General features: G+C 57.1%; 54 protein-coding genes and 1 pseudogene (1 of these 55 only partly in view). 14 read left to right on the top strand and 41 right to left on the bottom strand.

The annotated features are described in order from the left end of the window. Positions 1-671: the 5' portion of a TSUP family transporter gene (locus tag D6851_RS14650; protein WP_120325652.1), read on the bottom strand. 88 nt of this gene lie to the left of the window's left edge; 671 of the gene's 759 nt are visible here — the first part of the coding sequence; the start codon lies at positions 669-671; the stop codon falls past the left edge of the window. A 54-nt stretch (positions 672-725) separates the two neighbouring features. Between D6851_RS14650 and tgt the strand changes: the two genes are divergently transcribed. Beyond that, positions 726-1,850: a tRNA guanosine(34) transglycosylase Tgt gene (tgt, locus tag D6851_RS14645; protein ID WP_120325651.1), complete on the top strand. Its 1,125-nt coding sequence runs from the start codon at positions 726-728 to the stop codon at positions 1,848-1,850. A gap of 5 nt (positions 1,851-1,855) precedes the next feature. Here the strand turns inward: tgt and D6851_RS14640 are convergent, their stop codons facing one another. From D6851_RS14640 to D6851_RS14595, 10 genes are all read right to left on the bottom strand, one after another. Then, a complete protein-coding gene (locus D6851_RS14640) occupies positions 1,856-2,038 on the bottom strand; it encodes a hypothetical protein (protein WP_120325650.1) in 183 nt (60 codons plus the stop codon). A gap of 120 nt (positions 2,039-2,158) precedes the next feature. Beyond that, entirely contained in the window at positions 2,159-2,773 is a 615-nt protein-coding gene (gene rpsD / locus D6851_RS14635) for a 30S ribosomal protein S4 (protein WP_120325649.1), read from the bottom strand. Between the two features lie 208 nt (positions 2,774-2,981). Then, the gene (locus D6851_RS14630; protein WP_120325648.1) at positions 2,982-3,725 is read right to left on the bottom strand and encodes an RNA methyltransferase; all 744 of its coding nucleotides are present in this window, start codon (positions 3,723-3,725) and stop codon (positions 2,982-2,984) included. Further along, positions 3,718-4,179 carry a transcriptional regulator NrdR gene (gene nrdR, locus D6851_RS14625; protein ID WP_120325647.1) on the bottom strand — a complete coding sequence of 154 codons (462 nt, stop codon included), beginning with the start codon at positions 4,177-4,179 and terminating at the stop codon, positions 3,718-3,720. Before nrdR ends, D6851_RS14630 begins: the two co-directional genes overlap by 8 nt. Positions 4,180-4,181: 2 nt before the next feature. Further along, the gene (gene glyA, locus D6851_RS14620) at positions 4,182-5,459 is read right to left on the bottom strand and encodes a serine hydroxymethyltransferase (protein WP_238474129.1); all 1,278 of its coding nucleotides are present in this window, start codon (positions 5,457-5,459) and stop codon (positions 4,182-4,184) included. Between the two features lie 56 nt (positions 5,460-5,515). Next, positions 5,516-5,965, bottom strand: coding sequence for a ribose 5-phosphate isomerase B (gene rpiB, locus D6851_RS14615; RefSeq protein WP_120325645.1), 450 nt, complete (start codon positions 5,963-5,965; stop codon positions 5,516-5,518). Positions 5,966-6,230: 265 nt separating this feature from the next. After that, the gene (locus tag D6851_RS14610; RefSeq protein WP_120325644.1) at positions 6,231-6,806 is read right to left on the bottom strand and encodes a DUF2059 domain-containing protein; all 576 of its coding nucleotides are present in this window, start codon (positions 6,804-6,806) and stop codon (positions 6,231-6,233) included. An 11-nt stretch (positions 6,807-6,817) separates the two neighbouring features. Then, entirely contained in the window at positions 6,818-8,833 is a 2,016-nt protein-coding gene (gene rpoD / locus D6851_RS14605; protein WP_120325643.1) for an RNA polymerase sigma factor RpoD, read from the bottom strand. Between the two features lie 10 nt (positions 8,834-8,843). Continuing rightward, on the bottom strand, positions 8,844-10,751 hold the full coding sequence (gene dnaG, locus D6851_RS14600; RefSeq protein WP_120325642.1) for a DNA primase: 1,908 nt from the start codon (positions 10,749-10,751) through the stop codon (positions 8,844-8,846). A gap of 10 nt (positions 10,752-10,761) precedes the next feature. Then, the gene (locus tag D6851_RS14595) at positions 10,762-11,214 is read right to left on the bottom strand and encodes a GatB/YqeY domain-containing protein (RefSeq protein ID WP_120325641.1); all 453 of its coding nucleotides are present in this window, start codon (positions 11,212-11,214) and stop codon (positions 10,762-10,764) included. Positions 11,215-11,375: 161 nt separating this feature from the next. On the opposite strand from D6851_RS14595, the gene carA reads away from it, so the two are divergent. The 3 genes from carA to greA all read left to right on the top strand — a co-directional run bounded on the left by carA (position 11,376) and on the right by greA (position 16,432). Continuing rightward, positions 11,376-12,539, top strand: a complete 1,164-nt coding sequence (gene carA / locus D6851_RS14590; protein ID WP_120325640.1) for a glutamine-hydrolyzing carbamoyl-phosphate synthase small subunit — start codon at positions 11,376-11,378, stop codon at positions 12,537-12,539. Continuing rightward, a complete protein-coding gene (gene carB, locus D6851_RS14585) occupies positions 12,540-15,863 on the top strand; it encodes a carbamoyl-phosphate synthase large subunit (protein ID WP_120325639.1) in 3,324 nt (1,107 codons plus the stop codon). It begins immediately after the preceding gene. Positions 15,864-15,964: 101 nt separating this feature from the next. Then, entirely contained in the window at positions 15,965-16,432 is a 468-nt protein-coding gene (greA, locus tag D6851_RS14580) for a transcription elongation factor GreA (RefSeq protein WP_120325638.1), read from the top strand. On the opposite strand, the gene D6851_RS17815 is transcribed toward greA, so the two are convergent. The 6 genes from D6851_RS17815 to D6851_RS14545 all read right to left on the bottom strand — a co-directional run bounded on the left by D6851_RS17815 (position 16,425) and on the right by D6851_RS14545 (position 19,232). Further along, the gene (locus tag D6851_RS17815) at positions 16,425-16,643 is read right to left on the bottom strand and encodes a GNAT family N-acetyltransferase (RefSeq protein ID WP_120325637.1); all 219 of its coding nucleotides are present in this window, start codon (positions 16,641-16,643) and stop codon (positions 16,425-16,427) included. The genes greA and D6851_RS17815 overlap by 8 nt on opposite strands. A gap of 280 nt (positions 16,644-16,923) precedes the next feature. After that, positions 16,924-17,151 carry a DUF4170 domain-containing protein gene (locus D6851_RS14565; RefSeq protein WP_120325635.1) on the bottom strand — a complete coding sequence of 76 codons (228 nt, stop codon included), beginning with the start codon at positions 17,149-17,151 and terminating at the stop codon, positions 16,924-16,926. 112 nt (positions 17,152-17,263) lie between these two features. Continuing rightward, a complete protein-coding gene (locus tag D6851_RS14560) occupies positions 17,264-17,749 on the bottom strand; it encodes a hypothetical protein (RefSeq protein ID WP_120325634.1) in 486 nt (161 codons plus the stop codon). Between the two features lie 53 nt (positions 17,750-17,802). Further along, positions 17,803-18,225: a hypothetical protein gene (locus D6851_RS14555; RefSeq protein WP_120325633.1), complete on the bottom strand. Its 423-nt coding sequence runs from the start codon at positions 18,223-18,225 to the stop codon at positions 17,803-17,805. Next, positions 18,222-18,716 carry a phage holin family protein gene (locus D6851_RS14550; protein ID WP_120325632.1) on the bottom strand — a complete coding sequence of 165 codons (495 nt, stop codon included), beginning with the start codon at positions 18,714-18,716 and terminating at the stop codon, positions 18,222-18,224. Before D6851_RS14550 ends, D6851_RS14555 begins: the two co-directional genes overlap by 4 nt. A 6-nt stretch (positions 18,717-18,722) precedes the next feature. After that, the gene (locus D6851_RS14545; RefSeq protein WP_183030117.1) at positions 18,723-19,232 is read right to left on the bottom strand and encodes a hypothetical protein; all 510 of its coding nucleotides are present in this window, start codon (positions 19,230-19,232) and stop codon (positions 18,723-18,725) included. Between the two features lie 154 nt (positions 19,233-19,386). Here D6851_RS14545 and eno point away from each other — a divergent pair, with 154 nt between their 5' ends. Continuing rightward, on the top strand, positions 19,387-20,673 hold the full coding sequence (eno, locus tag D6851_RS14540) for a phosphopyruvate hydratase (protein WP_120325631.1): 1,287 nt from the start codon (positions 19,387-19,389) through the stop codon (positions 20,671-20,673). Positions 20,674-20,710: 37 nt separating this feature from the next. Here the strand turns inward: eno and D6851_RS14535 are convergent, their stop codons facing one another. From D6851_RS14535 to ribH, 3 genes are read right to left on the bottom strand one after another with little or no spacing between them, the layout of a single operon-like run. Continuing rightward, entirely contained in the window at positions 20,711-21,019 is a 309-nt protein-coding gene (locus D6851_RS14535; RefSeq protein WP_120325630.1) for a hypothetical protein, read from the bottom strand. A 6-nt stretch (positions 21,020-21,025) separates the two neighbouring features. Then, the gene (locus tag D6851_RS14530) at positions 21,026-21,913 is read right to left on the bottom strand and encodes an aldo/keto reductase (RefSeq protein WP_274379062.1); all 888 of its coding nucleotides are present in this window, start codon (positions 21,911-21,913) and stop codon (positions 21,026-21,028) included. Positions 21,914-21,948: 35 nt separating this feature from the next. Beyond that, positions 21,949-22,368 carry a 6,7-dimethyl-8-ribityllumazine synthase gene (gene ribH, locus D6851_RS14525; protein WP_120325686.1) on the bottom strand — a complete coding sequence of 140 codons (420 nt, stop codon included), beginning with the start codon at positions 22,366-22,368 and terminating at the stop codon, positions 21,949-21,951. Between the two features lie 189 nt (positions 22,369-22,557). Between ribH and D6851_RS14520 the strand changes: the two genes are divergently transcribed. Then, positions 22,558-23,067, top strand: coding sequence for a flavin reductase family protein (locus D6851_RS14520; protein ID WP_120325628.1), 510 nt, complete (start codon positions 22,558-22,560; stop codon positions 23,065-23,067). A gap of 90 nt (positions 23,068-23,157) precedes the next feature. Here D6851_RS14520 and D6851_RS14515 read toward each other — a convergent pair whose 3' ends face one another. After that, positions 23,158-23,886, bottom strand: a complete 729-nt coding sequence (locus D6851_RS14515) for an SDR family oxidoreductase (RefSeq protein WP_120325627.1) — start codon at positions 23,884-23,886, stop codon at positions 23,158-23,160. Between the two features lie 246 nt (positions 23,887-24,132). On the opposite strand from D6851_RS14515, the gene D6851_RS14510 reads away from it, so the two are divergent. Further along, positions 24,133-25,320 (top strand): MFS transporter, encoded by a 1,188-nt coding sequence (locus tag D6851_RS14510; protein WP_120325626.1) that lies wholly within the window; start codon positions 24,133-24,135, stop codon positions 25,318-25,320. A gap of 108 nt (positions 25,321-25,428) precedes the next feature. Here the strand turns inward: D6851_RS14510 and D6851_RS14505 are convergent, their stop codons facing one another. Further along, positions 25,429-26,247 carry a ferredoxin--NADP reductase gene (locus D6851_RS14505; protein ID WP_238474125.1) on the bottom strand — a complete coding sequence of 273 codons (819 nt, stop codon included), beginning with the start codon at positions 26,245-26,247 and terminating at the stop codon, positions 25,429-25,431. A gap of 571 nt (positions 26,248-26,818) precedes the next feature. Here D6851_RS14505 and D6851_RS14495 point away from each other — a divergent pair. Further along, positions 26,819-27,169, top strand: coding sequence for a c-type cytochrome (locus tag D6851_RS14495; protein ID WP_183030116.1), 351 nt, complete (start codon positions 26,819-26,821; stop codon positions 27,167-27,169). A 56-nt stretch (positions 27,170-27,225) separates the two neighbouring features. Here D6851_RS14495 and D6851_RS14490 read toward each other — a convergent pair whose 3' ends face one another. From D6851_RS14490 to D6851_RS14445, 10 genes are all read right to left on the bottom strand, one after another. Then, positions 27,226-28,158 carry a VOC family protein gene (locus tag D6851_RS14490; RefSeq protein WP_120325623.1) on the bottom strand — a complete coding sequence of 311 codons (933 nt, stop codon included), beginning with the start codon at positions 28,156-28,158 and terminating at the stop codon, positions 27,226-27,228. 41 nt (positions 28,159-28,199) lie between these two features. Then, a complete protein-coding gene (locus tag D6851_RS14485; RefSeq protein WP_120325622.1) occupies positions 28,200-30,140 on the bottom strand; it encodes an outer membrane protein assembly factor BamB family protein in 1,941 nt (646 codons plus the stop codon). 85 nt (positions 30,141-30,225) lie between these two features. Continuing rightward, positions 30,226-31,065, bottom strand: coding sequence for an HAD-IIA family hydrolase (locus D6851_RS14480; RefSeq protein WP_120325621.1), 840 nt, complete (start codon positions 31,063-31,065; stop codon positions 30,226-30,228). A 2-nt stretch (positions 31,066-31,067) separates the two neighbouring features. Beyond that, entirely contained in the window at positions 31,068-32,543 is a 1,476-nt protein-coding gene (locus D6851_RS14475) for a biotin carboxyl carrier protein (RefSeq protein ID WP_120325620.1), read from the bottom strand. Next, a complete protein-coding gene (locus D6851_RS14470) occupies positions 32,543-33,901 on the bottom strand; it encodes an acetyl-CoA carboxylase biotin carboxylase subunit (RefSeq protein ID WP_120325619.1) in 1,359 nt (452 codons plus the stop codon). Before D6851_RS14470 ends, D6851_RS14475 begins: the two co-directional genes overlap by 1 nt. Before the next feature lies 1 nt (position 33,902). Beyond that, positions 33,903-34,367 carry an acetyl-CoA carboxylase biotin carboxyl carrier protein gene (locus D6851_RS14465; protein WP_120325618.1) on the bottom strand — a complete coding sequence of 155 codons (465 nt, stop codon included), beginning with the start codon at positions 34,365-34,367 and terminating at the stop codon, positions 33,903-33,905. Beyond that, positions 34,364-35,416: a PEP/pyruvate-binding domain-containing protein gene (locus D6851_RS14460; protein WP_238474124.1), complete on the bottom strand. Its 1,053-nt coding sequence runs from the start codon at positions 35,414-35,416 to the stop codon at positions 34,364-34,366. Before D6851_RS14460 ends, D6851_RS14465 begins: the two co-directional genes overlap by 4 nt. Beyond that, the gene (locus tag D6851_RS14455; protein ID WP_120325683.1) at positions 35,409-37,247 is read right to left on the bottom strand and encodes a PEP-utilizing enzyme; all 1,839 of its coding nucleotides are present in this window, start codon (positions 37,245-37,247) and stop codon (positions 35,409-35,411) included. Before D6851_RS14455 ends, D6851_RS14460 begins: the two co-directional genes overlap by 8 nt. Positions 37,248-37,429: 182 nt before the next feature. Continuing rightward, complete coding sequence (locus D6851_RS14450) at positions 37,430-38,386, bottom strand: helix-turn-helix domain-containing protein (RefSeq protein WP_120325617.1); 957 nt, start codon at positions 38,384-38,386, stop codon at positions 37,430-37,432. 114 nt (positions 38,387-38,500) lie between these two features. Continuing rightward, positions 38,501-39,889: an L-serine ammonia-lyase gene (locus D6851_RS14445; RefSeq protein WP_120325616.1), complete on the bottom strand. Its 1,389-nt coding sequence runs from the start codon at positions 39,887-39,889 to the stop codon at positions 38,501-38,503. Between the two features lie 279 nt (positions 39,890-40,168). Between D6851_RS14445 and D6851_RS14440 the strand changes: the two genes are divergently transcribed. The 6 genes from D6851_RS14440 (at position 40,169) to D6851_RS14415 (ending at position 48,666) form a co-directional block, all read left to right on the top strand. Then, on the top strand, positions 40,169-42,091 hold the full coding sequence (locus D6851_RS14440; protein ID WP_120325615.1) for a M61 family metallopeptidase: 1,923 nt from the start codon (positions 40,169-40,171) through the stop codon (positions 42,089-42,091). Between the two features lie 186 nt (positions 42,092-42,277). Then, positions 42,278-43,282: an HlyD family secretion protein gene (locus D6851_RS14435; RefSeq protein WP_120325614.1), complete on the top strand. Its 1,005-nt coding sequence runs from the start codon at positions 42,278-42,280 to the stop codon at positions 43,280-43,282. A gap of 1 nt (position 43,283) precedes the next feature. After that, on the top strand, positions 43,284-45,005 hold the full coding sequence (locus D6851_RS14430) for an ATP-binding cassette domain-containing protein (RefSeq protein WP_238474123.1): 1,722 nt from the start codon (positions 43,284-43,286) through the stop codon (positions 45,003-45,005). Then, complete coding sequence (locus D6851_RS14425; RefSeq protein WP_120325612.1) at positions 45,002-46,135, top strand: ABC transporter permease; 1,134 nt, start codon at positions 45,002-45,004, stop codon at positions 46,133-46,135. The genes D6851_RS14430 and D6851_RS14425 overlap by 4 nt, the downstream gene beginning before the upstream one ends. Then, a complete protein-coding gene (locus D6851_RS14420) occupies positions 46,132-47,241 on the top strand; it encodes an ABC transporter permease (RefSeq protein ID WP_120325611.1) in 1,110 nt (369 codons plus the stop codon). Before D6851_RS14425 ends, D6851_RS14420 begins: the two co-directional genes overlap by 4 nt. A gap of 3 nt (positions 47,242-47,244) precedes the next feature. Further along, positions 47,245-48,666 carry an efflux transporter outer membrane subunit gene (locus D6851_RS14415; RefSeq protein WP_120325610.1) on the top strand — a complete coding sequence of 474 codons (1,422 nt, stop codon included), beginning with the start codon at positions 47,245-47,247 and terminating at the stop codon, positions 48,664-48,666. On the opposite strand, the gene D6851_RS14410 is transcribed toward D6851_RS14415, so the two are convergent. The 9 genes and pseudogenes from D6851_RS14410 to D6851_RS14370 form a co-directional block, all read right to left on the bottom strand. Next, a complete protein-coding gene (locus tag D6851_RS14410; protein ID WP_120325609.1) occupies positions 48,657-50,114 on the bottom strand; it encodes an efflux transporter outer membrane subunit in 1,458 nt (485 codons plus the stop codon). The genes D6851_RS14415 and D6851_RS14410 overlap by 10 nt on opposite strands. After that, positions 50,111-51,013: an efflux RND transporter periplasmic adaptor subunit gene (locus tag D6851_RS14405; protein ID WP_183030115.1), complete on the bottom strand. Its 903-nt coding sequence runs from the start codon at positions 51,011-51,013 to the stop codon at positions 50,111-50,113. Before D6851_RS14405 ends, D6851_RS14410 begins: the two co-directional genes overlap by 4 nt. A gap of 3 nt (positions 51,014-51,016) precedes the next feature. Beyond that, positions 51,017-51,226 (bottom strand): DUF1656 domain-containing protein, encoded by a 210-nt coding sequence (locus D6851_RS14400; RefSeq protein WP_120325608.1) that lies wholly within the window; start codon positions 51,224-51,226, stop codon positions 51,017-51,019. Beyond that, entirely contained in the window at positions 51,223-53,199 is a 1,977-nt protein-coding gene (locus tag D6851_RS14395) for an FUSC family protein (protein ID WP_120325607.1), read from the bottom strand. Before D6851_RS14395 ends, D6851_RS14400 begins: the two co-directional genes overlap by 4 nt. Beyond that, positions 53,199-53,669, bottom strand: coding sequence for a MarR family winged helix-turn-helix transcriptional regulator (locus D6851_RS14390; protein WP_210210371.1), 471 nt, complete (start codon positions 53,667-53,669; stop codon positions 53,199-53,201). The genes D6851_RS14395 and D6851_RS14390 overlap by 1 nt, the downstream gene beginning before the upstream one ends. Positions 53,670-53,860: 191 nt before the next feature. Further along, positions 53,861-54,796: an SDR family NAD(P)-dependent oxidoreductase gene (locus D6851_RS14385; RefSeq protein WP_120325606.1), complete on the bottom strand. Its 936-nt coding sequence runs from the start codon at positions 54,794-54,796 to the stop codon at positions 53,861-53,863. A gap of 61 nt (positions 54,797-54,857) precedes the next feature. Further along, complete coding sequence (locus D6851_RS14380; protein WP_120325605.1) at positions 54,858-55,610, bottom strand: glutathione S-transferase family protein; 753 nt, start codon at positions 55,608-55,610, stop codon at positions 54,858-54,860. Between the two features lie 222 nt (positions 55,611-55,832). Further along, a complete protein-coding gene (locus D6851_RS14375) occupies positions 55,833-57,032 on the bottom strand; it encodes a TonB-dependent receptor domain-containing protein (protein ID WP_274379061.1) in 1,200 nt (399 codons plus the stop codon). 28 nt (positions 57,033-57,060) lie between these two features. Next, positions 57,061-57,168 (bottom strand): annotated as a pseudogene (locus D6851_RS14370) (IS5 family transposase); the annotation flags it as partial.

The following is a 57,168-nucleotide window of genomic DNA, read 5'->3' as shown; positions in this document are numbered from 1 at the left end:
CGCATGGCTGAATGCGAACCGATAAAGCTGCCGGTTGCGGCAGCCAGTCCCATACAGATGCCGAGTGCCCAATACGTTTTGCCGGATAGCCCCCATATGATGAGCGTGGCGATATTGCTGGTAAAGTTGAGCATTTTGGATAGCCCGGTGGCATGTGTCAGTCCCAGTCCGCGCAGGCCAACAGCACTTGCAATGAAAAAAGAGCCCGCTCCGGGGCCGAAAAAACCATCGTAGAATGCGATTCCCCCAGCCGGCCCTGCATAGGCTTTGGCAGAAATGCGTGGTTTTCCGTGATTGTCATCCATCCGTGGTGAAAAGATGACGTAAGCGGCTACTCCGAGCAGCAGGATCGGAATGATGAGTTGCAGGGCAGACGTGTCGATCTGACTTACCACCAGTACGCCTGCCGAGGCTCCGATAAAGACCATAATCGCGGAGGGCAGGTAGGTTCGCCAATCGACCATTCCGGCTTTGAGAAAAGTACGACAGGCCATCCCTGTGGCAAAAGTGGATTGCAGCTTGTTTGTTGCGAGCGCATTTTGAGGGGGAATTCCGGCTGCAAGAAGGGTAGGCATTACAATGAGTCCACCACCGCCAGCCACGGCGTCGACAAAGCCTGTAAAAACCGCAAGGCAGGTCAGGGCCGCAAAAAGCCAGGGTTCTATCTCCATTGGGAATTTCCTCCGATTGCGCGACGGGCAAGATCGGCCTATGCGCGCGGCCTGATGACACGCTTCTCTTTTGCCATTCACGCGCGTTCGGGCAAGGCCCGGACTGGTACAATCTCCATGAAACGGGGAGAAATCCGTACACCGGCTTTTATGCCGGTAGGGACGGCCGCCACTGTGAAGGCCATGAAACCGGAAAGCGTCCGGGCGACGGGTGCCGATATTATTCTCGGCAACACGTATCACCTTATGCTGCGACCGGGGGCTGAAAGGATTGCGCGCCTGGGCGGGTTACACAAGTTTATGAACTGGAAGCGCCCGATTCTGACCGATAGCGGCGGTTATCAGGTGATGAGTCTGTCCGATTTGCGCAAACTGACTGAGAAGGGCGTTGAGTTTCGTAGCCATCTCGATGGTTCGAAGCATATGCTCACACCTGAGCGCTCGATGGAAATTCAGCGCTTACTGGATTCCGATATCGTCATGGCTTTCGATGAATGCCCGCGCGCCGATCAGCCGCGTGATGTGATCGAGACCTCGATGGAAATGTCGATGCGCTGGGCGAGACGCAGTCGCGACGGTTTCGATTCGGGGGGAGAACATGCGTCTCGTTCGGCTTTGTTCGGTATCCAGCAGGGCGCATTGGATGAAGAGTTGCGCAAACGTAGTGCCGATGCGCTGATCGATATTGGTTTTGACGGATATGCGATTGGCGGCCTTGCTGTAGGGGAAGGGCAGGAGGCCATGTTTGCTACGCTCGATTTTGCCCCGGGACAGCTTCCCGATGACCGGCCTCGTTATCTGATGGGAGTGGGTAAGCCGGATGATCTGGTTGGTGCTGTGGAACGCGGTGTCGATATGTTCGATTGCGTGCTGCCCAGTCGTTCAGGGCGTAACGGGCAGGCTTTTACCTGGAATGGCCCTCTTAATATGCGTAATGCGCGTTTTGGAGAAGATAGCGGCCCCATCGATGAACGATGCGCGTGCCCGACTTGTGGCACTTACAGCCGTGCCTATCTTCACCACCTTATCAAATCAGGTGAAATTCTTGGTGCGATGCTGATGACGGAACACAATATCAGCTTTTATCAGCAGTTGATGCAAGCAATGCGTCAGGCCATTGCGGAAAACCGCTTTGCCCGGTTCGCAGCGGATTTCCGTCACGATTATTGTCGCAAATAGGTGCGTTATCCGGCGATAAATGTTTCGCCGGAAGATGTTTCCAGTTTTGTGCCCGGATAGGCAACAAAACGACCGCTCCTGCTGTCGAGAAAACCGGCCCCGATCGTATGTGCAAAACGCTGGGCGAGTTCGAGGTCGGCATACCATTTGCCGATGCGATTTGGGGTCACGAAACGAAACTTTGTCATGGCATGGGCTCAATGCCCGCCAATTGTTACAGTTCCTTGATTTATCCCAAAAATCCGACGAGTCGCATAAAAAAAGGCGACCTCGAAAGACCGCCCTCTTTTGCCTGTTTTTGTAACCGATCAGCGCGAATAGAATTCGACGACCAGATTCGGTTCCATTGTTACCGGATAGGGAACTTCGTCCAGTGTCGGAACACGAGTGAAGCTTACCTTGTCGGTACCGTCCGCAGCGACATAATCGGGGATTTCACGCTCGGGCAGGCTTTGTGCTTCGATGACCAGAGCCATTTCTTTGGCTTTGTCTCCAAGGCTGATAACATCACCGACATTGATACGGCGCGATGCGATGTTGCATTTCACACCGTTCACGCGAATATGGCCGTGGCTCACGATCTGACGCGCGGCGAAGATGGTCGGTGCAAATTTTGCACGGTAAACGAGCATATCGAGACGGCGTTCGAGCAAACCGATCAGGTTCTGGCCCGTATCGCCTTTCATCTTGGCGGCTTCACCATAAGTACGACGGAACTGCTTTTCGGTAACATCGCCGTAATAGCCCTTGAGCTTTTGCTTGGCGCGCAGCTGAAGGCCGTAATCGCTCATCTTGCCTTTACGACGCTGACCATGCTGGCCAGGACCGTAGGAGCGGCGGTTAATCGGGCTATTCGGGCGACCCCAGATGTTTTCGCCCATGCGACGGTCAAGTTTATACTTGGCGCTTTTGCGCTTCGACATAAGTCATACTCCAATTTGCTGTCACCGCCCCTCTGGCGGTGCTTCAACCCGGCAGTGCACCGACAAACCGATAGTTTGCCGCGGCCACCGCTTCACCGGGATGCGGGGCCAATCGAACGATCATCATGCTGTTATGGCGTGAGTTACGTCCATATGGCGTGAGTTACGTCCAAGTGAAGGCGCGCGGTTAGCAGGTTTGACGTGAAGGTCAACCCTCTGTTCTGTCCCGTGATGGGCGGGATAGCGAAGACAGGATGCCGCGCAGCGTCCGGACCTCGAGATGGTTCCAGCCCGGCCGTGTCAAAATACCGCGTAGCGTGCGTTTTGTGGCATCGGTCCGCGTTTCGGGAAAGAAATAGCCTTTAGATTCGAGCAGCCGTTCAAAATGGCGGATAAGTCCGTCCAGGTCCTCTTGCGGAGCTGGCGGCAGAACGTCTTCCTGGGTCGGTTGCACCAGATGTTGATGTCGGGACCATTCATAGGCGCACAGGATCACGGCCTGAGCGAGGTTAAGAGAAGAAAACTCCGGATTGATCGGCACGGTCAGAATTTTGCGGGCAAGGGCCACGTCATCGGTTTCCAGACCAGAGCGTTCGGGGCCGAACAGAATGGCGCTGCGTCCCTGCTGGCTCACGATCTCCTGAGAGGCCTGAGCTGGCGTCACGACAGGTTTGGTTACGCCGCGCTTGCGGACCGTTGTAGCGTAAACATGCGCACAGTCTGCGACCGCTTCGGCTGTTGTTTCGAAAATCTGTGCATTTTCGAGTACAATGTCTGCACCCGATGCTGCCGGTCCGGCAGACGGGTTAGGCCATCCGTCACGCGGCACTACCAAGCGCATTTCCGCAAGCCCGAAATTGAGCATGGCGCGAGCTGCCTTGCCGATATTCTCACCAAGTTGAGGCCGAACCAGCACAAAGACAGGAATATGATCTTTAGGCAGCTCAATCATGGGCCACATCGCGCACAGTACTGGCAAATTCTTCAAAATCGCGGGCTTCACTGAAGTCACGATAGACACTGGCAAAGCGAATATAGGCGACGCTGTCGAGCAGACGCAAACCTTCCATCACCATTTCTCCGATCTTGCCGGAAGGAATTTCGCTGTCGCCCAGAGTTTCGATTTGACGCTGGATACCGGAGATAAGCTGGTCGAGCTGTTCTTGCGGCACATCGCGTTTGCGGCAGGCGAGGGAAACCGATTGTTCCAGCTTTGCTCGCAGAAAGCTCTCACGCCTGCCATCATTCTTTACAACGACCACTTCGCGCAATTGCACGCGTTCAAAGGTGGTGAAGCGCGCGCCGCAGCCGGAACATTGCCGGCGGCGGCGGATTGCACAATTGTCTTCGGTCGGTCGTGAGTCCTTTACCTGACTGTCATCATGCGCACAAAAGGGGCAGCGCATGCTTAACGACCCGGATAGACCGGAAAAGCCTCACACAATTCGGTGACGCGGCGGCGGACGCTCTCTTCGATCTGTCCGTCGCCTTCATCGCCATTGCGTGCGAGACCTTCGACCACTTCAGCGATTAATTGACCGACCTTGCGGAATTCCTCCACGCCGAAGCCACGGGTGGTGGCTGCCGGTGTGCCGATACGAATGCCGGAAGTCAGGGCGGGCGGTAACTGGTCGAACGGTACCGCGTTCTTGTTGCAGGTCAGATAGGCCCGGTCGAGGCCGTGTTCAGCCGCTTTGCCGTTGACCCCGCGAGAGGAGAGATCGGCCAGCATGAGGTGATTATCAGTGCCGCCGGAAACCACGCCAACGCCATTGTCCTGAAGACTTGCCGCGAGCGCTTTGGCGTTTTCTGCGACGCGCTGGGCGTAGAGTTTGAATTCAGGGCGCAGAGCTTCACCGAAGGCCACAGCCTTGGCGGCGATGACATGCATCAACGGGCCACCCTGAAGCCCCGGAAATACGGCAGTATTGAACTTCTTGGCGAGCTTTGGATCGTCGGTCAGGATGACACCGGAACGCGGGCCGCGCAGGCTCTTATGGGTGGTGGTCGTAGCGACATGGGCGTGCGGGAAGGGGGAGGGGTGCTGACCGCCTGCCACCAGTCCGGCGAAATGCGACATATCGACCAGCAGATAAGCGCCCACTTCATCGGCAATTTCACGGAATTTCGCAAAATCCCACAGGCGCGGATAAGCAGTGGCGCCAGCAATTATGACCTTGGGTTTATGTTCTTTAGCAAGTCGTTCGACCTGCTCCATATCGAGCCGCTGATCGTCCTCACGAACGCCGTAACTGACGGCATTGAACCATTTGCCCGACATATTGACCGGCGAACCGTGGGTGAGGTGGCCGCCGGCGGAAAGGTCGAGCCCCATAAAGGTGTCACCCGGCTTCATCAGAGCAAAAAACACGGCCTGATTCATCTGGCTGCCCGAATGGGGCTGCACATTGGCGAATTCGCAACCGAACAGCTTTTTGGCGCGCTCTATGGCAAGGTTTTCGACAACATCGGCATATTCGCAACCGCCATAATAGCGCTTGCCCGGATAGCCTTCGGCATATTTGTTGGCGAAAACCGAGCCGGTGGCTTCGAGCACGGCCTTGCTGACGATATTTTCGCTGGCAATCAGCTCGATCCGGTCGCGCTGACGGTTGAGTTCCTGCGCAATCGCATCGGCTACTTCAGGATCGGCCGCGGCGACAGTGTCGGTCCAGAAACGGCTCATATCAGGGCTTTTCTGCGAGGGAGAAGCGAGATTGGTGTCCTGTGCGGTCATTGTGCTCATTGTCCGGCATCCTGCGGAATTTGGGAAAGTTTGGCGACTCGCGCGGTATGACGGCCGCCAGCGAAGTCGGTGGTGAGGAAGGCGGTAATGCAGGCCTTGGCCATATCGATGCCGGTTAGCCGGGCGCCCATGGCGATGGCATTCGCATTGTTATGTTCGCGGCTCAGCGCGGCAGAGAGCGGTTCCGACACCAAAGCGCAGCGGAGGGCGGGATGGCGGTTGACGGCTATGGAAATGCCGATACCCGATCCGCAAAGGGCTATGCCGCGTTCGGCCGTCCCTTCGGCGACCACTTCGGCCAGCTTATAGCCATAATCGGGATAGTCCACACGATCCGCCGTTTCGGGGCCGAGATCGGCGACTTCATGCCCTTCGGAAATCAGCCATTCTTTCAGTTCGCTCTTGAGGTCGAAAGCGGCGTGGTCGGATGCAATTGCGATGCGCATAGGTTATGACGGTTCCGTTACGGGAGTCGGTTGCCGCTCCCATAGGACTTCAGCCAGCCGGTTGCCACCCCAAAGGCTCCCGACATTGTTTTATGCGAAAAATGGCCGGTCGAACGGGGCCAGACAGGCACCAAAGAGGGCCATAAGGCGCGAGAACGGGGCCATAAAAAAGCCCGCCGGGTGCAGGCGGGCACCGGACGGGCTTTTAAACATTTATGTCGATATATCGGCAAAGCGACGGAGCTTTTCAGATCGGCCGCCCGATTTACTGACTGCCTGCGTCACCTTCCATCGAAGACAGGACGGTCTTCATGAAGACGCCCTGCCATTTATCGGCGCTTTCCATGACGTCCTGCATATATGGCCGGGTGGCAGCCTGAAATTCGGGCCGTTCGGTCAGCATTGCATTGCGGATGAAGAAGCTTTTGCCGGTTTCGGTCGAGACGAAAGCGAGAATGTCGCGCAGTTCTTTTTCGTTGAACTCGGCGGCATAGGCCGTGGCCCAGCCATCCATCAGCGCAGGAATGTGGCGGCTGAGAACCGTTTTCATTTCCGCGATCATCGCGGCTTTCTGCTCTTCCAGCTTTGCTTTCAGTTGCGGATCGTTGGCGAAGGTTTCGTCCGCCATGGCCTGGTTCATCTGCGCAACCATCGAATCGATCGCGCCGAAGAACATCTCTTCACGCTGCCCCTCGGGAAAACCGAGATCGACGATTTGCCGGGCAAGCGCCATTTTCGCACTGTCCACAGCCGGAGCCTGTTGTTCGGTTTCCGTCTGCGCGAAAGCGGAAAGGGGCAGGGCCATGGCGGTCAAAGCCATGGCACAACCAAGAGTTTTCATGAAAATCCGCCTTACTGGTCGAGGAAAGAGCGCATCTTGCGGCTGCGGCTCGGATGTTTGAGTTTGCGCAGCGCCTTGGCTTCGATCTGACGGATACGTTCGCGCGTCACCGAGAATTGCTGGCCGACTTCTTCCAGCGTGTGATCGGTGTTCATGCCGATGCCGAAACGCATCCGCAGCACGCGTTCTTCACGCGGTGTGAGGCTGGCGAGAACGCGGGTGACCGTTTCCTTGAGATTGGCCTGAATGGCGGCATCCACCGGAATGATCGCGTTCTTGTCCTCGATGAAATCGCCCAGATGCGAATCTTCCTCGTCGCCGATCGGCGTTTCGAGGCTGATCGGTTCCTTGGCGATCTTCATCACCTTGCGAACCTTTTCGAGCGGCATGGACAGCCGCTCGGCCATTTCTTCCGGCGTCGGTTCGCGGCCCTGTTCGTGGAGGAACTGACGGCTCGTGCGGACCAGCTTGTTGATCGTTTCGATCATATGAACCGGAATACGGATCGTGCGCGCCTGATCCGCAATCGAGCGGGTGATGGCCTGCCTGATCCACCAGGTCGCATAAGTGCTGAATTTGTAACCGCGACGATATTCGAATTTATCGACCGCCTTCATCAGGCCGATATTGCCTTCCTGAATAAGGTCGAGAAACTGCAATCCGCGATTGGTGTATTTCTTGGCGATGGAAATCACGAGACGCAGATTGGCCTCGACCATTTCCTTCTTGGCGATCCGCGCTTCGCGTTCCGCCTTTTGCACCATATTCACGATGCGACGGAATTCTTCGAGGCTCATGCCGGTCTGGCTGGCAATATCGGCGATTTCCGCCCGGATACGCTCGACCGCATCGGCTTCATTGGTGGCGAAGGCGGCCCATTTCTTGTCCTTCTTGGCCACCGTGGCGAGCCAGTTATCGTCCAGCTCATTGCCCATATAGGCCTTGAGGAAATCGATCCGTTTGACCTTGTGGCGTTCGGCAAGACGCAGCATCTGGCCGCCCAGAGCGGTCAGACGGCGATTGAAGGCATAAAGATTATCGACCAGATATTCGATCTTGGTCGCGTGGAACTGCACGCTTTCCACCTCGGCGGTGAGCTGTTCGCGCAGATCTTCATATTCCTGTTCGCGCGAGGCAGGGAAATCTTCCCCGCGGCCCAGCACATCGACACGCTCAGCCTGAATCTTCTCGAAGCTTTTGAACAGATCGGTGATCCGGGCAAAGCGTTCCAGCGCATCGGGCTTCAGCGCCGCTTCCATCTGAGCGAGGGAAAGCGTGTTGTCCTCTTCCTCGTCATCATTGCGGCTGCTGCTGCCTTCTTCGCCGTCTTCGTCCGAATCCTCGTCGGAATCGTCCTCGTCATCCTTGAAGGAAGGGCCGGCGGTTTCTTCACTGATTTCGCCGTCATCTTCTTCGGCGTCTTCAGCCATTTTTTCGACCGGCGGTTCTTTCGACAGCATGGCATCGAGATCGAGAATCTCGCGAAGCTGCATTTCCTCATTATTGAGGGCTTCGGACCAGGTGATGATGGCATGGAACGTGATCGGGCTTTCGCACAGGCCCATAATCATCGTGTCGCGACCGGCTTCGATTCGCTTGGCGATGGCGATTTCGCCTTCGCGGCTCAGCAGTTCGACCGCACCCATTTCGCGCAGATACATGCGCACGGGGTCGTCCGTCCGGTCGCCCGATTCCTTCTTGGGCTTTTCGGCGACATTCTTCTGCGGGCTGGCCTGCGAATCCCCGTCATTACCGTCGGAAGGGGCAATGTCGTCTACCGCCGCTTCCTCTTCCTCCTGCGCGTCTTCGTCATTCTCGACGATATTGACGCCCATTTCGGAAATCGCCGACATCACGTCCTCGATCTGCTCGGAGGACATCTGGTCCTGCGGCAGGGCTTCGTTCAGCTCATCATAGGTGATGTAACCCCGGCGCTTGGCCTTGGCGATCAGCTTTTTGATGGAAGCCTCGTTGAGATCGATCAGCGGGGCATCTTCGTTTTGCTTTGTTTTGGCTTCAGACGCCATAAGTCTCGCTTCAGTCCATTCTGTGTTCGTCAGAGACTTCCGGAGAAGCGCTCTGCGTTGATTCTGTCTGCGCCGGAGCGGCGGCACGCTTTCTAGCCATTTGCCCGAGTCGCGACTCGATTTCCAGCTTTCGTTTCCTGAGCCTTTGCTGTTCTGCCCAGGACCCTTCCGGATCGCTATCGAAACGAGCGGTGGCCTTTGCGATAGCCGAATCGAGTGCAGGCCTCTCGACCAGCAAGGAAACGGCTTCGGCCAAATCGTCACGCACAGTCAGCGGATCGGAACCTTCCATCAGGAAGGAGAAGCGGGTTTTATCCGGCGGCGCCACGATATCTGTCGATGCTGATATGGTATTAGACCCTTGCTCTTCAAGTATTTCTGACAGTTCGAAGAGATGATCTATCGATTGGGCCAGTGCAGGCTCGGCCGCAGCGAGGCGTGAAAGGGCCTCTGCATGGCGGGCGATTTCCTGCGGATGTCGCATAAATCCGGTCAAAACCGCCTGGGTAAGCTGGTCGCGCGCGCCGCCGGCGATGGCGCGTTTCAGCCGCGCAGCATGATCGGGCAGCAGGCCGGGAAGCCTGTCTTTCGTCCATCTTGCGCGTTGCATTTGTCCTCTGGCCGGGGGGCGTGACCCGCCAAAATCGCGTTTGGGAAAAGCAAAAGCGGAAAACCGGTCCATCAGGTCGCGGCGATAGAGCGAGCGTATATCGGGATGTTGAATCGTATCGACATGCTCCAGCAATCGCGCTTTCAGGCCGGCCTTGTCTTCGGGCGAATGCAGCGGTGCAGCGTCCATTTCATGCAGCCACAGCGTTTCGAGCAGGCTGTGCGGTTTCGCCAGCAAATCTTCCATTGCCTTGCGCCCGTCGCGTTTCAGCAGGTCGTCCGGGTCCATTCCGGCAGGCAGGCGCAGAATGGCGAAGGAGTGGCCGGGGCGCAGCAGCGGCAGTGCGCGGGTAACGGCGCGCATTGCAGCGCGCTGCCCGGCGGCATCCCCGTCGAAACACAGAACCGGGCATTCCACCACCCGCCAGAGCAATTCGATCTGCCGCTCGGTCAGCGCAGTGCCGAGCGGGGCCACGGCTTCCTCTATGCCATGCGCGGCAAGCGCGATAACGTCCATATAGCCTTCCACCACCAGCAGCCGGTTCGACTGGCGCGAGGCGGGGGCTGCGCGGTGGAGGTTGTATAGCGTCCGGCCTTTGTCGAACAAAGGTGTATCGGGCGAATTCAGATATTTAGGTGCGTCTTTTCGTGTGGAATCGAGCAGTCGTCCACCAAAGGCGATGACCCTGCCGCGGGCATCCTGAATGGGCAGCATCAGGCGTTCGCGGAAGCGATCGTAAGTGTCGCGTCCTTCCACCGCGATTCGCAGGCCGCCTTCGATCAGCATGGCTTCTTCGATAGCGGGCAGAGCGTTTTTGAGCGCGGTCCGGCCGGGCGGGGCATAGCCGAATCCGAAACGCTCTATCGTATGCGGATCGAACCCCCGGGTCGCCAGATAATCGCGGGCGATTTTGCCTTCGGGGGCGGACAGATTATGCCGGAACCAGTCCTGCGCAGCCTGCATCACATCGTGCAATCCGGCGCGTTGCTCCGCCCGCCGGGATTCGCGCGGATCGGGGCGGGGCACTTCCATCCCCGCTTCCTCGGCCAGTTCTTTCACCGCATCCATGAAGGACAGGCCGCGCTGATCGGTCATCCAGCGGATGACATCGCCATGCGCGCCGCAGCCGAAGCAGTGATAGAAGCCTTTTTCGTCGCTGACCGTGAAACTGGGTGTGTTTTCATTGTGGAAAGGGCAGCAGGCTTTCCACTCGCGCCCTGCCTTTTGCAGCTTGGTGGTACGCTGGATCACGCTCGAAAGCGTGATCCGCGCACGGAGTTCATCAAGCCATTGGGGGGACAGGGCCACTTTTATACCTTCAGGAGAAAGCCGCTTTGACCAGCGCGCTGGCCTTGCTCATATCGAGCGTGGCGCCATGGCGCGCTTTGAGTTCAGCCATGACCTTGCCCATATCCTTCATGCCTTCGGCGCCTGTATCGGCTTTGACCTGATCGATCGCGGCTCTGGTTTCGGCCTCATCCATCTGCTGCGGCAGGAATTCCTCGATCACTGCGAGTTCGCTCTTTTCCTGTGCAGCGAGTTCGGTGCGGCCACCTTCTTCATACATGGTGATCGATTCGCGGCGCTGCTTGGCCATCTTCTGCAAAACGTCGGTCACCAGATCGTCATCGGCGATTTCCGCACTGGAACCGCGCTGTTCGATGTCGCGGTCCTTGATCTTGGCGAGGATCAGGCGAACGGCGTGAAGCCGCTCCTTCTCGCCGGCCTTCATCGCTGCAATCTGGGCTTTTTTGATTGTATCGCGCAGCATGTATCGTGTCTTTCCTGTGGATGATTTCATCGGGATTATAGCAAAGAACGTCTCTTAGCCGATCCTTTGCGCAAGTGACAGCTTGACGGGAGGGCAGGGCAGGTCTAGCCGCCACACCTTAGCAAACATCGCCGATAACCTTTTTAAGAACGGAGCGCCCTATGGCCGACCCCGCATCTTCACACGCGCCACCCAAAGGTGCGAGTGGAGTCCTTGTCCTTGCAGATGGCACGGTAATTTGGGGGAGGGGCTTCGGCGTGACCGGCAGCGCAGTCGGGGAGGTCTGTTTCAACACAGCGATGACCGGCTATCAGGAAGTGATGACCGATCCCTCCTATGCCGGGCAGATCGTTACTTTCACTTTCCCGCATATCGGCAATGTCGGCGCCAATGACGAGGATATCGAATCCCATGTCGACAGCGCGGTGGGCTGCGTTGTGCGCGAGGATGTGACGCATCAGTCCAATTTCCGCTCGCAGGTCGAATTCGACGAATGGATGAAGGCGCAGGGCAAGATCGGCCTTTCCGGGGTCGATACGCGCGCCCTGACGCGGCGCATTCGTGAAACCGGCGCGCCCAATGCGGTGATCGCGCATGATCCCCACGGGCAGTTCGATATTCCCGCGCTTATCGCTCAGGCCCGGGAATGGCCGGGCCTCGAAGGGATGGATCTGGCGCAGGTCGTCTCGCGGGAGAAGCAGGAAGACTGGGCCGGCGGGTCCTGGACGCTGGGGCAAGGCTATGCCGAGGCCGAAAAGGACGGCCGCCCGCATGTCGTGGCGGTGGATTACGGTGCCAAGGACAATATTTTCCGCAATCTGGTCAAAGCCGGTGCACGGGTGACGGTAGTGCCGGCGCGGACCGGTTTCGAAGAGATCATGGCGCTCGCCCCCGATGGCGTGTTCCTTTCCAACGGACCGGGCGATCCGGCGGCGACCGGCGAATATGCCGTGCCGGTCATCAAGGCGCTGCTGGATAAGGATGTGCCGGTTTTCGGCATCTGTCTCGGCCATCAGATGCTCGCCATCGCGGCGGGCGCGAGCACGGTCAAAATGCATCAGGGCCATCGCGGCGCGAACCATCCGGTCAAGCGCCATGAAGACGGTCTGGTCGAAATCACCAGCATGAATCACGGCTTTGCGGTCGATAATGCAACGCTCCCCGATACGGTGGAGGAAACGCATATCTCGCTGTTCGACGGATCGAATTGCGGTATCGCGATCAAAGGCAGGAAGGCGTTCGGCGTGCAATACCACCCCGAAGCTTCGCCCGGACCGCAGGACAGCTTCTATCTCTTCCAGAAATTTGTAGGGTCGCTCGGTTAAATGCCCAAACGCACAGACATCTCCTCGATCCTCGTCATTGGCGCCGGTCCGATCATTATCGGGCAGGCCTGCGAGTTCGACTATTCCGGAACTCAGGCGATCAAGGCTTTGAAAGAAGAGGGTTACCGGGTCATTCTGGTAAACTCCAACCCGGCCACGATCATGACCGATCCGAATATGGCCGATGCGACCTATGTCGAGCCGATCACGCCGGAAATCGTCGCCAAGATCATCGAGAAGGAAAAGCCCGATGCGCTGCTCCCGACGATGGGCGGACAGACCGCACTGAACTGCGCGCTGGCTCTGTTCAATGACGGCACGCTGGACCGGTATGGCGTGGCGATGATCGGCGCCAATGCCGATGCGATCGACAAGGCCGAAAACCGCCACCGCTTCCGTGAGGCGATGGACAGTATCGGCCTCGAAAGCGCCCGCTCGGGCACGGCGCACAGCCTGCAGGAAGCCTTCGACGTGCTCGAACGGACCGGTCTGCCGGCGATTATCCGCCCGAGCTTTACGCTGGGCGGCACGGGCGGCGGTGTCGCCTATAATAAGGAAGAATTCGAGCGGATCGTGGGCGAAGGCCTCGACGCATCGCCAACCACCGAGGTCCTGATCGAGGAATCGCTGCTTGGCTGGAAAGAATTCGAGATGGAAGTCGTTCGCGACAAGAACGACAATTGCATCATTATCTGCGCGATCGAGAATGTCGATCCGATGGGCGTGCATACGGGCGACTCGATTACGGTCGCTCCGGCACTGACGCTGACCGATAAGGAATATCAGATCATGCGCTCGGCCAGCATTGCCGTGCTGCGTGAAATCGGTGTGGAAACAGGCGGTTCGAACGTACAGTTTGCAGTCAATCCCGAGGATGGCCGCCTGATCGTCATCGAGATGAATCCGCGTGTGTCACGCTCTTCGGCACTGGCTTCGAAGGCCACCGGCTTCCCGATTGCGCGTGTCGCGGCCAAGCTTGCGGTGGGCTATACGCTCGACGAAATCACCAATGAAATCACTGGTGCGACCCCGGCGAGTTTCGAGCCGACTATCGATTATGTCGTCACTAAGATTCCGCGTTTCGCTTTCGAGAAGTTCAAGGGCGCCAAAGTGGAACTCTCGACCGCGATGAAATCGGTCGGCGAAGTGATGGCGATCGGCCGCAACTTCAAGGAAAGTCTGCAAAAGGCCCTGCGCGGGCTCGAAACCGGACTCGATGGCTTCAATCGCGTGGTTGAGCTGGAAGGGGCCGAGCGCGACAAGCTGCGTGCCGAACTGGCGCAAAGGCGGCCCGACCGGTTGCTGAAAGTGGCACAGGCCTTCCGCGAAGGTTTCACCATGGAGGAAATCCATGAGATCACTTTCTACGATCCCTGGTTCCTGCGCCATATCGAAGAGATCATCTATGAAGAAAAGATGATTTCCGAACATGGCCTGCCCAACGATGCGCAGGGCCTGCGTCGCCTGAAAGCGATGGGCTTTTCGGATAAGCGTCTTGCCACTCTCGCCGTCCGGTCGGTCGGCGTGGCGGGCGGCCTGGCCGAAACGCAGGCGAAGAGTTCGGGCCTGCTGCACGATACGCTGCGCGCCATGGCCGGTGCTACCAGCGAGGATGAAGTGCGTCAGCTCCGCCAGAAACTCGGTGTGTTGCCGGTCTTCAAACGGATCGACAGCTGCGCGGCGGAATTCGACGCGGTCACGCCCTATATGTACTCCACCTATGAAGCGCCGAGTTTCGGTGAGCCCGAGAACGAAGCCTTCCCGAGCGATCGCAAGAAGGTGGTTATTCTGGGTGGCGGGCCGAACCGGATCGGGCAGGGCATCGAATTCGACTATTGCTGCTGTCATGCCTGTTTCGCCCTGCAGGATGCCGGGTTTGAAACGATTATGGTGAATTGCAACCCGGAAACCGTTTCCACCGATTACGATACGTCGGACCGGCTTTATTTCGAACCGCTCACGGCGGAAGATGTGCTGGAAATCCTGCGCGTCGAACATTCGCGCGGCGAATTGCTCGGTGTAATCGTTCAGTTCGGCGGTCAGACGCCTCTGAAACTGGCCGGTGCGCTGGAAAAAGCCGGTATCCCCATTCTTGGCACGGCTCCTGACGCGATCGATCTGGCAGAAGATCGCGAACGTTTCGCCAAGCTGGTCAACAAGCTCAATCTGAAGCAACCGGCCAATGGCATTGCCCGCAGCCGCGATGAAGCGGTCGCGGTGGCAAACCGTATCGGTTATCCGGTTCTGCTTCGTCCGAGCTATGTTCTGGGCGGCCGCGCAATGGAAATCGTCGATAGCGAAGCGCAGCTCGACAATTATATCGCCACCGCCGTGCAGGTTTCCGGCGATAGTCCGGTGCTGATCGATCAATATCTGCGCGATGCGGTGGAATGCGATGTCGATGCGCTGTGCGACGGTGAAGATGTCGTCGTCGCGGGCGTGATGCAGCATATCGAAGAAGCCGGCGTCCATTCGGGCGACAGTGCCTGCACTATTCCGCCTTACAGCCTGCCGCAGGATATTATCGACGAAATGGAGCGCCAGGCGCATCTGCTGGCCAAGGGGCTCAATGTGTGTGGCCTGATGAATGTCCAGTTCGCAGTGCAGAATGGCGAAGTTTTTCTGATCGAGGTGAATCCGCGCGCCAGCCGCACCGTGCCTTTCGTCGCCAAGGCGATTGGCGATCCGATTGCCAAATATGCGTCGCTGGTGATGGCCGGGCAGAAACTGGCCGATTTGCCCCCGATCAAGCGCGATGTGGATTATATGGCGGTGAAGGAAGCCGTATTCCCCTTCAGCCGTTTCCCCGGCGCCGATCCGGTTTTGTCGCCGGAAATGCGCTCCACCGGCGAAGTCATGGGGATCGACAGCGATTTTCCCAAGGCCTTTGCCAAGTCGCAAATCGGCGCCGGCATGATGCTGCCCGAAGGCGGCACGGTTTTCGTATCGGTCAAGGATAGTGACAAGCCGCATATTCTCGAAGCCGTGAAGATTCTGGTCTCCCGGGGTTTTGCGATTGTCGCCACCGAAGGTACCCAGAAATACCTTTCCGATGCCGGTATTGCGGTCGAGCGTGTCAATAAGGTCGCCGAAGGCCGTCCGCATATTGTCGACCGGATCGTCGATGGCGATATTGCCATGATCTTCAATACTACCGAAGGGTGGCAGAGCCTGAAGGACAGCCAGTCTATCCGCGCTTCGGCGCTGGAAAAGAAGGTTGCGTCCTACACAACGGCTGCATCGGCACTGGCTGCCGCCATGGCAATTGCCGAGGTGAAGACCAGTGATCTTGAAGTGCGCTCCCTGCAAGACTATTATAGCTGAAACACAGGCGCTCCCTACATCGGCTTCCTTTGTTCCGGCCTATGAAAAGTCCGGACGGGGAAGTCTTTGTCGAGGGGCGCCATTTATGACAGGGACGTAATATGGAAAAAGTGCCCATGCTGGCGGAAGGCTATGAAATGCTGACCGCCAACCTGAAAGCCCTCCGGGAAGAGCGTCCGCGTATTGTGGATGCGATTGAGGAAGCGCGCGCTCACGGCGACCTTTCGGAGAATGCCGAATATCACGCGGCGAAGGAACGTCAGGGTCAGGTGGAAGCACAGATTGCTGAGCTTGAAGACAAGGTCAGCCGCGCCCAGATTATCGATCCGGCAACCCTGTCGGGCGATAAGGTGATTTTCGGTGCCACCGTCACCCTGCTCGATGAAGATGACAAGCCGGTCAAATATCAGATTGTCGGCCAGACCGAATCCGATGCCAAAAAGGGCAAGATTTCCTACGATTCTCCCTTGGCGCGCGCTCTGATCGGCAAGCAGCTCGGCGAAGAGGTAGAAGTGACCGTTCCTTCCGGGGAACGTTTCTACCTGATCGAAAAGATCGAATTTATCTGAGGCTTTGAGCCATCGCATAATTGTGGATGGCAACACCTTTCGGCGTAAAATCGCGCCGTTGAAGACAAGAATAGCCCGCCCGTTGGAAGACGGGGCGGGCTATTTCGCTTGCCTCGGTAAAAAGACGCATCATGCCTTGCTTCAGAGCATGGTGTTTGGCCTCCTGGAGAAGAAGGGGCATAGCCTTTGTCTGCACAATCGGGGTGGCCATAAAGCTGATCGCTATGCCCGTTTGTGTCGAGCGCCAGATAGGCAATAGCTTCTCTGTCAGGATTGTGGATGCAGCTTATCCGTCCGCTTTGGCGCAGATATTCGTCAAAAGTGCCGGGGGCAGGGCAGAGGCTGGCCCGGATCCGGCATTGCGCGGTGCCATAGGCGGGCGGGCCGAGCTACTCGACCGAGGCACGAAAAAGACGCGATAGCGCCGGGCCATCGCGTCTCTCGAATAGTCAGACATGGCTCTCCGGCACCGTAACCGGAGAGATCATGTCTTACTGACCCGGCAGATTGGGTTCGAGCAAGCGGTGCAGATGAACGATGACATATTTCATTTCGGCATCGTCTACCGTGCGCTGTGCGTTGCTGCGCCAGGCATTTTCCGCTTCTTCGTAATTCGGAAAAACGCCGACAATGTCGATATTATCGAGATCTTCGAACTCGCAGCTCTGCGGATCCTTAACCCGGCCGCCCATGACGAGATGCAGAAGCTGTTTTGCCATTTATCGAAACCTTTTTGGAGAGAAGCTGTGATGAGGCGTCCATAAAACTTATGGCGCGCTCTGCAAGAGGGCGCGCCATATTCGCGTTTCAGAAAAAGGCTGCTGGTGACGGTCAGCGGAATTTACGCAGAGTTCGCCCGAGATTTTTGCGCGCATCGCGTGAAAAGCTGCGTGCCGAACCCAGAGCCGTATCGGCATAATAATGGGCATCGCGGCGCAAATGGCTCGCCGTATCGCCCAGGCTGTCGCTCATATCCTCCAGCAGATCGCCGCTGTCGAGCGCTGCGTCTTTCGCGGCGGCGCGCGCCTTCACAGCATAAGCCATCGCCAGATCGGCTGCGGAAACAGCAAGGCCGGCAGCTTTGCCGCCGAGGCGTCGCGTAGGCGAACGTGGGAACAGAGCGCTGATGGCAACCCCCAGCACGATTCCCCCGCCGATCAGGGCGACCGGGTGGTCTTTGGCAAAACGGAGGAAACGGTCTTTGCCTTCGATGGTCTTTTCACCGACGCGTTCCGATAATGTCAGAGCTTTGCTCTGATTACGGGCTTCGGCGACTTCGACCTTTTCCTTGATATCCTTGCGTTGAGAATCGCTCATGCGCTGTCTCCAGAAAATTAAACGGCAGACTGTGCCTCCTGATCTATAAACCGTCAGGCGGGGGCGGCGGTTCCATAAGGAACAGCATTGGCCTTATCGTCTGCCATATTTGTTTCGGCTACGGGGTCTTCGTCAGAATAAGAGCCTTCATCCGCTATCCCGGGATCCTCTTCGTCAGCTTCGTCGGGGGAGCGCGAGAAGAACCATCCCAGCAAACGGAAGACGGGCTTGCGAGAAAACCACAGAACCACGATTCCGATAAGACCGCCGGCCAGATAAAGTCCGGGTTTCTCATCCGCTGTCCCGAGATCGGACGTAAAGCTCTCTGCGGTTTCACTGACACTGTCTTTCACGCGGGTGCCGAGCCCCTTCTGATCCAGATTTTCCATCATCAGGGCGATATCGGCGGCCACCAGCGCTCTGGCGGCATCGCGCAAGGCACGGTCTTCCAGCATTTTAGCTGCCAGGTCGCTCATTCGGATGCGTCCTCTTCCTTTTTGAAAGCTGCGCTGATTGCTTTTACTTTGGTCAGGATGTGCCGGACGCAATAATAGGCGATAGCGAGCTCTCCGCCAACGACCACAATCGTGGCGCCCCATGGTGTGATAAGCGGGCTGAGGCACAGGATAAGCCCGACCGTCAGACCTATCGCGGCCAGCAGCACCAGAACCAGCGCCACCACCCCGTAAGCGGCCACTTTCTTTGCGCAGTCGATAACGAAAGAAAGGCGGGACTTCTGGAAATTGAGTTCCGCTTCGAAAAAAGTCAGTCCATCGTCGATCAGCGCGGTCAGATCGTCGCGCAGCGGATGACTATCCGCCCCGGCTTCGCTGCCTGCTGCCCCGCTGCCTGCATGGCTTTCTGACGAAAAGGCCGACTGCGCCCCGCTTTCATGGGGCGCGCCGGCCTGACGTGATGGATTGGCGGCCCCTGCAGGGCCGTATTTTTCATCTGTCGGTGCAGTCACGTCAAATTACTTGGAGCTACGGAATATACGCGCGAACATGTAACCGGCCACAGCAGCCATGCCAACCGATAGGGCCGGATTGGTGCGGACGAATTCGCGGGAATCTTCTCCCAGTTCTTCCAGACTCTTGGAATCGAGCTTGGTGGCAGTGTCTTCGAGCTTCTTCGAAGCGCTGCGGACATAGTCGCCATAACCCGGCCCGAGTTTCTCATCCACCGTGCCGGCATTGTCGGAGACGAGTTTACCGAGGCAGGTGAGCCCTTCGCTCAGCTTGGCTTTGCCCTGATTGGCGTAGCCTGTGGCTTTGCTTTTTGTGTCGTCGACCCAGTGATCGCCTTTGGCCCTGGCCTGGTCCTGATAGCTTTCGGCGCGCTGTTTCGCTTCGGCTCCCAGCGCTGCAGCACCGGCTTTGGCTTCTTCCAGCGCTGCATTGAAGCGCGACTTGGCTTCTTCCTTGTGATCTTCCGGTGCAGGAGTGGCTGCAGTATCGGGTGTCTCAGCTTTCGTTCCGGCCATCGTATTGCCCTTTCCTCGTTCACCCTCGCAGGTATTTACGGTTTGCCGTCGAATGGGCACGCCCCATCCGTGCTACATGAATCGAACGCCGCTTGCGCAGCTTGGTTCCGCCGCATAGGAGACCGTAAAACCGTCAGAGGAGCAAGACCAGATAATGACTGCAATCATTGATATTCATGGCCGCCAGATACTCGACAGCCGCGGAAACCCCACAGTGGAAGTCGATATTCTGCTTGAAGATGGCAGTTTTGGCCGCGCTGCGGTGCCTTCGGGAGCCTCGACGGGGGCGCATGAAGCTGTCGAATTACGGGACGGTGACGAGAAATACTTTCTTGGCAAGGGTGTCACCAAAGCCGTCGATGTCGTGAACACCGATATTACCGAAGCTCTGCTGGGGCTCGATGCAGAAGATCAGCGCGATATCGATCTGGCCATGCTCGATCTGGACGGGACGGAAAATAAAGCCCGGCTCGGTGCCAATGCCATTCTCGGCACCAGCCTGGCCGTTGCGCGCGCTGCTGCGGCTGCCCGCGGTCTGCCGCTTTATGCCTATATTGGCGGTGTGTCCTCGCATGTTCTGCCCGTGCCGATGATGAATATCGTCAATGGCGGCGAACATGCCGATAATCCAATCGATTTTCAGGAATTCATGATTATGCCGGTCGGCGCGGATTCGATCGCCGAAGCTGTGCGCTGGGGTTCGGAGATCTTCCACACGCTGAAGAAGGGCCTGGCCGAAAAGGGACTCTCTACTTCCGTTGGCGATGAGGGCGGCTTTGCCCCGAACCTCGCCAGCACGCGCGACGCGCTGGATTTCATCATGCAGTCGGTCGAAAAAGCAGGCTTCAAGCCGGGCGACGATGTGATGCTGGCGCTCGATTGCGCGTCCACCGAATTTTACAAGAACGGCAAATATGAGATTGCGGGCGAAAACCTCTCGCTCAACGGTGAGGAAATGGCCGATTATCTCGCCAAATTATGCGACGCCTACCCGATCAAATCGATCGAAGACGGGATGGCGGAAGACGATTTCGAAGGCTGGCAAGCGCTGACGGCCAAGCTGGGCGACAAGGTTCAGCTCGTCGGCGACGACCTTTTCGTGACCAATCCCAAGCGTATTGCAATGGGAATCGAGCAGGGCATGGCCAATTCATTGCTCGTGAAGGTCAATCAGATCGGCACGCTTACCGAGACGCTCGAAGCGGTGGATATGGCGCATCGTGCCGGGTTCACCACGGTAATGTCGCATCGTTCGGGCGAAACCGAGGATTCGACCATTGCCGATCTTGCGGTGGCGACCAATTGCGGCCAGATCAAGACCGGCTCGCTTGCGCGGTCGGACCGGCTTGCCAAATATAATCAGCTCATTCGGATCGAAGAAGAGCTGGGTGTGTCGGCATCCTATGCGGGCAAGGGCTGCTTCGGCCGCCTGTCCGCCTGACAGACCTGTTTAAATGCTGAAAGGCCGGGCGCGACACTCAGTCGCGTCCGGCCTCGATATCTTCTGAAGCTTTTTCTTCAAGCTCTTCCATACGCTCGATTTTCTTCCGGTTCTTCGGACTGAGCAAATATTGCCAGACACCCCAGAGATTGACCCCGAGCAGCAATCCGTTCTGAACGGCGAGCGGGATCGTGTCATTGAGCAGCCCGGACACGATCCACGCAATCGAGACGGCGACGAACAGTACAAAGGCCCAGCCAGTCCATTTCCGCCCCCAGTCCACCGCAATCATTCCGGCGGACAGGATCGTCCCGATTGCAGCGAACCATTCGAGCGGGCCGTTCATGGGCGGTTACTGACCGGCTTCGTTAAGACGAGTCAGCTGATCCTCGCTTAAATCCAGTCTGGTGGCTTCGAGCAGACTATCCAGCTGATCCGGCGTCCGGGCGCTTGCAATCGGGGCCGTGATGCCAGGCTGAGCGAGTAACCACGCAAGAGAGACGCTGGCATGGTTCGAGCCGGTTTCCTCCACCACTTCGTCGAGAATGGGCAGAATGCTCATTCCCTTGTCGAAGAGATGTTCGATCAGCCCTCCGCGTTCGCCTTTTTTCAGATCCGCCTTGTTACGATATTTTCCGGTCAGAAACCCAGCAGCGAGCCCGAAATAGGGGAACATGGCCATGTGATTGTCGAGGCATACTTTCTGCATTCTCGGGGAATAGGCATTGCGCTCGACGAGGTTATATTCGTTCTGCAGAACGGTGAAGGGCTTCATGCTTTTGCGCTGGGCAATGTCGATATTCACTGCCAGCCGGTCGACTTCGAAATTGGACGCGCCGACTTCTCTGATCTTGCCTTTGCTGACCAGCGTGTTGAAGCCTTCGACAATCTCTTCCATCGGCGTAGCCGTGTCGTCCCGATGGGCGTAATACAGATCGACATAATCGGTCTGCAGCCGGTCGAGCGACTTTTCCAGTTCTTCGGCAATGCGGATGGGAGACAAGCCGCCCGCTTCACCATTGCCATTTGTTTTGGTGGCAATGCGCATGTCGTGACGCAGCTTGCGGCTATCGAGCCATTTTCCGATAACGGTCTCACTCTCACCGCCGACATGGCCATCGACCCAGGCGGAATATCCCTGAGCCGTGTCGATCATGCGCCCGCCATTCTCGTAGAACTTATCGAGAATGGCAAAGCTCGCATCTTCGTCAGCGGTCCAGCCAAACACATTCCCGCCCAGAACGAGGGGGATACCGGAAATCGAGGGATGATCGACTATTGGAACTTCTCCTGTAATTCGAGCAATCGCAACGCAGCTTGCGCGGCGCCAGCGCCCTTATTGGCCTGTGCCGGATCGGCCCGGACAATGGCCTGTTCCTCATTCTCGGTCGTGAGAATGCCATTGCCGATGGCGATCCCGTCCATGGTCAGAGCCATGATGCCCCGGGCGCTTTCACCAGCAACGATTTCGAAGTGATAGGTTTCCCCGCGAATGACCGCACCGAGGGCGACGAAGCCGTCATAGCGGTTGCTGTCCACAGCCATGGAAATGGCAGCGGGAATTTCAAGGGCACCGGGAACAGTAAGAATATCGACATGGTGTCCGGAATCTTCGAGAACCTTGCGCGCTCCGGCGATGAGCATATCGTTGAGATGGTCATAGAATCGTGCCTCAACAATCAGAAATTGCGCCATAAATTCTCCTGTAAATATGTGTCCGTGCAGATGATTGCCGGTCTGCACGATAGGGGAACGGCGATTGTGCCGCCAAAAGGATCCGGCAAATGCGTTATCACAGCCAAATGTGATGGCAATGGGCGCATGATCTTTTGAATTTCGGGATTCAGGCTTGAAAGATGCGGGGGCGCCTATCATGAAAGGGGCGTGTCTGATGTAGAAAATAAGAGCGCCGTTTTAGAGGCCTTTCGCGACGGGATGCGCCATGTCGCCTCCACGGTGTATGCTGTCACCACTTTCCATGACGGCAAGCCCTTCGGTATTCTGGCCACAGCGGTCAGTTCGCTCAGCTTTGATCCGCCCTCACTGTTGATCTGTATTAACCAGTCCGCCTCGCTGCATGAGCCGCTGGCCAGTGTAGAAACTTTCTGCGTCAATGTGATGGGGCTGACCAATCGCGATGTCGCGGATAATTTCATGGCGACCAAAACGGCAGAAGATCGCTTTGCCGTCGGCGAATGGGAAAACAGCCATGGTGTTCCGGTTCTTACCAATGCGCAATCGAGTTTCGTCTGCCGGATCGCGCACCGGCATGAATACGGTACGCACACGATTTTCATCGGTGAGCTGATCGATGCGCATCATCGCGAGGATGCTGCGCCGCTGACCTATTATAACCGGCATTATATCGATATCAGCAAGGCGCCCGACCGGTGAGTGCATCGGTTTGAGTGCTGACAGTCTGTCGATGCCATACGAAAACGGCCGCTCTGGAGCGGCCGTTTTGCTGTTCGGTTCGTGCTGCGTTCAGCCGCGGCCGAGAAATGGAATCTTGTTCTGAACCACCAGTCCTTCATAGAAATTGAGGTGGTCGGGCAGATCGCACATATGGATAATCACATCAGCAATATCCTTGGGATCGGCCGTCAACTCATCATCCAGTTTGACGGCACCGGGAGCGATTTCCGTGGCAACGATGCCCGGATGGAAAATCGACACCGCGATATTGTCTTCACGCCCGTCAATCGCCAGCGCCCGGGTCAGGCCGTCGAGACCCCATTTGCTGGCGGCATAGGCCGGGCTGTTCTGGCGCGGCACGCGGGCTGAGATCGAGCCGATATTGACGATGCGGCCGCGACCTTTGCCTTTCATCACCCGGATCGCGGCTCGGGCGCAGAGGAAAGCGGATGTCAGATTGGTGTCCAGCACCTTGCGCCACAAATCGAGTTCCAGTTCATCAGCTGCCGTACTGTCGGCAATCCCGGCATTATTGATGAGAACATCGACCGTGCCGAATGTCGCCACAGCCTGATCGAACAGGTTCTGAACCGCCGCTTCATCGGTCACATCGGTGGCCACGGCGAGCGCTTCGCCGCCCATATCTTCCACCCGTTTTACAAGCGCTTCGAGACGTTCCGCACGGCGTGCGGCCAGCACCACCTTGGCACCTTTCTCGACGAAAGAAATAGCGCAGCTTTCGCCAATGCCGGAACTGGCTCCGGTTATGACAGCGACGCGGCCTTGCAAGATACTCACCTGACATCCTCCTTGTTTCTTTGGCTGGATTTCCGCTTAGCACGCCCTTTTTTACGGGCAAGGGATTTTCCGGATTTTGTCAACAAGGTGCCGAAAGTGTGAGGGTTTTTATCCAGACCGGGTCATTTTCACTGTTGCAGCGCAAGATGCAGAAGTGTCATTCAAAGCAAAAATTGGTTGTCTTGCGCTGTCGAAGCCCCATTTGCAGGCATTGGTTGCATTGCAGCATAAGCGAATGGACAGAATATGACCGCACATCCGCATGAATTATGGCATGCCCGTCTGGCCCTGCTGGCTCTGGCTGTAGGGGGCTTTACGATCGGGACGACTGAATTTGCCAGCATGAGCGTGTTGCCGCAGATCGCCGAGGGATTGCATGTCGATGAACCGACGGCCGGTCATGTCATTAGCGCCTATGCGCTGGGTGTGGTTGTCGGTGCACCGACCATCGCCGTTCTGGGGGCCCGTTTGTCACGGCGTATATTACTGGTCGGGTTAATGGGATTCTTCGCTTTGGCCCATTGCCTTTCGGCTCTTTCTCCCAATCTCGAATGGATGCTGGCTTTTCGCTTCATGAGCGGCCTGCCGCATGGTGCCTATTTCGGCGTGGGGGCACTGGTCGCCGCCTCACTCGTGCCGCGATCTCAGAGAACCCAGGCTGTCGCGCGTATGATGCTGGGGCTGACAATTGCGACGATTGGCGGCGTGCCCTTTGCGAATTTGATCGGACAGCTTTTTGGCTGGCGCTGGTGTTTCGTGATTGTTGCCGTTCTTGCGCTGTTCACCGCTTTAATGGTGATGCGTTATGTACCGCGGGATAAGGGCGATCCTGAGGCCAGCCCGTTGCGTGAGCTGGGGGCGCTTGCCCGGCCGCAGGTCTGGCTGACCCTGCTGATCGGGGCCATTGGCTTTGGCGGGATGTTCGCTGTCTATACCTATCTCGCTTCGACTGTCACGGAAGTGACTGGCGTCGATCAGGCTATGGTGCCGGTGGCGCTGGCGGTGATCGGGCTGGGCATGACACTGGGGACGCTGGTCTGTTCCTGGGCTGCCGATCGCTGGCAGATGAAGGCGGCGGGGGTTACGCTGGTTTATGCCATCATTGTTATGGCGCTTTACGCTCCGGCCGCGCAGCAGCTGTGGTCGATGCTGGTTATCTTGCTGCTGATAGGCTGCGTGGGCGGTCTTTCCTCCATCCTGCAAACACGGCTGATGGATGTGGCCGGCGATGCACAGACACTGGCGGCTGCGCTGAACCATTCGGCCTTCAATGCGGCCAATGCGCTTGGCCCCTGGCTCGGCGGTATGGCGATTACGGCGGGATATGGTTGGACTTCGACCGGCTGGGTCGGTGCCTCGCTGGCAATAGGCGGGCTGCTTGTCTGGGCGCTTTCTATGGCTCTCGACCGGGCAAAAGCTGTTCGACAGGTCTGAACGTGAGCCGAGGAAGGCAAGCCGACAGACACACAGATATAGAGAAAATAAAAAAACCCCGGCCGGAGCGATCCGGCCGGGGTTTTTATCTGGCGATATCGCCTGAGATCAGTCGACGAAAGCGCGTTCGATCACGAACTGGCCAGGGGTCGCATTCGACCCTTCGATAAAGCCGAGTTCCTGGAAATATTCTTCGAAATCGCGGATCATGGCCATGCTGCCGCACAGCATGATGCGGTCCGTTTCCGGATCGAAATATTTCCGGTTGAACATCGCATCCTGGAAAATCGTGCCGTCATCGATCAGCTTGTGGATACGGCCCGTAGTGTGGAACTCTTCGCGTGTGACGGTGGGCACATAGGCAAATTGTTCCTTGGCTTCCTCTTCCACCAGCGGATCGTCCTCAAGGCGGCTTTCCAGTGTTTCACGGAAAGCGAGATCGCTCACGCGGCGGACCGAATGGACCAGCACGATCTTGTCGAACATGTCGTAAATGTCCGGATCGCGGATAATGCTGAGGAAAGGCGCAAGGCCGGTGCCGGTAGAAAGCAGGAACAGACGTTTGCCGGGCAGCAACGCATCGGTGACGAGTGTGCCGGTGGGCTTACGACCGAGATAGACCTGATCGCCAGGCTCGATTTTCTGAAGCTTGGACGTCAGCGGGCCATCCTGCACTTTGATCGAGAGGAATTCGAGTTCCTCGGCATAGGACGGGCTGGCCACCGAATAGGCGCGCAGGATCGGTTTGCCGTTTTCACCCGGCAGGCCGATCATCACGAATTCGCCCGAACGGAAGCGGAAGGAATCCGGTCGCGTGATGGTAAAGCTGAAAAGATGTTCGTTCCAGTGTTTGACTGAAAGAACTTCCTGAACCGTCAGGGCCTTGGTTTCGACCAGTGGTTCCTTGGTGCTCGTATTGCTCGTCACGGTGTTTCATTACCTCCATGATTGAGGAGAATGGGCTGCGGAACCATTATCCGGTCAGTCCTTCAATATGTTCGAACAGGCGGGTTTTACGCCGCAGTCATTCGGGGTTCATCGATGCGGATCGCAATCCTGCAACAGGTTTCGGATTTGATGTCGTCCATTACCAAATGCCGTATTCAGATATTCAGACCAGATCGATTGAAGATGGTTTTATGATTTCAGGCTAGTGTGCAGCTAATCGTTCAAAGAGGCTTCGTCCAGAGAGGAGGCGGCGGCCTTATCTTGTGCTGCTGACAGTTTATCTTGCATCACCATTCGCTCCGGTGTGCCGGGATTGCACGATTCTCGAATGTAGCGCGCATTACGTTATTGAGATTAATTTGCAAGAGTGCCCGGTAATGCCGATGTCAGAAACGCCATTGCCGGCTGGCTAGGCCGTGCCCCTCATCTGCTTAAACTCTGCATTTTCGCAAAGAAGCTCCCTTTACTAAATGTGCTCAACTGCGATAAATAGTAATTAGCTAACTAAATATATTTATGCGGATGAGGGTGTTACATGGGCTGCGGCGGAATGATGAAAACATGGCAAAGGGCTGGAGTGATCGGGCTGACGCTGGTGACAGCCATAGGCAGCGTAGCGAGTGTTGCCGCTCCGGATGCAACAATGCCGGGCAATGCTGTCGACATAAAAGGGCGTGAGCTGTTTCAGAACTGGTCTTGCGGTGCCTGCCATCTGATGAAAGATGCAGGCGGCACAGGGCGGGCCGGTCCCTCTCTCGATACCGGATCGCGCTCTGTAAAATTCATTGCCAGCCGTATTGCCAACGGTCAGGGCGCTATGCCGCCTTTTTCCGGTTCGCTGACCGATGAGGAAATCGATATTCTGGCGCACTATATTGCGGCTCATGACGATGCCGGTTGAGGGGATGAGCGTCAGCAGGCCGCCCTCATAACGGTACAGAGTGCGCTCCGGGCCGGTCAATCCTTGCTCGAACCGACCGTAGCCGACCCGTCACCAATCTGGGCGAAATAGTTGGTCACACCGTCGGGATCGTTCAGCCAGACGAAGGTGAGATCGAAATTGGGCAGACTGCCAAGTGGCGTTTCCACGGTGATCCCGCGTCTCTTACCCAGCGTATCCACCGCCGCAGCATCGCTGACGACATATTGCATCCCTGCGCTGCCTGTATCGGCCGGAAGACCCCGGCCAAGCGAAAACAGCGTAATGGTGGTCGATCCGTTGCGATAAGGGTAAACTTTGGTTTCGAGCAGCGGATCGGTAAAAGCTTTCAATTCGTCGAGACCGATGAAGCTGCGATAGAAATGACGACTTTCCGCAATGTCAGACGCGTTGATTCCGATTTCCAGCCGTCCATATTGTTCGGCCGGAGCGTCGGGCCATACGACCAGTTTCAATGTGAAGTTTGCCGGGTCCCGGACAAAGGCGGCCTGTTTACCGTTCCCGATATCGCTAAAGCGGGGGGCGCTATAACCTGCTTTTTCGAAACGTCGGGCAAGAGCATTCCCGTCGGGGAAGAAGAGCGTAAAATAGCGAATGCCAGTCGCTTCATTCACGGCGCCCGGACGATACTCACGGTTATCCTGCAGTCCCTCCGCCAGCTTGATCTGGCTTCCTCCGATGCCGAACAGGATGATGGTCTGCTGCGCATCCAGCGTAATCGGTTGCAAAGGGGTGAGGCCAAGTATGTCGCGATAAAACGCAACCATGTCGTGAGTGACTTCCGGCTTGAAGCGCCGAAAGACATTCATGGATTTTTGTATGATATAGGGGCGGGCCGTTTCCATTTGTGAACTTGCCATGTCGCGCTTCGAGCTGTTGGCGAGTGCGCTATGTCCACTGAGCGCCGCCAGTATCGGTCCCAGCAAGATGAGATATGGCACGGTTTTCATAATTTCTCTCCCTCACCGCCGTTCTGATCGTTCAGGCCTCGTCATTTCGGCAGAGCGAAGACGACAAGCGATTCATTATTGGCAGGTTTTCCGTCCGGCCCCCTCGGTACAGCACCGAAATTGGCAGCCATGACCGCAACATACTGGCGGCCATCCTTGCCGCGATAGGTTATGGGCACTGCCTGTGCGTTATATTCAAGCTTCTTGCTCCACAGTTCTTTCCCGTTCCGGGCGTCGAAAGCGCGGAAGCGATGGTCATCGGTGCCACCGATGAAAACGAGCCCGCCTGCAGTGACGATGGGGCCTCCGAAGAAATTGGTTCTTCCGGTCTTCTGTTTGCCTTCGGGAAGCGCATCGGTGACGCCCAAAACGGAGGACCAGGCGATTTCCCCTGTATTGCCGTTAATTGCGAACAAGCGCCCCCACGGCTGGGGCGTGCAGGGTAGTTCCACTGTGTTCCCGTCCTTGTCGACATAGTCGGCGGCGAAATGGGAATAAGCGCCGGGGCTGCTCAGACTTGCGCGGTCATAGAGCTGGTTTGAACCGCTTGTGCCACGGCCATAATCGCCATCTTCCTGGCGTTTTTCGACAAAACCGATCGTTCCGCCTTCGCTGGTGTTCACATAAATGTAGTTTGTGTTGGGATCGACTGCACTGCCGCCCCAATTCGATCCGCCATTAATCGGCAGATCTATCGAAGCCTGCACCGGATCGCCTTTTTCATGCAGGAAGAAGGGAGTGAAAGGTCCGGCATTGTAGAAGGAGCCACCATATTCATCCAGCAGGGCTTTGCAGGCTTCGACATGCTGCTGGCTGGTCTGCTCTGCTGTGACCAGATCTTCGGGCGACCAGTAGCTTTGCGACAGGCGAGGCGGTTTGACCGGGACGGGCTGCGTGGAAGCATAATATTCGCCGGGAACATTTCCTGCTGCCACGGGCATTTCATCGACACCGAAAACCGGCTCTCCGGTTTCGCGATTGAGAATATACATATAAGCAGTTTTGCCGGTTTCGGCGAGGGCAGGGATTGTTTTGCCGTCTTTGACGATATCGAACAAAACGGGCGGTGCGGGAAGGTCCTTGTCCCATAGATCGTGATGGATTGTCTGGAAGTGCCATTTATATTCGCCGGTTTTGGCATCCACGGCGACCAGCGAATTCCCAAAAAGATTATCGCCCGGCCGGTCTCCGCCATAATAATTGGGCGAAGGACCGCCGACTGGCATATATAGCATGCCGGTTTTTTCATCGGCAGTCATATACCAAACCCAGACATTGGTGCCCGAACGGCCTTTCCAGCCATCGTTGAGCCATGTTTCATGACCTGGCTCGCCGGGTTGGGGGACCGTGTTGAATTCCCAGATTTTCTTACCCGTTCGGGCGTCGAAGGCGCGACTGTTTCCTGAGGCGCCAATCGGCATTTCGCCAACATTGGCGCCGATGATCAGAATATTACGAAACACGGTCGGCGGGCCATTATAAGGCACTTCGAGACGGATCGCGCCATCCTTTCCGAAATCGCCGACAGGCTCTCCTGTTACGGCATCAAGCGCATATATGGCACTGCCGCTGGAATAGAATATGCGCGGCTTTCGAGCCGTATCGCCTGGCCAGTAGGAAACCGTCCGTCGGGCTATCCCATCTGTCACTGGATGGCGCCAGATCTCTTTACCGGTATCGCCTTCCAGCGCGACGATTGCATTGCCGATCGGCAGATAGAGTCGGTTGTCGATGACGATAGGGGTGGCCGATGTTACCAGACTGCCGCCGCCTTCCGGGCGGACACGGAAGCTCCAGGCGATATCCAGTTTATCGATATTATCGCGATTGATGTCAGCGAGGGGCGAAAAACGGGTGCCGCCAATATCTCTGGTATATCGCGGCCAGTCCGCCGGTGCCGGTTCGCCGGCACTTGCCGATATGCCTTTGATAAATGCTAGCGAGCAAATCACGCTCAGCATCGCTGCTGACCTGATACGCATTCCTGTCTCCCGTATACCCTAATTATTAGCTAACTAATCATATAGATGCAGGTCTTTTGCAAAACTTTGTGAACAACTATCCCTGTCAAACTGAAACCCGGCCGATATCCCTGATTAGCATACCTACATTGTCATAAATGGCATGCGGACGCCGATGTTCGGGCTGGGCCAACCATGTTTCGCGCGACGTCGTTCCGCTGGTGACCCCTATTCCCCGAGCACCGCCCATTCGCGCCATTTCGATTTCTACACGGGGATCGTCTCCCACGATGGCGATATGTTCTGGTGCCAGTTTCAGTCTGGCGCTGACAAAACGCATGGCGTGCAGTGACGGTTTGCCGGTGACTTCGGGTTCCTGCCCCGTCACGCGCGCAATGGCGCCGACGATCGCGCAGCTATAGCCGAAAGCCGGCCCGTCCTGCGTAGCGAAAAAGGGAACATCGGATGCTGTCAGGAAAGCCGCACCATCGAGTATCCGCGCGGATGCCTTGTGAATATCCGCCATGGTGCATTCGGGATGCCAGGCCACATAAACCGCATCGGCATTATCCGCTAGGCTTTCTCCGGGCGTACAGGTCGGGATACCGTCTTCTTCAAGCGCTTCGATGACTCCCTGCGTGCCGAGCACCAGCACATTGTCATAAGCTCTGTCACGCATGACTTTTCCTGCCACACTGTTGGGGGTGAACAACCGGTCATTGCGAATAGGCAGCCCGACATTGCGCAGGCGCGGTCCTTGCTGGCTGGCTGGATAGGCGCTGCCATTGGTCAGGGCGAGAAAAGGGATCCGGCGTTGTTCCAGCTCTTCGAGCAATTCAACTGCACCCGGAATAACCGTATAGCTGCCGAGCTTGCGATTGCTGAGAATCAGCGTTCCATCGAGATCGAACATATAGCCTTTGGGCTGCCGGTCTGGTTTGTCCATCGTCACAGCACTTCTCCGTCGCTTTCAAGCTCCAGCCGGAAACCCGCTTTTTCGACACTGATCCGGGTCAGATCGGTTCGTGCCAGCAGGCGGCGAAGTAACTGCATGACAGGTCGTTTTCCCGGATCGTATTGACGATTGGCGGGGCCTGCCTGGTGCATGGCATCCACCTGTTCTGCGGGCATAGTGGCGCGCAGCAAAAACTCTTCATCGGGGAGGTTCGGCCCAATCTTTTGGCGCAATTCGGAAAGCTCGGCCATACCCTGTTCTGCCTGCAATTCCTTGGCGCGAGGCGAGGCCATGATCCGGTCCATCACCTGCTCATCGATTGGACGGTTGGGGCGACCGAACTTACCAAGCGCATAGCGGATGATCTCATCGGGAATGATGGCATAGCGCTCTTCACCTGTGACATTCATCATGGCCTGCGTTTGCAACATTTGTGCAAAGGGCGTCATGACGATGGGCCAGCCAAGCTCCTCCCGCACGCGTCCCAGCTCCTCGATTACGGCACCTTCGAGATGAGAAACACGATGATCGGCCAGATGACGGCGCATTGTGCCGACCATACCGCCGGGAAGCTGATGCCGCAGATAAGCGGCGTCGAATGCCATGGGATGGCCTTGAGGGAGATTTTCCGCCTCGGCGAGAGCGGTGAAATAATTTGCCACTTCGGCCACGGCTTCTTCATCTACATCAATGCTGTGACCCATGGCTTTGAGGTTGGCGATCATCCGCTGGACAGGCGGATTGGAGGTCCCATCCGCCGCGCCTCCACTGGCGCATTGCAGGGCCGCGATGCCCAGACCGGCGGCTTCCAGATAGGCCGGCTCTGCCTGCCCGATCGTGCAATGGGCATGAAGCTCCAGCGGTTTGTCGCCGATTTCCGCCATTATGGCGGGGATCAGCGTTTCAGCCCGTTTGGGCGTGAGTAAACCGCCGGGATCCTTGATATAGAGCGCATCAATATCGGGGCTTTGCGCCATGATCCGCGCGGCTTCGGCGTAATGGGCATCGTCATGGATCGGACTAATCGTATAGACCAGTGCTCCGATAACCTGTTCGCCGCCGGCGCGTTTCACCATATGCGCGACATCGACATTCGAGGCGGCATCGTTCATCGGATCGGCAAGGGCAAAACGGCGAATGCCGTTGCGGGCAAGGGTCCGGAAAGCCAGTTCCATGAATTCCGGGCTTGCTGTTTGCCAGGCGATGAAACGAAAACCGGTTGAAAGGAATTGCAACGGGGTCGTTTTGCAGATGTCTGCCATGGCGCGAATGCGTTCCCACGGGTCTTCCTGCTTATAACGGACTGCGACGCCCATATGTGTGGAGGTCGTGAAATCGATCGCATGATAGCCGGCACGCTCCATTACCGGTGCTATGCTGAGCGTCTTGGCGGTATCGATCCCCAGCGCTCCCCACAGACATTGATTACCGTCTCTGAGCGATGTTTCGATCAGTTTGATGGCGGCCATCAGGCCATCTCCTTCCGCTCGGTGAGAAGTTCTGCAAGAAAGCTCGTATTCACGCCGCCTTTGATGAAAGCAGGATCGGCCAGAATTTCGGTCTGCAGACGGCAATTGGTGGCGACGCCTTCAATGTGTGTCTGCATCAGCGCATCGCGCAAGCGGGCAAGAGCGGTCTGACGATCCGGGCCATGAGCAACGATCTTGGCAATCATGGAATCGTAAAAAGGAGGGATTTGCGCGCCATTTACGATATGTGTGTCGACACGAATGCCTTCTCCGGCAGGCCATTGAACGGACTGCACTATGCCGGGTGAAGGCATGAAATTCTCTTCCGGGTCCTCAGCGTTGATCCGGCATTCCATAGCGTGGCCGGTGAAGCGAATGTCACTTTGCCCGAAGCGCAGACCTTCTCCATTGGCGATGGCGATCTGTTCTGCGATCAGGTCGATGCCTGTCACTTCTTCGGTAACCGGATGCTCCACCTGAATACGGGCATTCATTTCGAGAAAGTAAAATTCCCGGCGATCCACATCGTAGAGAAATTCTACCGTTCCGGCGCCACGGTAATCTAGCCTTGCAGCAAACCGGCAGGCGGCGGCGAGCATATTTTCGCGCAAATCGTCCGGTAAATGCGGGGCGGGGCTTTCTTCTATCAGCTTCTGATAGCGCCGCTGAACCGAACAATCGCGCTCGCCGCAATGGATGACATGGCCTTTGCCATCGCCTAACAATTGCACTTCGACATGCCGCCCCTTGGCAACATAGCGCTCCAGATAGATCCGTGAATCGCCGAAAGCAGCACCGGCTTCTGCACTGGCCATATCGATAATGTCGTGAAGCTCTTCGGCTTTTTCGACGAGCTTCATACCCCGGCCACCACCGCCGCCAACTGCCTTGACCAGCAGAGGCAGGCCGACCTCCTCTGCCAGTATCTTCGCATCCTCCCGGCTCTCCACCGGCCCGCCGGGAACCACCGGCACATTGGCGGCCTGTGCTTCGGTACGGGCACGAAGCTTATCGCCCACTGCGTCTATTTGACTGGCTGTAGGGCCGATAAAAAGAATGCCTTCTTCTTCGCACATACGGGCCAGATCGGCTCGCTCAGAGAGAAAGCCATAGCCTGGATGGATGGCGTCGCAGCCGGTTGAAATGGCTGCCTGCATTACCGTTTCCAGCTGCAGATAGCTTTTGGCCGATGGCGCCGGTCCGAGGCATACGGTACGGCTTGCAAGCTTCGTTCCGAGCGAATGACGGTCCGCCTCCGAGACACCCAGCACGGTTTCGACGCCAAGCGCATCGCAACTGCGAATGATACGGCAGGCAATTTCGCCGCGATTGGCGATGAATATGCGCCTGATCGTCATATCAGCCACCGGGCCTGACCAGCACAAGCACTTCGCCATGTTCGACCATTTCACCATTGGTGCCGACAATCTCGACCACTTCGCCGCTCACGCCCGCGCGGGCGGAATTCATCAGCTTCATCACTTCGATAATGCCGATCACCGTCTCTTCTTCAACACGGTCACCCACTTCGATGAAAGGCGGCTCGCCGGGTTTCGGCGCCCGATAGAAAACGCCGAGCAACGGACTTCTGACTTCGACCAGCCCATCCTCGCTTCCCCGACCGGCCGATGAAACGGGAGGCGTGGGAGCGGGAGAAGGCGCGGTCGATGTAGAGGATACCGGTACGGGAAGAGAACTTCGCACCTTGCTTCCATCGCGGGCCAGTTCGAGTTTGAGACCGTCCATTTCGAGTATGAGGCGGTCGAAATGCGAAGCTTCGAGCAGAGTCATGATCTCCTCGACATCCTTGCCGTTGAGACTCATTGCGTCCCTCCGAAAATCGTCATCACATGTTTGAGCGGATTGCTTTCCGGTGGTTTGACCGGTTTTGTAGCATCGCGCATTGCCCAGACAGTTTCGGGGCGGCTTTGCAGCAACAGAATTTGCCCGCTCTGGCTAATGGCCCACTCAATATCCTGAGGCTTGCCATAATGCCGCTCTACCCTGCGGCCGATATCTCGCAGGGCAAGCAGTTCCTCATCGTTCAGGCATGGGGTGGTGCGTTGCTTTGCTTCAAGTTCGACTTCCCGAATGCCACCGCCTTCGGCCTGAATTTGCATGGCATGTTTATCGGAAATATCGCGCGTGGCGATATCGCCGGTGATCTTGCCGATCACCCAGCGGTCGGGTGTAACTTCGCCGGACACTACCGAGGAACCAAGCCCCCAAGCCCCTTCGATGGTGATAACCGATTTGTCGCCGCTGGTTGGGCTGCGCGTGAACATAACGCCTGCGGAACGCGCATCGACCATCTGCTGAACCACCACGGCCATGGCAACGTTATCTTCCGGCAGACTGTGTTTGCGGCGATAAGCGATGCTTTCGACCGAATAGAGGCTTCCCCAGCATTCGCGTAAACGGGCAAACATTTCTTCTGTATTCATCACCCAGAGAAACGTGTCCTGCAAACCGGCGAAACTGGCATCATCAGCATCTTCCGTGGTAGCTGAGCTTCTGACAGCGACGGCTTCGTCCCCTGAACCAAGCCGTGCGTAAGCCTCTTCCACTGCTTTTCGCACGGTGGCTGGCAGCGGTTCCTGTTCGACCCGGTGGCGCAACTCCTGCGATACAGAGCGGATTGTATCGAGATCGTCGGGAGCGAGATCGGCCACTAGCCCGCGGACCGGCCGATGATGCTCCATAGCCTCAAGAAACAGTTCGAAACCATGGGTGGTCACGACGAAGCCAGGAGGAACCGGGATACCGGCTTGTGTCAGCTCTCCGAGACTGCCGCCTTTGCCGCCAACGGCGGGGCGGTCGGCAAGGCCGATATCTGCAAACCAGGCTACAGGTCTATCGATGAGATCAGGCATTTTCGAGTAGCTCCTCTTCATCGAGAATGGTGACGAGACCCCGGCCGCCATCGACCCGAATACGCTGGCCGTCCTGTATCCGGCTGGTGGCTGAACCTGTGCCGACAACGGCAGGCAGGTCATATTCGCGTGCCACAATCGCCATATGGCTCATAGAGCCGCCAATATCGGAGACAGCGGCCGAGATTTTCTGAAAGATAGGAGCCCAGGTCGGGTTGGTGACCTGACAGACGAGAATATCACCCTGTTCCAGCCGCCCGATTTCCTTGACCGATCTGACGACTCTTGCAGTGCCTTCGACAATTCCCGAGCAGGCGGCAAAGCCTTTTAATTCCTTTTGATTCTGTTCGCCCGTATCCAGCCAGCTATCGAGATTGTCACGGGTGATCCCCCAGAGCATCACAATGGCGGGATCGTCGATCACATCGGGAACCATACCGAGCGCAGGTGGGACAGTGTTTCGAGCCCATAAATCGATAGCCTGTTTGCGGTCTTGGACGATGGCAGGCCAGCGTTTGGGACCGAGCGGTTCAGAACCTGATGACCATGCCAGCATCAGATCGATAATCGCGCTTTCCAGCTCATAATGTGTAAGGTGAAAGACATCTTCTTCCTGTTCGAAGAAACCGTGTTCGGCCAGAAGCGCACCGAATTCGCGGATTTTGTTGAAGAACAGATTGGTGTACCAGTGCTCGCAATAAAACTTGTGTCCCTCCACATAAGGGAACACGCGATGGGCGAGGTGAATCAGCTGATCGTAAGTTGCCTTGTCTTCATCGTTGTCCAGTAGCTCGCGATAATCGGCAACGAGCTGATCACGCTCCTCAACCAGACGGTCCATCGGCCGTTCTATCGTCTCGCCTGCCCTGACTTTCTCGATATAGCCGGGCAAAGCGGCGAAAGGCATGGACAGATCGTCGTTCCACGAACGGTGATAATGATAGAACCCGTCCCCCACATTCACATTGAACCAGGGATTGCGGCTGACTTCGAGTTCGCTCAGCCATTCGCGTCCGTTCTCGCCCAGCTGGTCCAGTGTGCCCAAGACATCCTCGATAACCATATCATCGTGGAAATGCTGATCTACACCCAGCTCCACGGCGCGGCGGGCAAGACGTTTGACCTCTTCGTCGGGTTTGAAAATCTCCGCTTCCATTCCGGCAACCATACGGCTGATCGCCTGATCGGATATTTCAGGGAAAGCTCTTTTGCAGAAATCGAAAAAGGTCAGATAGGCACCGTAGCCGAGCAGCAAGAACTCGAAATGGTGATGCCACATACGGAAATAGCCTTCGAGCTGCTTGCGATAAATATCGAGCAGCGCATGGTTCGAGGCGACACCCTTGCCGGTATGTGTCGTCTTGATCGGTTCCCATTCGGGCAATACCGGTCTGGGCAGCGCCTGCGCATCGGCAATCAACGCCTTCATCTTGTCTTTCCACTGGGCGTACAGCTCTTCCCAGTTCTCATAATAATAGAAGGCGCGGGCCTGGAATTTCTCCTGACGCATCGCAATTTCGTTCGGATCGGTAACGGGAACGCCACCAATATAGACGCGCCCGTTTATAACCCGGTGATCGATTCCTTTGGTGGTCGGCAAGACATGAACGCGTGTGTTGAATGCACCCAGAGCACAATAGGCCGCTTCTGCTGTCACCAGATCGAAATGGTGCATCGGTTCGGGAAAATGCATCGAATTGTAGAACCAGAAGCGGTCGTCGTCTTCAGGGGTGAATTGCGTGTAGTAGGGCAGAGCCTCCTGCGCCCGTTCCGTACCCGGTACTTTCCTGACCGAGCTGGGGAGCGGAAAGCTCTTTGCGTCGCCAGCCATAAACCGTGTCCTTTCGGCAGGGCCGGTGCGGTGCCTTTGCGACATCCTGCGCCGACCGCAGCATCTCTCCATTGAGCAGGCAGAATATCGGGAGGGCGAAGTACCTCAAAGGACTCCTGCGCAGAAGAAGCAGGACAATCGCGCAGAATGTAACGCTCCGGTGGGCAGCAATCGATAAGGGATCAGGACGCCCGGTTTTTCCGCCAGCGACTGGGTGTGATGCCGAAGCGCTTGCGGAATTGGCGGGTAAAATAGCTGGAGTCGAGAAAGCCGCAGCGAAACGCCAGTTCTCCTATCGGTAAGCAGAACAGGCGAGGATCGGTGAGCAGTTCAGCCGCGCGTTCGAGCCGTGTTGCATTGAGTTCCTGGACAAAGCTGGTGCCTTGGCTCGCCAGCACAGCCTGCAGGCTTCGTTTCGATATGCCGAGCTCGTTTGCCAGCCCCTCACAATGAAAATCGGGATCGGCATAATCGCGCTCAATCCGGCTGAGCACTTCACGGACAAGATAGCTGCGATGACTTCCCGCACGCGGTGCGCCCGAACCGGTGGCAAGGGCCAGAAGCGACCCGATCTGTTCAGCAATCATGGGGCGGGGAAGCGGGCTGTGCTTCATATTGTCCATAACGGTTTCGAGCAGCGAACCCAAAGGCGCGCCCCAGCCATGCTTCACCGAAATGGGACGCCCTAGTAAAAGGCCGGGATCGGACAAATGTCGGTCCAGCCAACCGATTGGCATCATCAGATCGGCCACTTCATGCGGGGTCTGCATTTCCATCCGGTAGAAACGCGTATTGTCGAGCAGAACAAATTCGCCCGGCTTAAGGGTGAATTTGCGCCCGTTCATGCGTGTTTCTATCGCACCCTGGCGGGCATAGATAAGCTGAATGGAAGGATCGACACGTTTCCGACCACCCTCATCGCCACAATGCACGACACGTTGCGCCGGGGCATGAAGGTGAAGCATGCGCAGCTGACCTAAACCGTGACTGGTCCATTGCGCGGCAAAATGAGCCCGATCGAACACGCAGACATCGACCGGTGCGATGGTTGCAGCGGCCCAGTCGCGCCACTGCCGAATGGCGTCATTATCGGTCAGCCCAATCGAGCTCCAACTGCTATCTTCCTGTATCCTCTCCATGCAGTTCTTCCACCTGCTTTAATTTGCAAGCTACCGAAATGGAAGGCGTTGGGCAACAGGGCTGCTTAAGGAGGGCCGGTTAAGTTTGAAAAGATATATGAAAAGGAATGTCGATCAGCACTCGACGACATTGACAGCCAGCCCGCCGAGACTGGTTTCCTTGTAATGGTTGCTCATATCGACGCCGGTCTGGCGCATGGTTTCGATTACGGCATCAAGGCTGACAATGTGGCGGCCATCGCCCTGAAGGGCGAGATAAGCGGCATTGATGGCTTTCACTGCGCCCATTGTATTGCGTTCTATACAGGGAATCTGGACCAGTCCGCCAATCGGGTCGCAGGTGAGGCCGAGATTGTGTTCCATACCGATTTCTGCGGCGTTCTCGATCTGCTGGTTGGTGCCGCCCAGTGCTGCCGCCAGGCCCGCTGCTGCCATCGAACAGGCTACGCCGACTTCGCCCTGACAGCCCATTTCTGCGGCTGAAATAGAAGCCCGCTTTTTGTAGAGAAAACCGATGGCAGCAGCGGTCAGCAAAAGTGTATGTTCACCATCACGATCCGCGCCTGGCACGAAGCGACGATAATAGTGCAGAACGGCCGGAATGACACCCGCCGCTCCATTCGTGGGGGCTGTCACAACCCGCCCGCCGGCGGCATTTTCCTCATTCACGGCAAGCGCGAAAAGGCTCACCCATTCAAATGTATGAGCTGGTCCGAAAGTGTCTTTCTGGCTCCGCAAGCGGGTGTGAATAGATTTCGCCCGCCGGCGGACTTTCAATCCCCCCGGCAGGAAACCTTCCTGTTTCAGGCCGCGTTCGATTGACGCGGTCATGGCATCGCATACCTTATCGAGAAAAGCCTCGGTCTTTTCCTGAGGGCGCCATATTTCCTCATTTTTCAAGATGATGGTCGCGATGCAGAGTCCTGTTTCCTCACCCATTGCGAGGAGTTCTTCGGCTGAAGAAAATGGGTGGGGTGGGACGAGATTATGCCCCAGCGCAGCATCGTTAGTTCCTTCCTCTTCCGACAGGACTGAGCCTCCGCCAATCGAATAATAGGCTCTGCCGACCGTATCCGCCGTTCCCTCGAACCAGGCTGTAAAGCGCATGCCATTGGCATGTTCCGGGAGGAATTCATCCTTATGGAAAAGAAGGTCTCCCTCTTCATAGAAAGTCGGCCCTGCAGCCCGTTGCCCGTCTTTATGCAGTTTCCCGTCTTCCCTTATGGAGGCAAGAATTGGGGCGATCGCTTCCGGATCGACAGTTTGCGGACGATAGCCTGATAGTCCCAGCAAGATGGCGGAATCGGTTGCGTGTCCGTGGCCTGTCAGGGCAAGTGAGCCATACAGGTCGCATTGTACACGTTTAGGGCATTGCGGCAGGGAGTCCATGAACATGCGTGCAGCGCGCATCGGCCCTACCGTATGCGAACTCGATGGACCGAGGCCGATCGTAAAGAGATCGAGTATCGTGGTCGCATCGGCAGAGGCTTGCTGCTTGGTCATATCGTCCTTTTCCTTCGCACCTTATGCTGATGCGATCTTGCAGAAAGTTCATAGACCGGGGTGCTCCGGCTGGAAACCGGTTTACTGCCGGAACAGGGCCGATTTGTGCCAGATATTCTGCGAAATCTGGATGCACAATTCTACGAGCAGATATGGAGCAATTCGCTATAACCGGAAAATAATATTCTACCCTTTTCACACCTGATCCGGTGGCCTAAGCGGAAATATCGGCAGTTTCCTGCTATTTTTGCCTGTTTCGTTCTTTCAACAGAGTGCTTCATGACCCGATCGACTTTTGGTTATTCGCCTGTTTTTCTGCTTGTTTCTGTATGCGGTTTCGCCTTGTCCCCTTTTTCCGTTGCGCCTCCGGTCGCTGCACAAACTGCCTCGGTGCAGGCAAAGGTAACTGAAAACAGTCCTTTGCGGATCGATGTCGATGCAAGAGATGTCCAGCGGGGGCTGTTTCATGTGACCGAAACCGTGCCGGTTGTGCAGCCCGGCATTTTGCGCCTGCGCTATCCGGAATGGTTGCCCGGCAAGCATTCTTCTTCCGGAAAGATTGCCAATCTCACGGGCTTTGAATTCAGCGCTAACGGGCAAACATTGTCCTGGAAACGTGATCCGCTGGATGTTTTTTCCATTTTGGTCGATGTGCCGGACGGGGTGAGTGCACTTACGGCCAAATTCGTTTATCTGGCGCCGCTGGAGGCCGATCAGGGGCGTGTAACGGTCGCCCCGGAAATGCTCAGCATGGGCTGGCATGAAGTATCGCTTTATCCCGCAGGACATCCGGTGCGCGATATTCAGGTCTATCCCTCGCTGCGCCTGCCGCAGGGCTGGCAGCAGGCTTCAGCTCTGGAACCGATGGAAGGTTCGGCACCGGACCGGATCCATTTCAAGCCGGTTTCCTATGAAACACTGGTGGATTCTCCTCTGGTTGCAGGTAGCCATTACCGGCAGGTCGATCTGGGCTCCGATGTCTATCTGGACCTTTTCGGGGATGAGGCCGACAATCTCAAAGCAACCGAGGAGCAACTCGATCTGCATCGCGATCTGGTGACGCAAAGCCTTAAACTGTTCGGGGTGCGCCATTTCGATCATTATGACTTTCTTGTGTCGATGAGCGACTTTCTTGGCGGGATCGGCCTCGAACATCATCGTTCGAGCGAAGACGGTGTTTCACCCGATTATTTCACCGATTGGGACAAGCGACTGCTTGATCGCTATCTTTTGCCGCATGAATTCGTGCATAGCTGGAATGGCAAATATCGTCGTGGCGAGGATCTGGCTACGCCGGATTATCATGAACCGATGCAGGATTCGCTTCTTTGGGTCTATGAAGGACAGACCCAGTTCTGGGGTAATATTCTGGCCGCTCGTTCAGGCCTGGTGAGCAAGCAGGATGCACTGGATATGCTGGCCACGACGGCTGCCAGTTATGATCGCAAGGCCGGACGCAACTGGCGCCCGGTAATCGATACCACTAACGACCCGATCATGGCGCATCGCCGTCCTGCGCCATGGCCGAGCTGGCAGCGTTCAGAGGATTATTATATCGAGGGAATGCTGACCTGGCTCGATGCGGATATGCTTATCCGGAAAAACACCAGGGGCAAGAAATCGCTCGATGATTTTGCCCGGCTTTTCTTCGGCGGCAAGGATGGCGACTGGAGCCTGAATACTTATCGCCGCGAGGATGTGGTGGCAGCATTAAACACAATATATCCCTATGATTGGGACAGCTTTCTCAAACACCGCATAGACGATATTGCACCTCACGCGCCGCTCGACTGGATTACTGAAGGCGGGTACAAGCTGACATTCAACGATACGCCCAATTCTTATATCAAGGCTCGGCAGAGCAATTATAAAATGGCTGATTTCAGCTATTCTCTTGGGCTCGCCATCAGTAATGGCGGGGAGGTGTCACAGGTCTATTGGGGCAGCCCCGCTTTCGATGCCAAGCTCACACCGGGCGTGACAATTGTCGGCGTCGACGGGCGGGAATACAGTTCGGATGCGATGAAGAAAGCACTCGACCGCAGCGCTGAAAGCGACGAGCCGATTCATCTCACTGTCAAACGTACCGGACGTGTCTGGAATGTAGAAATAGCCTATCATGGTGGCCAGCTTTATCCTCATCTCGAAAGGGTGAAGGGGACACCTGCACGACTGGATGATCTTCTGGCACCGCTCAAATAGACTGGTGAACTTTTAAAGAGTGTAAGGTTCTTCATGGAAGGCGCTGAAATGAAAAGGTTTTCAGGGCCTTCTTGTGTGTTGGACTCCAATGCCGACCCGCAAATTCCAAGAAACTTACATCAGGGTATAGTAAAAAGGTCATAAAAAGCGTTAAACCCGCGCCGGCCAGAACAGTGAGGGAAAAATATGAACCTTCGGCGCGCATTTATCGGTGGTGGCATTATTCTGTTGGTGCTCGTCGCCTTGTTTACGCGGGGCTTTGGTCTGCTCGATTATGATGAAGACGGGCTGACGCTTTACGGCAATGTAGATATCCGTCAGGTCGATCTCGCGTTTCGGGTTGGTGGACGCATCGCCGAAATTGCTCCGGAAGAAGGCGAGCCGGTCAATGCGCGAACTGTGGTGGCGCGGCTGGATGAGCGGCCTTTGCAGGATGCGCTGGATGCAGCCAGCGCCCAGCTTGCTGTGGCTAAAGCACAGAATGCCAAGATTCAGGCAGGAAGCCGGCCGCAGGAAATTCGTCAGACGCAGGCACAGCTTGAAGAAGCACGCGCATCCCTTGATCGAGCGAAGGAAGATTATGACCGACGCAGCGAACTGGTAAAAACCGGCGCTGTCAGTCAGCAGGTTTTCGATGCTACAACAGCGCAATATCAGACGGCGCAGGCGCAAGTGAAGGCTGCGAGACAGGCCCTGTCGCTGGCGCGGGAAGGGGCACGGAAGGAAGACCGGGCAGCCTCTGTTGCAGAGGTCGAAGCCGCCCGGGCACAGCGCAATCAGGCACAGACTAATCTTGACGATGCCAAGCTGATTACACCCAATTCCGGTACGGTTCTTACAAGAGCCCGCGAACCGGGGGCCATTGTACAACCTGGTGAAACCGTGTTGACGCTGACAATCGATCGTCCGATGCGGTTGCGCGCTTATGTCGGTGCAGAAGATTTGTCGCGCATTTCGCCCGATATGAAAGTTACCGTACGGGCCGATGGCAATGACAAGGTTTATCAAGGCCGGATCAGCCAGATTTCACCTACTGCGGAATTTACACCCAAGACGGTGCAAACCGAGGATTTGCGCACCGATCTGGTCTATCGCGTGCGTATTCTGGTGGATCAGCCCGACGATGCCTTGCGACAGGGGCAGCCGGTGACCGTGCATGTTCCGGGGGCACGACCGAAGGCGCAGAACTGACGTGAGCGAGACTGTCGCCACTGCAACGGGCGTGGTCAAGCGCTTCGCGGACGCTGGACCTCCGGCGCTCGATGGTGTCGATATTCGGATCGAAGCCGGGCAGATGACCGGGCTGGTCGGTCCGGACGGGGCAGGCAAGACGACGCTGATAAGAGCCTTGGGGGGCCTGATAAGCGTTGAAGAGGGCCAGATAAGCGTCAAAGGGCAGCCGCCCGACGAAATGGATCGCAGCCTGATCGGTTACATGCCGCAGCGTTTCGGCCTCTATGAAGATCTGACGGTGGGGGAGAATTTGCGCCTCTATGCCGATCTTCGTGCCTTGCCGCGCGACGAGTGGAATGAGCGCTTCGCCATGCTGCTCGATTTTACCGATCTGGAGCGTTTCCAGCAGCGTCTGGCCGGCAATCTGTCGGGCGGGATGAAACAGAAGCTGGGGCTTGCCTGTGCGCTGGTGCGTGAACCGATGCTTCTGCTTCTCGATGAGCCGGGTGTCGGGGTCGATCCGGTGTCGCGGCGTGAATTATGGTCCATGGTTCAGCAGCTGGCCGGGGAAGGTATCGGCGTGCTCTGGTCCACCGCCTATCTCGACGAAGCGGAGAAATGCGACACAGTTTTCCTGCTGAATGATGGTAAATTGCTGCATGCCGGTCCTCCGGAGGAAATGACCGCCCGTGCCGAAAACCGAATTTATCGCATGGATGTGCCTGAAGATCGCCGCCGGGCTATTCTCCGGCAGGCGCTCGATCACGATGCGATCACCGACGGTGCGGTGCAGGGCGGTTCCATCCGTTTGATGCTGGCGGACAATGCCGAATTGCCGAGCGCTGCCGAACTGGGCGATGACAATGGCGATAAGCTGATGCCTGCCACACCGCGTTTCGAGGATGCCTTTATCGATGTGCTCGGCGGCGGGCCGGGCGGTACGTCGCAACTGGCGCAAGATTATCGCGCCATTCCCGATACCGGTAAGCCGGCGATCGAAGCCGATGGGTTGACCAAGCATTTCGGTGATTTCACAGCCGCTCATAATGTTACCTTCTCTGTTCCGCGCGGTCAGGTTTTCGGATTGCTGGGCCCGAACGGTGCGGGTAAATCCACCACCTTCAAGATGCTGTGCGGATTGCTGAGCCCGAGCGAAGGCAATGGCGCTGTGGCGGGCAACGATCTGCGCCATGCACGAGCCGATGCGCGGCAGTCGCTTGGCTATATGGCGCAGAAATTCTCGCTCTATGGCGACCTTTCGGTGAAACAGAATCTCAACTTCTTCGCCGGAGCCTATGGCCTTTCGGGTGGCGATGCGCGCGAAGCGATCGAGCGGGCGCTCTCCATATTTCATCTGGAACGCTACACTTCCAGCAATAGCGGCGGATTGCCTCTCGGCTACAAGCAGCGCCTCGCGCTGGCCTGTGCGGTGTTGCATCAACCGCCGGTCCTGTTTCTCGACGAACCGACTTCGGGCGTGGACCCCATCGTGCGGCGTGAATTCTGGACGCATATTAACGGACTGGTCGAGAAGGGCGTCTCGGTGCTCGTCACTACCCATTTTATGGAAGAGGCCGAATATTGCGACCGGATTGCGCTTATCTACCGGTCCGAACAGATCGCTACGGGCACCCCCGATGAACTGAAGGAGCAGGCCGGCATTCCCGATGGCACGATGGAAGACGCATTCATCGCCATTATCGAAGCGCGTGAAACCGAAGACAAGGAAGCGGCGGCATGAGCGAGGCAGCCAGCACCGTCCGTCTGCGCCGTTTCCGGGCAATGCTGGTGAAAGAATCGCGCCAGATCGTCCGCGACCCTTCGACTATTCTGATCGCCTTTTTGCTCCCGGTCATGCTGCTGTTTCTGATGGGGTATGGCGTCAATCTCGATGCGGCACAGACACGGGTAGGCATGGCTTTGCGCGATGACAGCCGGGCGGCCCGCTCGCTCGCAGCGACATTTCAGCATTCGCGCTATTTCGATATTCGCGCGGTCGGGACGGTGCAGGAACTGGAACCCGATCTGGTGGCAGGCGATATTCATGCCATTATCGTTATCCCGCAGCAATTCGGGCGGGAGCATGAAAAGGGCGGCGGCAGAATTCAGATCATCACAGACGGATCGCTGCCCAATACCGCCACCTTTATTTCGGCCTATGCGGAGGGCTTGCGGGCAAGCTGGATGGCGGCGCAGGCCAGAGATGACGGGAAAGCGCTGGTCGCGCCCGTTTCGGTGAATGCCCGTTTCTGGTTCAATCCCGAACTGGAGAGTCGCAATTTCCTTGTGCCCGGTTCGATTGCGGTGGTGATGACGATGATCGGATCGCTGCTGACGGCACTGGTGGTGGCCCGGGAATGGGAACGCGGCACGATGGAAGCGCTGATGGCTACGCCGATCGGCATGGGCGAATTTCTGATGACCAAGGTCATTCCCTATTTCCTGCTCGGCCTTATTTCCATGGCCTTGTGTACGATCCTGGCGGTGACATTGTTTCAGGTGCCTTTCCGCGGTTCGGTATTGGCTTTGCTGGCAATCTCTTCGGTCTATCTGGTCCCCGCGCTGGGGCAGGGGCTGCTGATTTCGGCAGCGATGAAGAACCAGTTCGTCGCCAGTCAGGTCGCTCTGCTCACGACGTTCCTGCCGACCATGCTGCTTTCGGGTTTTATCTTCGAAATTTCTTCCATGCCCAAATTCGTTCAGGCGCTGACCTACCTCGTTCCCGCGAGGTATATGATCCCGCAATTGCAGACGGTCTTTATTGCGGGTGACGACTGGGGTCTGTTCCTGCCATTAATGGGTATCCTGCTGGGATTTGGTGCGGTGCTTTTCCTGCTCTGCGTGTGGTCGACCCATCGGAGGATCGCATGATCGGGCCGCGGCTTGTCGCCATTATCGTCAAGGAAATTCTCGCTGTTTTACGAGACCCGCGGGCGCGGATCATTCTGATTGCACCCCCGGTGATCCAGATCTTCCTGTTCGGCTTTGCTTCAACGATGGAAGTCGACAATTTCAAAGTGGGTGTGCTGGATCTCGATGGCGGTCGCTGGAGTCATGAGGTCATCGCCCGGCTCGAAGGCAGCCCGAATGTGCGCGAAGTCGTCTCGTTCCATTCGGATGGCGAAATGCGTGAGGCGATAAACCGGCAGGATGTGATTGCCGCTCTGCGTTTCGACCCGCAATTTTCCGCTAATGTGGAAACAAGGCGCGGGGCGGTGATCGGAGCGATCTATGACGGGCGCCGGTCCAATGCAGCGCAGATCGTGTCGAGCTATATGAACCGTATTGCGGCCGATGTCGGGGCCATGACCATACCGCGCCAGCGTGCCGGGCAGGGCGGAGCAACGGTGGAGCGGCACTGGTTCAACCCCAATCTCACCTACCGCTGGTTCGTCATGCCGGCGCTGATTGCCGTGATTGCCGCCATTTCCGCCATGGCGGTGGTGTCGCAATCGGTCGCGCGCGAAAAAGAACTCGGCACTTTCGATCAGTTGATGGTTTCGCCGCTTCGCGTGCATGAAATCCTGATCGGCAAGATGCTGCCGCCCATTCTGGTCGGTCTCGCCAATGCGACATTATTCGTGTTCTTGCTGCCACTGGCTTTCGGTATTCCACTGACCGGATCCCTCCCGCTTTTCTATATCGCTTTACTGCTTTATCTCGTTGCACTGACCGGTATCGGTATGTTGATATCGACTGTCTCGGCCACGCAGCAACAGGCCTTTCTGGGAATGTTTTCCGTGGTTGTGCCGATGGTCATTCTGTCGGGTTATGCAAGCCCGGTCGATAATATGCCGCATTGGTTGCAGATCGTCACATGGATCAATCCTCCGCGATGGTTTCTGGCTATTTGCGAAGGGACTTTCCTCAAAGCCATGACACCCGCCCAGATATTCGCCAATAGCTGGCCTCTGGCCGTCATCGCCGCTGCAACCTTGCTGGCGGCATCGGCCCTGTTCCGCTCGCGGATGGAGTAGAGAATGCGTTTGCGTATCTTGCCATATATGCTGGTTCCGCTGCTGGCGGCCTGCACTGTCGGCCCGGATTATGAGCGGCCGTCTGTCGCCGGTGAAACGGGCCACTGGACGAACCCTGCGGCGGATGGTCCGGTCAATCTCGAACCCTGGCGCAATCTGGGGGACCCGCTGCTGGTCGATCTGGTAGAACAGGCAGTAGCAGCCAATCTCGATCTCAAAGCTGCCGATGCGCGGCTGCGTGAAGCGCGGGCCGGGCTCGATGTGGCAGTTGGCGGGCGACTTCCCGAAGCGCAGGTGAGCGGATCGGCAACGCGCCAGCAGCTATCCGAAAACGGGCAGCTTCCGGTTAATCTCTTTCCCGGGTTCGATCGTGAATTTTCGCTGTTCGATGCCGGTTTCGATGCTTCCTGGGAAGTCGATTTGTGGGGTGGGCAGCAGCGCGAAGTGGAAGCGGCGCGGGCGAGGTTGCGTGCTGCTGCAGCCGAAAAGCAGGACGTACGGCTGAGAGTGGTGGCCGAAGTGGAGCGCGCTTATGCCGAATTACGCGGGGCGCAGGCAGACAAGGCCAGTCTGACCGAAGATGCGCAAAGCTATACGACACTGGCCGATCTTCTGCATCAAAGCTATGCGATGGGTGAAATCGCACGGTCGGGCGATGCCGATGCGCAGGCTTCCGCCCGATCGGCTCAGGCGCAGATACCGGGAGCACAGGCGCGCATAACCGCTGCCATCAATGCACTGGCCTTACTGACCGGGCAACCGCCCGAAGCTGTGACACAAGCCCTTTCCGAACCCGCTCCCCTGCCACAGGTGCCGGGCACGATATCGCCGGGTTTGCGTGCCGATATTCTGCGCCGCCGCCCCGATGTGATGGCTGCGGAAAGCCAGCTCGCCGCAGCGACGGCCGAAGTGGGCGTGGCGACAGCCGAATTATTTCCCAAATTCTCATTGCTCGGTTCTATCGGGCAGCAGGCGCGTTCGGTGGACGATCTGACTTCGGGAGGCAGTACCCGCTTCCAGATCGGCCCGTCTTTAAGCTGGCCGATTTTCTCCGGCGGGCGCATCCGGGCACAGATCCGGGCTGCCGATGCGCGGGCGGACGGTGCGGCAGCACAATATGAAAAAGCGGTGCTGGGGGCTTTGTCCGACAGTGAAACGGCTCTCAACCGCTATAACGCAGCCGTTGCTGCCGCGCAGGAACGCACAGCGGCAAGCGTGCAGGCCGAGACATCTTTCAGGCTGGCACAACAGCGCTATAGCGCAGGTGAGGATTCGCGCGTGCAATGGATGCAGGCCATCGTCCGGCGCAACCAGACAGCCCGCGCCGCCAGTGATGCCCGTATGCAGGCTTTGCAGGCCCATGCTGCGCTGGTCAAAGCGCTGGGGGGCGGATGGAGTGAGGAAGACACCCCGCCTCAGTCCTGAGCGGAAGAGGTTTCCTCTTCTCCATGCTCCCAGCCGCCACCGAGGGCCAGGAAGATCGTCACCCGGTCGCCCGCCAGTTTGGCATTCGACGCAGCCAGAGACTGATCGGCGGAAACGAGGCTGCGCTGCGCATCGAGAAGGTCGAGGCCGGAAGATACGCCATTGCGCGCCATGCGCGTTTGCAGGGTCAGCGCTTCGGCACTGTCCTGCTGGGCGCGGCGCAGCGCTGCATTTTCTTCGAGATCGCGGGCATATTGGGTGAGCGCGCTTTCGGTTTCCTGCAAGGATGTCAGAACGGTTCCGTCAAAGCGGGCCAGTGCAGCCTTGGCCGAAGCCTGCGCCTGCGCAATCCGCGCGCGGGCAACTTTCGTATTGGGAAAAGTCCATGAAATGAGCGGGCCGAGGCTGAAATGAACCGCGGAATCGCTGACCAGCCCGTCAATCGTTCGCGACGTGGTTCCGGCCGAAGCGCCGAGCGATACCGTGGGATAAAGCGCTGCCGTTTCAATGCCGATCTGTGCGGTGGCGGCATGAAGCTGCCTTTCGGCCTGACGGATATCGGGGCGCCGGCGGATAAGAGCCGTGCCATCGCCCGCCGGAATGGGGCGGTCCGGTGAAGGAATAGTGTGGCAGGTGGCAAGCTGCGCCGGGAAATCTTGCGGCGCTTTGCCGGTCAGCACGGCCAGCCGGTAAAGCGCGAGCCTGCGCTGCGCTTCATAGCCCGGCAAACTCGCTTCGACCTGTGACAGGAGGCCGCGCGAACGGACAAGGTCGATACGCGGAAACAGGCCGCCTTCCACACCGCGCTGCGTAAGCGCCAGCGACTGGCGCTGCACATCCGCCGAATGTCGTGCGACGGCGAGCGAGGCGCCTGCAGTGCAGGCATCGGTATACGCCCCCACCACATGCGCAACGATGGTTATGCGGGCGAGATCGTAAGCGGCAAGCTGCGCTTCTTCGCTGGCCGTGGCTGCTTCTATCGAACGGCGAATGCGGCCTACGACATCGACTTCATAGGAAATATCGCCCCCCAGGCTGAATGTGTCATGCACGCCGTTGGGATTGCCAAGCCCGTAATTGGAGGTTTCCCCCACAGCCGCCTGACCCGAAACACTGGTCTGCACATCAGCAGCAGCGCGCGCTTCGCTGGTCGTGGCGCGGGCGCGTTCCAGATTGGCCGCCGCTTCGCGCAGATCGGTGTTGGCCGTAAGAGCGGCTTGCACCAGCGCATCGAGCGCGGGATCGTTGTAAAGTTCCCACCAGCGATCGGGTAACGGTTCGGCGCTGACCTGCGGCGTCTCTTTTACCGCTTCGAAATCGGTGGATGGCTGTTCTTCTATGCCTGCGGGGGCCGGCGGAGTGACATAGTCCGGGCCAACGGTCGTGCAACCGGCGGACAGCGCCAGCATAGCCGGAACGCACAGGATGCGGGCTTTGGGCAAGTTCATGATTGCTGTTCCTGTTCGTCGGTGTCGTCGATCAGTGTTACCGAGGCCGTGCGGCCGGCAACCAGCATCACATCCTTGGGCACCGTGTCGATGGCGATGCGCACCGGTACACGCTGGGCAAGGCGTACCCAGTTGAAGGTCGGATTGACATCGGCGAGCATGGAATCCGCACCGGTTCCGCGTTCACTGTCTTCAACCCCGGCGGACAGCCCTTCGACATGTCCGGTCAGTTCCTCATCTTCGCCCATCAGCTTGATCGATGCATGCGTGCCGGGGCGGATATGGCTGAGCTTGGTTTCCTCGAAATAGCCCGCGACATAATAGCTGTCCCGGTCGACCAGTGCCATGACCGGCTGCCCCGCCGTGGCATAGGCACCGGGGCGAAGCTGGAAATTGGTGACGATGCCATTGACGGGCGAGCGCACTTCGGCCCGGTCGAGATTGATCTGCGCCAGATCGCGGCTTGCAATGGCGCTTTCGAGCTGCGCACGCGCTTCCTGCGCTGCGGTCCGCCGTAAGTCCCGGTCCTGCGCGGAGACAACCCCGTCGAGTGCGGCATAGCGGCGCGCTTCGCGTTCTGCCGAAGCCAGCGTGGCGCGTGCGGTTGCAACCGCTGCATTGGCGCTTTGTAACGCATTTTGCAGCCGTGCTTTGTCCACGGTGAACAGCAGGTCCCCTTTGCTGACCACCTGATTATCGGCCACAGCGACGGAATCGATCCGGCCCGAAACATCCGATGCCAGGGCAATGACATCGGCCCGGATCTTCCCGTCGCGGGTTTGCGGTGAATAGGTATAATAGGTGTAGAAATGCCACAGGACGAGCGCAGCCAGTATTGCAAAAATGAGCGTCGCAATCATCCGCAGGCTACGGAAAATATGTTGCTTGGTCAGGGTCATGGCTTATCCTGCGAATGTCTGGAAGGCCTGAAACATCAGCCAGAGAAGAAGAAAGAATAGCGAGAGATCGAAAAGCGGGCGCTGCCAGATGAAGCGATAGGCCCCCACGGCATCGAGCAGCCGTGAAATTGCGAGCCGGGCGCAAAAAGCCAGCAGCATGCAGAGCAGCAAGGGCGATATCAGCAGCCCGGCAATGTCTATTTCACCGGTCATGATACAGGCCTCCATGGCGGGCTGGTTCTGAAAAGGGCGAAGCGCAGACCGATCAGGCCGCGCATGACATGGGGGTCCTTACTTGCCGGTCCGTAGACAGCGGCGGTAAGCGCCTGGTCTATGCGGGAGAGCAATTCCGGAGAGGCGGTAGTATCGTTGATCTCCCCCCTTATGTGGTCGAAAATCTGTTCGACTTTGTTGCGGATCTCCCCCGAATAGCGGTCAATGGCAAAGCGCAGATCGGCGATATTCGCACCCGCCCGCAGACGGGTCATCAGCAGAGCGCTTTCCTTCTCGCTATCGATAGCGGTCATGCGCGATGTCAGGGCACCTATCCGGTCGATAGCGCGGGCGACATAAAGATCGCGATCATGCTGACTCGCATGGCGTGTAAGAGACGCGATATCTCTGCGGAACTGACGTGTGAAACGGGTAACAACATGATGTGCCCCGAGCTGGCGCAGAAGAACGACCGAATAATAGGCGGTAAACAGCCCCACAAAGGATGCAAAAGAACCCTCGAAATAGGTGTCGAAACCGATCTGGATATAACTGCCCTGCAACTGAAGCACACTCAGGGCCATGGCGATGATAAGTATCGCTCCGCGATTGCTGATGGCCCAGGCCGCAAGAGGCATGATGAACAGCGCCATAGCGAGCAGAAATGCGCCATATTCCGTGGCCATCGGCAGCAGCCCAAAATAGAGAATGCCCCCCAGAACAGCGGATAGAAGAGCCGTGGTGGCAAAGCTGATAATCGCCATACCGGCCTGATCGAGCCCCCCCATAAAAGCGAGCGATACGCAACCGATCAGGATCGCAGTCGCAGCCTGAGGCCAGGCTGTCAGATACCATATCAGAGCGAGTGCGCCATAAGTCAGCAGAACCGATACTCCCACGCCCCAGGCCGTGTGAATATCGGGTAGTAAAGGAAATTGTCTGGTTTTGCTGACTTCCTGTTCCAGTTCGGGAGAAAGGTTCCGTGTTGTGCCCAGAGCAGATTGCAGGGCTTTGAGCTCGGCAGCACGGATAAGCGTTTCTGTGATAATGCGGGCAATATTGCGCTCCGTCATGAAAGCCCAGGTGACATCTTCGGGTTCGAGATCCCGGATCGCAGTGGCCATAAAGTTGGCGGGCGGATACTGACCGTTGGCCAGCAAGCGGCAGGCCTCTTCCAGATAGGGGCGCAAGTGATCGATATGGTCGGAATCGAGATTGCTCAGCCTGTCCTCCACGGCAGAAACCAGCGGAATGAGACGTAACAGACGCTGTTGAATGGCGAAGGCGATTTTGCGGTCACGGCGTGGAACGGTGGGATCGTATCGCAAAGATGCGCCAAGCATGGATAAATCGGTGGCTTCGCCGATCATCCGCATACGATCCTGAGAGGAGACGGAGCTGCCTTCCGGATTATGCAATACATCGTCGAACCATTCCAATCCGTCCGACACCATTTTGCGCAGCTTGTCTTCGGTCGAGTCCCGGATCGAGCGAGGCGCAACGATACTGTCCACCATGCTGCAGGCGATGATGCCCAGGCCGATTTCACAGACACGGGCAATGGCGTGACTGAACATCGCATCGGGATGGGAGATTTCGGGGACGATGACGATAATCAGAGTGAGCCCGCAGAGCCGGAATCCATAAGCGCGCGGTGACCGGTCCATCCAGCCGATGCCGAACAGAACAGCGGAAACGATGCCTGTGCTGATAATCAGAAGCAGTGAGGTATTGGCAAACAGGCCCGCAAGGGTAAGACCGATAATGCCTGCCGCAACTGTGCCGACAAACCGGTAAACCGCTTTGGAACGAATAGCTCCGGTGAACGGGTCCATAACGACTACGGCTGTGACAATGGCCCAGTATGGCTGGGACAGGCCAATATGAACCGCCACGGTATAAGCAATCATCGCGGCGGCGAAAGTCTTGAAGGCGAATAGCCAGCGCCGGTGATGAAAGATGGGTGGGGTCATCAGTCCTGGGCCCCGAGACGCGTGACGACTCTTTCCTCAAGCGCGCGCAATACGCGAGTTGCGACTTTGATATCCTCTTCGGGAATACCATCGAACAAATCTTGCCGGACAGCCTGCAGCCGCTTTTCGATTTCCAGCGCGACTTTCCGGCCTTCCGGGAGAAGGTTGACGATCTTCGACCGGCGATCTGTTGGCGAATCCGCTCTTTCAAGCAGCTGGGCATTCTCTGCCTGATCCAGCGTGCGAACCAGTGCTCCCGAATTGACTCCTACGGCAAAGGCCAGATCCTTTTGCGTGATATCGGGACCGTAACGATAGGTCATCAAAACGGCAGTGCCCACCGGAACAGACAGGTTCATCGATTCCACCGTTACGCGCGCCACCTGAATCCAGGCCCGACGAACCGGCTGCAGGGAATTGGTCAGAGCAAACAGGGTTTGCGGCGAGGGGGCAGGGGCATTGTCGGGCATGGCCGCGCTAATGCTTTAGCAATCGTTGCTTTGTCAATAGTTTTTCAAAAAACGAAACTGTTCGTGCAGATAGAAATCCTTTCGAACACAAGAAATCAGGGGCTGTGCAGCCCCTGCCGTGAATGCGTCATCAGAGAAAGGAAACGCCGCGAAGTCCGCAGAATTTGCGGCGCTTTAAGGCTGAAAACCGGTCAGGTCAGTGGAGGGCCATCCAGCACATCCTGTTTGTCATAGATCGGATTATACAGCAGCGTGCCGAATTTGGCGACGACATCGGCGCGCTCTTCATTACGTGGTTCAACTGGTTGCGCGCGCAGCAATGCGTCGTTCCGGGCTTTGATGCCTGCGGTAAATTCAGGGTGAGTCATGATGAACAGATCGCCCCGCTGAATACCGCGCAGCACGCGTTTGCCGACTTCTTCCTTCGACATGAAGACGGATGTATCGAAAGGCGGGGGCGCTTTAGGGGCATCACTTTTTGTCCCGCTTTTTGCCGTATTATCCTCATTGCGCAGATGGTCGGGCCGGGTTGCGCCGGTCGAGATGCCGAGATTGGTGGTGACCGGGCCGGGGAAAAAGCAGGACACTCCGATGGGGCTGCCATCGAGTTCTGTGGCAAGAGATTCCATCATACCCGCGACAGCGAATTTAGCCGTGCAATAAAGCCCGGCCGAACCTACAGCGGAGAAACCGCCGGTCGAACTTGTGGCGACGACATGGCATTCCTCACCATGCGCTTTCATTCGGGGAAGGACGGTCACAAGACCGTTTACCACGCCGTACAGATTGACCTGAATGTTGAAGTCCCAGTCCTTATAGGTCGCTTCGGACATAGGCCCGGTAATACCGACCCCGGCATTGAGCGCCAGCACATGGAGATTGCCATATTGCTGTTCGGCTTCCTCGACTGCTTTGACCCAGCCATCGCGATCCGTCACATCGAGCCTGACCGGATAAACGGCGAGATTGGTATTGGCGAATTCCTCCATTGCTTCATCGAGCGCTTCCTGCCGGATATCGGCAATCACCACTTTCATGCCCGCTGCAGCAAAGGCTTTTGCCATGCCGAGCCCCATGCCGCTTGCCCCGCCGGTTATGAAGGCGGTTTTCCCGTTTACATTGATCATGTCATCCTCTCCGCTTGCTCTGTTCGATTATCGTTCGCTCGCATGGCTGCGCGCGAGTAGTTCAGCCAGGCATACGGGGCTGCGGTGTCTTACCGGGCAGACCGAAGAGCGGATGCATACCGGGATGGCGGCCCAGACCGTCGAACAGGTCAAGCCCGCGTTCGATCCAGTCGCGCAGGGGTTCGTCGTCATGCAGTGGCGGGATAGTGCAGATCGAACCGCACCATAAGAAGGTGCTCAACACGCAATAATCGACATGCTTGGGCTGGTCGCCGCCCAGCCATTTCGATTCACTCAGCAGATTACGCAAGGGTTGCAGGAGAGGAATGACTTCAGGCAGACGTTCCTCGCGTCCTTCAGCCACTTCCTCGATTGTCCGGCCGCCCAAAAACGTCCGTTCCCGGCTTTCGCGGACATAGGGTTTGTCGCGTTCGAGTGAATGATCGTAATAATCCTTGATATAGCACCGGAACCAGGGCGAAATAATCGTCTGCCACATCCATCCATCGATGAACTTGGTCAGCAATTTCTGACTTTGCCCTTCATAAAGCATAGGCCGGTCAGGATATTTCTCGTCGAGATAATCAGCGATCAGCCAGCTGTCTTTGATCCATGTTCCATCATCCTTGATAACCGGGACGCGATCCGAATAGCCATCGGTGATCTCTGCAATTCCGGTGAACCCATTGGGAATAATATCTATATCGAAACCCTTATGTTTCAGCGCATATTTTATGCGCCACACATAGGGGCTGATCGTGCATCCGCTCTGAACCTGAAGGTCGAGCAGAGAGATGATATTGTCTTGAGCCATTCCGTATCTCTCCCATCAAAACCGTATTGCTCATGCCGGTGGCCCGGCTTCACCATAACAGTACGTATCTCACGATTCCTCTCGGATCGGACTGTGTGGACTGAAAATGACTTTGTCCAGAAAAAGCGTGCGCGATCCGGCGGGCAGGGTAAGCGGTCCGGCCGCCGATAAAAAAGGCCTCTCCCGCGTGGGGAGAGGCCGTGAACGATCCGGTCAGGGCAATCAGAACTTGAAGTTCGCACCGACATAGAAGCGGCGTCCGATCAGGTCGTAATAGCCGACATTGTTCGGCGTATAAGTCCCGCCGGCCAGATTGCCGAGTGTGGGGTTTGTGTTCACCCCTGTCAGCGGTGGTTCCTTATTGAACAGATTGTCCACCCCGAAGCGGATCGACGCTTTATCTGTAATCGCATAGCTCCCGTTCAGATTGAACAGATCGTAGCTCGGTGCACCGGTGATTGTGGTGTTGGGATTACTGGCTGCGGATTCATCGTCCACGCTCGGCAGGTGCTGCCATTGCAGAGCGATGCTGGCCGGGCCGATATTATAGCCCAGCGTGGTGAACAGCTTCCATTCATAGGCTCCGCCATTGAGGCCGTTATTAGAAGGGCCGAGCGTGCCAACATAATCCACTGCCGGAAGATTGGGCAATTCGGAGGATTTCATGTCGATCAGATAATTGAAAACCGAATTCAGCGTGATCGTGCCCGGCCCGGCGTCGACGGCCCAGTCGAGCTGAATATCGAGCCCCGATGTCTGGAAACGGCCATTATTAAGGAAAGTGGTGATCACATTGCCTAGCGTTCCCACCGGATTGCGCCCGATACCGGCACAGAAAGGCGAATCCGCATCGTAATTGGGATTGAAGGCCGCATCGAAGCACTGGCGCTGCGCAATATCGACCGATTGCGCTCCGATCGCATCTTTCACCTTGATGTTATAATAATCGATCGACAACCGCATTCGGCTGAGCGCAGCAGACCGGAATGGTGAGTCTATGACGGCACCCAGCGTCCAGGTATCGGCTTTTTCCGGTTTTAGTTCTGCATTGCCCGACAAAGTGGGGAAGACGAATTCCGGCCCGGCAGGTTGCACGGTATTGTCATAGAACTGCTCATCCGCATTGGGGTTGCCCGAGCGCTCCATAAGCGTCCGGCACAGGGCTTCGACCTGGGCGGCATTGGGGTTGGCTCCAGGATTGGCTGAATAGGGGAGCTGGTTCGCCCGCGAGCAGACATCGCCACCAGGCGCGACAGCAAAGGTCTGTTCGGGGGCGAGATAGAGCTCTGCCGTGTTCGGCGCGCGTTCGGCGCGATTATATCCGCCGCGAAGACGCAGCCAGTCCGTGACCTGCCAGTCGGCAAGCAGCTTGTAAGTATAGCTGGTACCGGTGGTGTTATAATCGGAAATACGTCCGCCGATTTCGAGATCTAGGCTCAGGACTCATTGATCACAGCCAGTAGCAAACGGTAGCGGCGATGCAGATGGCGGACATGAAGGTGTGGGCGCAACGGTCGTAGCGGGTTGCGACGCGCCTCCAGTCCTTGATCCTGCCGAA

Source organism: Altericroceibacterium spongiae, assembly GCF_003610805.1.
Classification (GTDB): domain Bacteria; phylum Pseudomonadota; class Alphaproteobacteria; order Sphingomonadales; family Sphingomonadaceae; genus Altericroceibacterium; species Altericroceibacterium spongiae.
Note: the sequence above shows the minus strand (reverse complement) of the source record. Positions and strands in the feature narration are given on the sequence as shown.

Coding starts and splice junctions, on each gene's coding strand:
- tgt (WP_120325651.1), top strand. CDS start 726: ATGACACGCTTCTCTTTTGCCATTCACGCGCGTTCGGGCAAGGCCCGG.
- D6851_RS14640 (WP_120325650.1), bottom strand. CDS start 2,038: ATGACAAAGTTTCGTTTCGTGACCCCAAATCGCATCGGCAAATGGTAT.
- rpsD (WP_120325649.1), bottom strand. CDS start 2,773: ATGTCGAAGCGCAAAAGCGCCAAGTATAAACTTGACCGTCGCATGGGC.
- D6851_RS14630 (WP_120325648.1), bottom strand. CDS start 3,725: ATGATTGAGCTGCCTAAAGATCATATTCCTGTCTTTGTGCTGGTTCGG.
- nrdR (WP_120325647.1), bottom strand. CDS start 4,179: ATGCGCTGCCCCTTTTGTGCGCATGATGACAGTCAGGTAAAGGACTCA.
- glyA (WP_238474129.1), bottom strand. CDS start 5,459: ATGAGCCGTTTCTGGACCGACACTGTCGCCGCGGCCGATCCTGAAGTA.
- rpiB (WP_120325645.1), bottom strand. CDS start 5,965: ATGCGCATCGCAATTGCATCCGACCACGCCGCTTTCGACCTCAAGAGC.
- D6851_RS14610 (WP_120325644.1), bottom strand. CDS start 6,806: ATGAAAACTCTTGGTTGTGCCATGGCTTTGACCGCCATGGCCCTGCCC.
- rpoD (WP_120325643.1), bottom strand. CDS start 8,833: ATGGCGTCTGAAGCCAAAACAAAGCAAAACGAAGATGCCCCGCTGATC.
- D6851_RS14595 (WP_120325641.1), bottom strand. CDS start 11,214: ATGCTGCGCGATACAATCAAAAAAGCCCAGATTGCAGCGATGAAGGCC.
- carA (WP_120325640.1), top strand. CDS start 11,376: ATGGCCGACCCCGCATCTTCACACGCGCCACCCAAAGGTGCGAGTGGA.
- carB (WP_120325639.1), top strand. CDS start 12,540: ATGCCCAAACGCACAGACATCTCCTCGATCCTCGTCATTGGCGCCGGT.
- greA (WP_120325638.1), top strand. CDS start 15,965: ATGGAAAAAGTGCCCATGCTGGCGGAAGGCTATGAAATGCTGACCGCC.
- D6851_RS17815 (WP_120325637.1), bottom strand. CDS start 16,643: ATGGCCACCCCGATTGTGCAGACAAAGGCTATGCCCCTTCTTCTCCAG.
- D6851_RS14565 (WP_120325635.1), bottom strand. CDS start 17,151: ATGGCAAAACAGCTTCTGCATCTCGTCATGGGCGGCCGGGTTAAGGAT.
- D6851_RS14560 (WP_120325634.1), bottom strand. CDS start 17,749: ATGAGCGATTCTCAACGCAAGGATATCAAGGAAAAGGTCGAAGTCGCC.
- D6851_RS14555 (WP_120325633.1), bottom strand. CDS start 18,225: ATGAGCGACCTGGCAGCTAAAATGCTGGAAGACCGTGCCTTGCGCGAT.
- D6851_RS14545 (WP_183030117.1), bottom strand. CDS start 19,232: ATGGCCGGAACGAAAGCTGAGACACCCGATACTGCAGCCACTCCTGCA.
- eno (WP_120325631.1), top strand. CDS start 19,387: ATGACTGCAATCATTGATATTCATGGCCGCCAGATACTCGACAGCCGC.
- D6851_RS14535 (WP_120325630.1), bottom strand. CDS start 21,019: ATGAACGGCCCGCTCGAATGGTTCGCTGCAATCGGGACGATCCTGTCC.
- ribH (WP_120325686.1), bottom strand. CDS start 22,368: ATGGCGCAATTTCTGATTGTTGAGGCACGATTCTATGACCATCTCAAC.
- D6851_RS14510 (WP_120325626.1), top strand. CDS start 24,133: ATGACCGCACATCCGCATGAATTATGGCATGCCCGTCTGGCCCTGCTG.
- D6851_RS14495 (WP_183030116.1), top strand. CDS start 26,819: ATGATGAAAACATGGCAAAGGGCTGGAGTGATCGGGCTGACGCTGGTG.
- D6851_RS14490 (WP_120325623.1), bottom strand. CDS start 28,158: ATGAAAACCGTGCCATATCTCATCTTGCTGGGACCGATACTGGCGGCG.
- D6851_RS14485 (WP_120325622.1), bottom strand. CDS start 30,140: ATGCGTATCAGGTCAGCAGCGATGCTGAGCGTGATTTGCTCGCTAGCA.
- D6851_RS14480 (WP_120325621.1), bottom strand. CDS start 31,065: ATGGACAAACCAGACCGGCAGCCCAAAGGCTATATGTTCGATCTCGAT.
- D6851_RS14475 (WP_120325620.1), bottom strand. CDS start 32,543: ATGGCCGCCATCAAACTGATCGAAACATCGCTCAGAGACGGTAATCAA.
- D6851_RS14470 (WP_120325619.1), bottom strand. CDS start 33,901: ATGACGATCAGGCGCATATTCATCGCCAATCGCGGCGAAATTGCCTGC.
- D6851_RS14465 (WP_120325618.1), bottom strand. CDS start 34,367: ATGAGTCTCAACGGCAAGGATGTCGAGGAGATCATGACTCTGCTCGAA.
- D6851_RS14460 (WP_238474124.1), bottom strand. CDS start 35,416: ATGCCTGATCTCATCGATAGACCTGTAGCCTGGTTTGCAGATATCGGC.
- D6851_RS14455 (WP_120325683.1), bottom strand. CDS start 37,247: ATGGCTGGCGACGCAAAGAGCTTTCCGCTCCCCAGCTCGGTCAGGAAA.
- D6851_RS14450 (WP_120325617.1), bottom strand. CDS start 38,386: ATGGAGAGGATACAGGAAGATAGCAGTTGGAGCTCGATTGGGCTGACC.
- D6851_RS14445 (WP_120325616.1), bottom strand. CDS start 39,889: ATGACCAAGCAGCAAGCCTCTGCCGATGCGACCACGATACTCGATCTC.
- D6851_RS14440 (WP_120325615.1), top strand. CDS start 40,169: ATGACCCGATCGACTTTTGGTTATTCGCCTGTTTTTCTGCTTGTTTCT.
- D6851_RS14435 (WP_120325614.1), top strand. CDS start 42,278: ATGAACCTTCGGCGCGCATTTATCGGTGGTGGCATTATTCTGTTGGTG.
- D6851_RS14425 (WP_120325612.1), top strand. CDS start 45,002: ATGAGCGAGGCAGCCAGCACCGTCCGTCTGCGCCGTTTCCGGGCAATG.
- D6851_RS14420 (WP_120325611.1), top strand. CDS start 46,132: ATGATCGGGCCGCGGCTTGTCGCCATTATCGTCAAGGAAATTCTCGCT.
- D6851_RS14415 (WP_120325610.1), top strand. CDS start 47,245: ATGCGTTTGCGTATCTTGCCATATATGCTGGTTCCGCTGCTGGCGGCC.
- D6851_RS14410 (WP_120325609.1), bottom strand. CDS start 50,114: ATGAACTTGCCCAAAGCCCGCATCCTGTGCGTTCCGGCTATGCTGGCG.
- D6851_RS14405 (WP_183030115.1), bottom strand. CDS start 51,013: ATGACCCTGACCAAGCAACATATTTTCCGTAGCCTGCGGATGATTGCG.
- D6851_RS14400 (WP_120325608.1), bottom strand. CDS start 51,226: ATGACCGGTGAAATAGACATTGCCGGGCTGCTGATATCGCCCTTGCTG.
- D6851_RS14395 (WP_120325607.1), bottom strand. CDS start 53,199: ATGACCCCACCCATCTTTCATCACCGGCGCTGGCTATTCGCCTTCAAG.
- D6851_RS14390 (WP_210210371.1), bottom strand. CDS start 53,669: ATGCCCGACAATGCCCCTGCCCCCTCGCCGCAAACCCTGTTTGCTCTG.
- D6851_RS14385 (WP_120325606.1), bottom strand. CDS start 54,796: ATGATCAATGTAAACGGGAAAACCGCCTTCATAACCGGCGGGGCAAGC.
- D6851_RS14380 (WP_120325605.1), bottom strand. CDS start 55,610: ATGGCTCAAGACAATATCATCTCTCTGCTCGACCTTCAGGTTCAGAGC.